This window comes from Streptomyces sp. NPDC028907 (assembly GCF_055564995.1).
Genome location: NZ_JBVHVE010000020.1, coordinates 115,344 through 158,630, shown reverse-complemented (window position 1 = coordinate 158,630; position 43,287 = coordinate 115,344). Strand labels below are relative to the sequence as shown.

Annotated in this window: 37 protein-coding genes and 2 pseudogenes (1 of these 39 cut by a window edge); 21 read left to right on the top strand and 18 right to left on the bottom strand. The window is 70.4% G+C overall.

Annotated features, from left to right (window positions below; genetic code table 11):
• Positions 1–192: 192 nt before the first annotated feature.
• Positions 193–1,614 carry a hypothetical protein gene (locus tag ACZ4UU_RS40565; RefSeq protein WP_471908444.1) on the bottom strand — a complete coding sequence of 474 codons (1,422 nt, stop codon included), beginning with the start codon at positions 1,612–1,614 and terminating at the stop codon, positions 193–195.
• 658 nt (positions 1,615–2,272) lie between these two features.
• Here ACZ4UU_RS40565 and ACZ4UU_RS40560 point away from each other — a divergent pair.
• The 4 genes from ACZ4UU_RS40560 to ACZ4UU_RS40545 all read left to right on the top strand — a co-directional run bounded on the left by ACZ4UU_RS40560 (position 2,273) and on the right by ACZ4UU_RS40545 (position 6,918).
• Complete coding sequence (locus tag ACZ4UU_RS40560) at positions 2,273–3,346, top strand: DNA-binding protein (RefSeq protein WP_471908443.1); 1,074 nt, start codon at positions 2,273–2,275, stop codon at positions 3,344–3,346.
• Between the two features lie 288 nt (positions 3,347–3,634).
• Complete coding sequence (locus ACZ4UU_RS40555) at positions 3,635–4,510, top strand: nuclease (RefSeq protein WP_471908442.1); 876 nt, start codon at positions 3,635–3,637, stop codon at positions 4,508–4,510.
• 1,124 nt (positions 4,511–5,634) lie between these two features.
• Positions 5,635–6,186 (top strand): hypothetical protein, encoded by a 552-nt coding sequence (locus ACZ4UU_RS40550; RefSeq protein WP_471908441.1) that lies wholly within the window; start codon positions 5,635–5,637, stop codon positions 6,184–6,186.
• 285 nt (positions 6,187–6,471) lie between these two features.
• The gene (locus ACZ4UU_RS40545) at positions 6,472–6,918 is read left to right on the top strand and encodes a hypothetical protein (RefSeq protein WP_471908440.1); all 447 of its coding nucleotides are present in this window, start codon (positions 6,472–6,474) and stop codon (positions 6,916–6,918) included.
• A gap of 1,023 nt (positions 6,919–7,941) precedes the next feature.
• Here the strand turns inward: ACZ4UU_RS40545 and ACZ4UU_RS40540 are convergent.
• Both ACZ4UU_RS40540 and ACZ4UU_RS40535 read right to left on the bottom strand, forming a co-directional pair.
• Positions 7,942–8,862: an NADP-dependent oxidoreductase gene (locus ACZ4UU_RS40540; RefSeq protein WP_471908439.1), complete on the bottom strand. Its 921-nt coding sequence runs from the start codon at positions 8,860–8,862 to the stop codon at positions 7,942–7,944.
• An 868-nt stretch (positions 8,863–9,730) separates the two neighbouring features.
• Positions 9,731–10,114, bottom strand: coding sequence for an FtsX-like permease family protein (locus tag ACZ4UU_RS40535; protein ID WP_471908455.1), 384 nt, complete (start codon positions 10,112–10,114; stop codon positions 9,731–9,733).
• A gap of 550 nt (positions 10,115–10,664) precedes the next feature.
• Here ACZ4UU_RS40535 and ACZ4UU_RS40530 point away from each other — a divergent pair.
• Positions 10,665–10,802 (top strand): annotated as a pseudogene (locus tag ACZ4UU_RS40530) (response regulator transcription factor); the annotation flags it as partial.
• Positions 10,803–11,213: 411 nt separating this feature from the next.
• On the opposite strand, the gene ACZ4UU_RS40525 reads toward ACZ4UU_RS40530, so the two are convergent.
• The 4 genes from ACZ4UU_RS40525 to ACZ4UU_RS40510 form a co-directional block, all read right to left on the bottom strand.
• Positions 11,214–11,567: a hypothetical protein gene (locus tag ACZ4UU_RS40525; RefSeq protein ID WP_471908438.1), complete on the bottom strand. Its 354-nt coding sequence runs from the start codon at positions 11,565–11,567 to the stop codon at positions 11,214–11,216.
• 129 nt (positions 11,568–11,696) lie between these two features.
• Positions 11,697–12,221 carry a hypothetical protein gene (locus ACZ4UU_RS40520; RefSeq protein ID WP_471908437.1) on the bottom strand — a complete coding sequence of 175 codons (525 nt, stop codon included), beginning with the start codon at positions 12,219–12,221 and terminating at the stop codon, positions 11,697–11,699.
• A 2-nt stretch (positions 12,222–12,223) separates the two neighbouring features.
• Positions 12,224–13,333: a helix-turn-helix domain-containing protein gene (locus tag ACZ4UU_RS40515; protein WP_471908436.1), complete on the bottom strand. Its 1,110-nt coding sequence runs from the start codon at positions 13,331–13,333 to the stop codon at positions 12,224–12,226.
• Between the two features lie 180 nt (positions 13,334–13,513).
• Entirely contained in the window at positions 13,514–13,792 is a 279-nt protein-coding gene (locus tag ACZ4UU_RS40510) for a hypothetical protein (RefSeq protein ID WP_471908435.1), read from the bottom strand.
• Positions 13,793–14,213: 421 nt separating this feature from the next.
• On the opposite strand from ACZ4UU_RS40510, the gene ACZ4UU_RS40505 reads away from it, so the two are divergent.
• The gene (locus tag ACZ4UU_RS40505; RefSeq protein ID WP_471908434.1) at positions 14,214–14,744 is read left to right on the top strand and encodes a proline dehydrogenase; all 531 of its coding nucleotides are present in this window, start codon (positions 14,214–14,216) and stop codon (positions 14,742–14,744) included.
• Between the two features lie 75 nt (positions 14,745–14,819).
• On the opposite strand, the gene ACZ4UU_RS40500 is transcribed toward ACZ4UU_RS40505, so the two are convergent.
• Complete coding sequence (locus tag ACZ4UU_RS40500) at positions 14,820–16,736, bottom strand: hypothetical protein (protein ID WP_471908433.1); 1,917 nt, start codon at positions 16,734–16,736, stop codon at positions 14,820–14,822.
• 728 nt (positions 16,737–17,464) lie between these two features.
• Between ACZ4UU_RS40500 and ACZ4UU_RS40495 the strand changes: the two genes are divergently transcribed.
• Together ACZ4UU_RS40495 and ACZ4UU_RS40490 are read left to right on the top strand one after the other, a co-directional pair.
• The gene (locus tag ACZ4UU_RS40495; RefSeq protein WP_471908432.1) at positions 17,465–18,409 is read left to right on the top strand and encodes an RNA polymerase sigma-70 factor; all 945 of its coding nucleotides are present in this window, start codon (positions 17,465–17,467) and stop codon (positions 18,407–18,409) included.
• 181 nt (positions 18,410–18,590) lie between these two features.
• On the top strand, positions 18,591–19,835 hold the full coding sequence (locus ACZ4UU_RS40490; protein WP_471908431.1) for an NAD(P)/FAD-dependent oxidoreductase: 1,245 nt from the start codon (positions 18,591–18,593) through the stop codon (positions 19,833–19,835).
• Between the two features lie 309 nt (positions 19,836–20,144).
• Here ACZ4UU_RS40490 and ACZ4UU_RS40485 read toward each other — a convergent pair whose 3' ends face one another.
• Positions 20,145–20,528 (bottom strand): hypothetical protein, encoded by a 384-nt coding sequence (locus ACZ4UU_RS40485; RefSeq protein ID WP_471908430.1) that lies wholly within the window; start codon positions 20,526–20,528, stop codon positions 20,145–20,147.
• Between the two features lie 318 nt (positions 20,529–20,846).
• Here ACZ4UU_RS40485 and ACZ4UU_RS40480 point away from each other — a divergent pair, with 318 nt between their 5' ends.
• From ACZ4UU_RS40480 to ACZ4UU_RS40470, 3 genes are all read left to right on the top strand, one after another.
• Positions 20,847–21,356, top strand: coding sequence for a MarR family transcriptional regulator (locus tag ACZ4UU_RS40480; protein WP_471908429.1), 510 nt, complete (start codon positions 20,847–20,849; stop codon positions 21,354–21,356).
• Positions 21,353–22,600 (top strand): Bcr/CflA family efflux MFS transporter, encoded by a 1,248-nt coding sequence (locus tag ACZ4UU_RS40475; protein WP_471908428.1) that lies wholly within the window; start codon positions 21,353–21,355, stop codon positions 22,598–22,600. Before ACZ4UU_RS40480 ends, ACZ4UU_RS40475 begins: the two co-directional genes overlap by 4 nt.
• 181 nt (positions 22,601–22,781) lie before the next feature.
• A complete protein-coding gene (locus ACZ4UU_RS40470) occupies positions 22,782–23,522 on the top strand; it encodes a class I SAM-dependent methyltransferase (RefSeq protein ID WP_471908427.1) in 741 nt (246 codons plus the stop codon).
• Between the two features lie 209 nt (positions 23,523–23,731).
• Here the strand turns inward: ACZ4UU_RS40470 and ACZ4UU_RS40465 are convergent, their stop codons facing one another.
• From ACZ4UU_RS40465 to ACZ4UU_RS40450, 4 genes are all read right to left on the bottom strand, one after another.
• Positions 23,732–24,871, bottom strand: a complete 1,140-nt coding sequence (locus tag ACZ4UU_RS40465) for a GDSL-type esterase/lipase family protein (protein WP_471908426.1) — start codon at positions 24,869–24,871, stop codon at positions 23,732–23,734.
• 76 nt (positions 24,872–24,947) lie between these two features.
• On the bottom strand, positions 24,948–25,496 hold the full coding sequence (locus tag ACZ4UU_RS40460; protein ID WP_471908454.1) for a YciI family protein: 549 nt from the start codon (positions 25,494–25,496) through the stop codon (positions 24,948–24,950).
• 251 nt (positions 25,497–25,747) lie between these two features.
• Positions 25,748–26,320, bottom strand: a complete 573-nt coding sequence (locus tag ACZ4UU_RS40455) for a GNAT family N-acetyltransferase (RefSeq protein WP_471908425.1) — start codon at positions 26,318–26,320, stop codon at positions 25,748–25,750.
• A 206-nt stretch (positions 26,321–26,526) separates the two neighbouring features.
• The gene (locus ACZ4UU_RS40450; protein ID WP_471908424.1) at positions 26,527–26,982 is read right to left on the bottom strand and encodes a VOC family protein; all 456 of its coding nucleotides are present in this window, start codon (positions 26,980–26,982) and stop codon (positions 26,527–26,529) included.
• A gap of 51 nt (positions 26,983–27,033) precedes the next feature.
• On the opposite strand from ACZ4UU_RS40450, the pseudogene ACZ4UU_RS40445 reads away from it, so the two are divergent.
• The 5 genes and pseudogenes from ACZ4UU_RS40445 (at position 27,034) to ACZ4UU_RS40425 (ending at position 31,198) form a co-directional block, all read left to right on the top strand.
• Positions 27,034–27,400, top strand: a pseudogene (locus ACZ4UU_RS40445) (glutaredoxin domain-containing protein).
• 173 nt (positions 27,401–27,573) lie between these two features.
• The gene (locus ACZ4UU_RS40440) at positions 27,574–28,470 is read left to right on the top strand and encodes an aminoglycoside phosphotransferase family protein (RefSeq protein ID WP_471908423.1); all 897 of its coding nucleotides are present in this window, start codon (positions 27,574–27,576) and stop codon (positions 28,468–28,470) included.
• 53 nt (positions 28,471–28,523) lie between these two features.
• Complete coding sequence (locus tag ACZ4UU_RS40435; protein WP_471908422.1) at positions 28,524–29,255, top strand: phosphotransferase; 732 nt, start codon at positions 28,524–28,526, stop codon at positions 29,253–29,255.
• A gap of 199 nt (positions 29,256–29,454) precedes the next feature.
• Complete coding sequence (locus ACZ4UU_RS40430) at positions 29,455–29,979, top strand: PadR family transcriptional regulator (protein ID WP_471908421.1); 525 nt, start codon at positions 29,455–29,457, stop codon at positions 29,977–29,979.
• Positions 29,980–30,157: 178 nt separating this feature from the next.
• A complete protein-coding gene (locus tag ACZ4UU_RS40425; RefSeq protein WP_471908420.1) occupies positions 30,158–31,198 on the top strand; it encodes a vWA domain-containing protein in 1,041 nt (346 codons plus the stop codon).
• A gap of 161 nt (positions 31,199–31,359) precedes the next feature.
• Here the strand turns inward: ACZ4UU_RS40425 and ACZ4UU_RS40420 are convergent, their stop codons facing one another.
• Positions 31,360–32,130 carry an MBL fold metallo-hydrolase gene (locus tag ACZ4UU_RS40420; RefSeq protein ID WP_471908419.1) on the bottom strand — a complete coding sequence of 257 codons (771 nt, stop codon included), beginning with the start codon at positions 32,128–32,130 and terminating at the stop codon, positions 31,360–31,362.
• A 208-nt stretch (positions 32,131–32,338) separates the two neighbouring features.
• Between ACZ4UU_RS40420 and abc-f the strand changes: the two genes are divergently transcribed.
• A complete protein-coding gene (abc-f, locus tag ACZ4UU_RS40415; RefSeq protein ID WP_471908418.1) occupies positions 32,339–33,985 on the top strand; it encodes a ribosomal protection-like ABC-F family protein in 1,647 nt (548 codons plus the stop codon).
• A 138-nt stretch (positions 33,986–34,123) separates the two neighbouring features.
• Entirely contained in the window at positions 34,124–35,239 is a 1,116-nt protein-coding gene (locus ACZ4UU_RS40410) for a hypothetical protein (RefSeq protein WP_471908417.1), read from the top strand.
• Between the two features lie 52 nt (positions 35,240–35,291).
• Here ACZ4UU_RS40410 and ACZ4UU_RS40405 read toward each other — a convergent pair whose 3' ends face one another.
• The 4 genes from ACZ4UU_RS40405 to ACZ4UU_RS40390 all read right to left on the bottom strand — a co-directional run bounded on the left by ACZ4UU_RS40405 (position 35,292) and on the right by ACZ4UU_RS40390 (position 39,616).
• Positions 35,292–36,131 (bottom strand): alpha/beta fold hydrolase, encoded by an 840-nt coding sequence (locus tag ACZ4UU_RS40405; RefSeq protein WP_471908416.1) that lies wholly within the window; start codon positions 36,129–36,131, stop codon positions 35,292–35,294.
• A complete protein-coding gene (locus ACZ4UU_RS40400; protein ID WP_471908415.1) occupies positions 36,128–36,805 on the bottom strand; it encodes a hypothetical protein in 678 nt (225 codons plus the stop codon). The genes ACZ4UU_RS40405 and ACZ4UU_RS40400 overlap by 4 nt, the downstream gene beginning before the upstream one ends.
• 79 nt (positions 36,806–36,884) lie before the next feature.
• Complete coding sequence (locus ACZ4UU_RS40395) at positions 36,885–38,423, bottom strand: hypothetical protein (RefSeq protein WP_471908414.1); 1,539 nt, start codon at positions 38,421–38,423, stop codon at positions 36,885–36,887.
• Positions 38,423–39,616 (bottom strand): FAD-dependent monooxygenase, encoded by a 1,194-nt coding sequence (locus ACZ4UU_RS40390; RefSeq protein WP_471908413.1) that lies wholly within the window; start codon positions 39,614–39,616, stop codon positions 38,423–38,425. Before ACZ4UU_RS40390 ends, ACZ4UU_RS40395 begins: the two co-directional genes overlap by 1 nt.
• 356 nt (positions 39,617–39,972) lie before the next feature.
• Here ACZ4UU_RS40390 and ACZ4UU_RS40385 point away from each other — a divergent pair, with 356 nt between their 5' ends.
• The 3 genes in view from ACZ4UU_RS40385 to ACZ4UU_RS40375 are tightly spaced (at most 18 nt apart) and all read left to right on the top strand, a layout consistent with a single transcriptional unit that may run on beyond the window.
• Complete coding sequence (locus ACZ4UU_RS40385; protein ID WP_471908412.1) at positions 39,973–41,319, top strand: MFS transporter; 1,347 nt, start codon at positions 39,973–39,975, stop codon at positions 41,317–41,319.
• Positions 41,320–41,337: 18 nt separating this feature from the next.
• Positions 41,338–42,009: a response regulator transcription factor gene (locus ACZ4UU_RS40380; RefSeq protein ID WP_471908411.1), complete on the top strand. Its 672-nt coding sequence runs from the start codon at positions 41,338–41,340 to the stop codon at positions 42,007–42,009.
• Positions 42,010–42,027: 18 nt separating this feature from the next.
• A protein-coding gene (locus ACZ4UU_RS40375; protein ID WP_471908410.1) for a sensor histidine kinase crosses the window boundary here: on the top strand, positions 42,028–43,287 show its 5' portion. Its footprint extends 159 nt past the window's final position; 1,260 of the gene's 1,419 nt are visible here — the first part of the coding sequence; it begins with the start codon at positions 42,028–42,030; its stop codon lies off the right edge, out of view.

Below are 43,287 nucleotides of genomic sequence, written 5' to 3'. Positions count from 1 at the left end.
CGCCACAGGACTCTCCGACGTCACCCTCAACGACATCGACTACCTCGACCTCGACTACTGAACCCGGCAGCAACCGGGAGCCCGGACCTGCTCGTTGAGCCGAAGCACGATCGTTGTCACCAAGGCAGGCGTGCTGTCACCAGGGCCACCGGGGGGCGAGTGCTGAGCCGAGTTCTGGACCGCGGTGCAGTCTCAGCTGTCCACCCCGGCTTCCCACTTGCGTCGGCGCAGCATGTGGTCGCTGAAGAGGTATCGGCTCTGGTCGAGCAGTTCACCCACCTCTGCGTCGCCGCACCGCCCGTCAGGCGACGGATGCCAGCGCTGCACTGATTGCGCGGCCCAGGTGCGCAGCTTCATATCCGGGTCCTGGAGCAGACCGACCGCCGCCCGTAGCGCCACGGTGCCGCCGCGCGCGTCGAGCAGCCGGAACGCGCCGACGCGGACGTGCCGCGGCCGATCGGTACTGGTGCGCTCCAATAGCCAGTCGGCGGGCAGTTCCTTGGCCGATGGCAGCAGGGCGGCGGCGGTCTCGCGGACGACACCGGCGGCAGGGTCGTCGAGGAGTGGCCGCACCTGCTCCGCATCCGCGCAGTCCAGCGCCCGCAGCCCTGCCACCGCTCGCGCCCGCACCCCGGCCGCCGGGTGCACGAGCAGTAGCCGCAGCAGCCCGGCGTCCGCGCGGTTCCCGCACTCGGCCAGCCCGATGACCGCACCGGGCGGCAAATCGGGGGCGTCCGGTATCGTGCACCGCTCCCGGTACCAGACCGCCGGGTCAACACCCTGCTGTCGTACGACATACCGGGCACAAGCACGCACGAGCGCGGAACGGTCGCTGAGAAACGGCTCCGCCTGATCTGCCCGCCCCGCCCGTCTCAGCGCGGTGACGCCGGCCGAACGGGTACGCGGGTTGCGTGCGGACAGCAGTGAAGGCAGCACTCCCTCGTAGGCATCCTCATCCCCCAGAGCCGTGAGCGCCGCTGTGGCACACAGGTCCTGGACCACGGTGTCCTGGTCCCGTGCGGCCGCGCGGGCCAGCTCAGCGGGATGGAGCAGTTGGCCCTCGATGGCAAGCCGGTACGCGAACCGCCGGACGATGCGGTCGGGGTCGGCGAAGAGAACGGCGAGCTGCCCGTGGGACGCCTGACGCAGGATCTGGCCGAGCACATCGACGCCGAAGGCACCTCTGTCGCGGCGGCCGACGCGGAGGATGAGCGGCGCGAGGTCGAGGGCAGAGTCCACGTTCAGGGCCTCGCGCAGCAACTTCCGGGCGTGCTCGCGCACTGGGCCGACCCAATCGGCGCAGCGGATCACGACCAACGGCAGCAGACCGGGGTATCGGACCGACTGACGCACCGCCTCCTGACGGATCCTCCCGTCGCGGTGGCAGAGGGCGAGTGCGAGCCGAGACTTGCCGAGCTGATTCAGGTCGGCGGGCAGTGGGGCGGAGTGCTCCCATCCCGGCAGGAACTCCGGGCGGTGCCAGGCCACCTCACGCACTCCTGCGTCCAGCGCAAGCCAGTCAGCGGGGTCGGCGACATCAAGCGTGCTGTGAAGCGGCGTACCTCCCGCGAGCCGCGTTGCTGCCGCTGTCCCGTCCTCGATGTCCTCAAGCATTCCGCCCCTCCAGCAGTCATACCAGGTGATCGTAGGGGCGGGGTTCGCGTAGGGCGCGCGAAAGATGGCCCGTGATCGCCAAGGGCCGCCGTTCGGCACCCTGCCCACCAGAAGCCGAACGCGGTGACATCGCCCCTGCTTCGCTTGCCGCTGGTGACAGGTAGCGCGCCGCATCGGTGATAACCACCATGCTTTGTCCTACTGAAGCCGCGCGCCAGCCGATGCCGGTGGTGACAGCTATCGTGCTTCGGCACAGTCGCGGTGCGAGTCGAAGAAGGCATCGGGGGTGAGGTGTGGCCGCAGGGGTGTTGCGAACCGTGCCGCTGGCGGGAGAGCTGACCGCGTCGCTGATCAGCCGGGTGGCTGCCCGCTACGGTCTCGCAGCCAGCAGCGTGATGCAGCTGTGGACGTGCCGCAACTCCCCCACCCGGCACGATGGCGGCGGTGTGAGGGCAGATGCGGAGGTCGTCCTGAACGGGGCCGGGCGGGGTGTGCTCGCCGAGCTGTGCGGGGTAGAACTGGCGGTGCTGGTGCACGCTCTTCCGTCGTTCACCGTGGACGATCCCAAGATCAGCACCGGCCGGGCTGCCTCCCTGGCGCAGGCACGGTGGCGGGCGGCGGCCGCGGTGGCGGGGGAAGCAGCGTTCAGCTGCCGACTGTGCACGGCGCGGCGCACCGGGCAGGCGCTGCGGGCAGTGTGCGGTATCTGCCGCGCCGGCAGCGGGTCTGCCTGCGGCACGGGCGCTGGCTGCTGGACGCGGACGCCGACCAGCCGTTGGAACACCTCGATCTGCGCCTGCTGCCGGAGGTGGTGGCCGCGCAGCGGCGGTGGCCGGGCGTGGCACGGCGTGCGGTGCGCGCCGGGGTGGAGCCGGAGCAGGCGTTCACGCTGGCGCATGCGGTGGTGGCCCGCTGGTGGGAGCAAGCTCTGTACTGGGGGCAGGAGGAGATCTGGCCGTGCCGTCTGCACCACTTGGCGGGCGGCAACGCGGGATCGCGGCTTGAGTGGTGGCGGATCGTGGGCCGGGACGCGGCGATCTTCCCGGAAGTGGTGGCCGTGGCGCAGGCGCTGCTGGAGCCGGCGATGGCCGAGGTGGCCTGGCGGGCAAGCGGCGGGATGCGGCCTCGGGTGCGGGGCGCCGACGATGCGTTCTGTCACCGGCTGGGCGAGTTGGTGGGCCGCACCTGGCTGGGACCCGAGCTTGCGGCCGACCGTGGCAGCCCGCTGAACGGCTGGAGGGGTGCGATCGTGCGCGCCCGCCGCCGTGAGACGGGGCCGCCGGGGTGGCGGGAGGATCCGTGGCGGCTGAAGCGGGAGCAGCAGCCCGCCACGATGGCCGGTCAGCTGCGCGTCCTGGCGGCAGAAGCCCAGTCGGGCGGCTCGGGGACCCGGTGGCGGGCTACGGTGAGCGCCGAACAGCGGTTTCGCATCACGCAGTTGGTCGACGAGGCGCGCGAACAACTGGTGGAGCTGCGCGGCGTGCACAGCGGCACCACCGCCGAGGTGGCCCGCACCCTGCTGGAGCACCTCAGCCACAGTGCCGCCCTGATCGACCAAGCCCTCGTGCACACCGCCACCGCAGCCGTCGCTGCCGGGGTGGCACTGGAGGAGGTCGCCGCATGGTCCCGCCTGCCCGCCCAGCCAGCGCTGTCTCAGCCCATGAACATGTCGAGTCGGAGGTCAGCGCCCAGTGCCTGCCACATCCGTGAAGGCGGCGGCCCAGCTCGGTAACGTACGGGGCGTGCAGAGGGCCCCGTACTCCGTCGTCGGCGCCATCGTGCTCGACCACAGGGGCAACCGGCCGCTCTGGGAGTGCTACATCCTGGACGGCCTGATGGCCGCGGAGTGCTGCGGTCGGTGAGAACCCCGTGAGCGCCCGGTGCGGTTCAACGTCTCCCTTCGCAGACGTTGAACCGCCAACAGGACCCCCGGGCGCCGCGGACGCATAGTGAGGAGTGGCCGTGCGGCGTCCGTCCGCGCATTTCTGGCCGCTACCAGGCGTCCGTGAGGAGGCCCCCCATGCCGTACACCCGCATCCAAGGCGAATTCCGGATCGTGGGGACGAGCCCGGACGGGGACACGGTCCGGTTCTACCCGGACGACCCGGCAGTGTGGGACACGATCCCCGGCCCGGTTCCCATTCAGATCCGCGGCCCCGGCGGAGCCAATCTGCGCCTGGAGGGCGTCGACGCCCTGGAGACGCACTTCGATCCCCCCTTCGTCGGTGGGGGCGTGCTGCACCAGCCCAAGGCGCAGGCCGAGGGGGCGGCCGCCGAATTGCTGCGCCTCCTCGGGTTCGGCCCCGTACAGCGCACTCCGAGCGGGAAGGTCAAGGCCCCCACCAACCCCGCCGCCGTCCGCGGATACGTCCTGACCCGCGGCGGTGACCCGCTCGGCCGCTGCATCGCCTTCACCGGGCCCGGCGCAGGACCCGACGCCGATGCCGACGGCAATGTCTTCTTCACGCCGGCCATGCTGCACGAGACCGTCAACCACAAGCTGCTCGCCAAGGGCTTCGTCTATCCGACCTTCTACCGGTCCCTCTTCCCCGACCTGCGCAACGACATGACCGCGACCGCGCACAAGGCCCAGGCCGACGGCGAGGGGCTGTGGCCGCTCGACAAGACTCAGAAGCCCACGGCAGTCGTGGGCCCTCCGGAGGTCAGCAAGGACGTCATCCTGCCCAAGTTCTACCGGCGGCTCGGCGAGTACGTGCTGCTGAACGACGGAGACCCCGACCTCGGCGGTTTCGTGGTGTTCCTGCGGCGCAAGGCGGACACGTTCACCATCCTTTCCACCGGGCACACCAGCACCGGCCTCGACCTCATCGTCGAGGTCCACGACAGCAAGGCCCGCTGGACCCACGACATCGAGGACATCGTCTTCGACAACTGAGCCCGCGTTCCGAGTGCACCCGCGGACCGAGCGAGCCCGTACACCGGCGGGAGGGAAACATCCGGAACGTTGCGGCTGGAGATGGACAAGCGGCTCGTCTCTCGGTCTGCCGGTCGCCGTCCCCAGCCTGGGGCGGCCGTCAGCCGAGTCGAGCGAAACGGCCGCGCCGAGGACTGGGCAGAGCGTCAGGTGCGGCGGCGGATGACGACATCAGCCAGCCGTAGTGCTTGCGGTAGCCGCTGCCCCCAGGTTGAGCCCGCCGCTCCCCCGTAGCTGCCTTCCGAAGCGTTCGGCGCGCCAAGGCCTCACCACGGGGTGACCACTGCCACTTGCCCTGCTCGTCGTACGTTGAGGTGGGCGCCCCCTCATTGGCTCCACGTGGCGGCCGCCGGTGTCGTACTTCCGCCGAATCGACGAGTGCCAACACACCAAGCTGAGCCGTGTGCGCCGGCGCGCAGCGCGGTCTGCTGCCGTGCCCCTCCAGTCCGGTGTCGTCGGGAGCACCCAGGCCTCAAGAGCGTAGGCGAGCTGGTCACCCTAGATGGCCGCCGCCAGATATACCTTGGGTCGTCGCTCTTGGGAGCCCAGCTGATCTCTGCGGTGTGGCCGGTCGTCTTCTTCAGATGCAGGCACGCGGTCGTTCCTTGCGACACAGGGATACGGCCCCTGCCGGTGGATCGGCGGGGCCGTACTGGCCGTGCCAGGTACTGGAGTTGGTGCCCAGCTCTCGGACACCGTCCGCCTCGGCCGGGCCGACGATGTCGCCGAGGTCACCGCCGCCCAGGTCCGCAAGGTGGTCGTCGATTGCCGGTCTCCGGTGGGACCGGGCCCACGGGGTCGGACAGTTGCTGTGGGGAGAGGGCACCCCGGGCACTCAACGCCGTCCTGCCGCACCCGTGCTCTGTCCCACCGGCGTCCCAGCGGGTCAGCGGAAGCACGAGGTCCTTACCTGTTTCGGCGTCCCAGCGTCCCATGGGACACCGATTCCTTGTGCGCCGTCGGAGCGCACTGCCAGCGTCGGCATCCCTCGGGGCATGCCCGGGACTCCACGCCTGCCGGACCACCAGGACCAGCAGGCGCGGGGCTGTCGGGCTGCCCCCGTCACACCTCACGGAGGGAAAGTCATGAATGCTCGCAAGGGTGCCGAGCGGGCCCGCCGGCCAATGGCGATGATCGCCTCGGTCCTGCTCATCACAGGTGTCTCGACCGGTGCCGCCGCGGCGGACGATGCGCACGACGGGAAGCGGGACGGAAAGTACTGCGTTGTCGAGGTCGGCAAGTCGGTCGGCGGGGGCTTCTCCCCGGTGAAGTCCCAGACGTGCAGCAACGACCCGATTTCGTCGGCCTTCAGGGCGGCGGCCGCACCCAAGATTCTGCTCATGGAGTGGTTCTGGAACGCCTACAACAGCCCGGGGGACGTCACGCGCATCGTCGTGTCGGACGCGGACCAGCGCTGCGACTCATCCGGCTACCGCCTGCGGCCGAACCTCATCTGGGACAACGAGATCTCCGGCTTCTACACGTACAGCTACTGCCGTGAGGTGACCATCTACGACGGTTACGACCGGGACGGCGACTCGAAGTACTGGTACGACGGAACGGGCGACGGGCCCAACGTGCCGTATGTCGGCGATTGGATGAACGACCGGACCAGCTCCCTCTGGATCCGGGCCTGACCAGCGATCCCCACGCGGCCCCCAGGCAGAGCGCCGGCTCGATCCGCCGGATCGCGGATTGATCCGGCCGGCCAGGTCACGTAGTTCGCCAGAGCGTTTGCGGCCGCTGCCTGCCGGCTGGTCCCGGCAGCCCCCCGGTGCCCAGCGCACAGTGCCCGGCTACAGCTCCGCCGGCACCACCACTCATGGCAAGGTCCACGACTTCGACTTCACGAGCGTCCCATGCGACGACTCGCGATCTCCAAAAGAGGAGGAATTCGAGAAATGAGGACGAAAATCGCCAGAATGCTTACGGCGCTCGCTGTCGCCATGGGCATTTTGCTGACTGGTTCACCAGCCAGGGCCGACGGCGAAGAGTTGCGGCGTGACATATTCCTTGCCAGCCGCGCGGGCGACTATGGCGGATATACGACAATCATTCCCAACGACAGGCGGATCTGGCTGGCCGCAGGGAACTATCACTGGACCCACGAGTGGACCGAGCTTTACCCGTGGGGAACGGCTCGGACCGCGTACAACTTGCGGCTGGGGCAGGGATGGCACTACTGGAACTGCCATGTCTTCCCGCACCCGACCAACTTCTGGCGTTATCAGACCAGATGCTATCTGCGCCCGGAGGGGAAGGGAAACATATACTCCCCGATGCTTGAGATCCAACCGCATGGCTGGGCCGAGTGGAATGGATACCTCGGATCCGACTACATCTGGGAAAGTACCTTGACCCTACTGTAGAACGGGCCAGGCGAGTGAATGGCCGGGGCGTCCTGGGCAGGATTCCCCGGCTCCCGCTGTCCGGCCGTGCCCACGGGAGCCCAGGTGGCGGTGGCCACGTCGACCGCTGGATGATTCTCTTCGGAGATGCCCACAGCTGACATGACCGCTCCCAGGTGGTGTGGCCGGGCAGGGTCGGAAGTGTGACCTCGTCGACGAACGCGCTCATGAAAGTCGTGCAAAGCCTCTCTGGCCTGTACCTCGCCGTAACAGTCGACGTACTCGTGGCCGACCTGGTGGTCGCGGGCGGGAGGTTGCGCCAGCCCCGGGCCTGCGCTTGTCACCTCAAGAACCAGCCCGGGGACGTCCTCTGCCGCGCCGCTGCGCGGGGCGAGGGCGTTCTCTAGCTGGGTGAGGTGACCGGCGAAGGGCTGGTGGTTGGCGAGCGTGAAGGGCGGGTTGCGGCAGGCCAGGGGTTGGCAGTCGGACAGCACCGGCTGGGTGCCGGAGCTCGGCGGGCGTCGTTCGGTTCAGGGCGCGGTCGAGGCTGTAGACGCAGGTGACGAAGGTCCCCGGGTCCACGTGTGGGTCGTGCCGGGCCACGATGCGGCGTAGGCAGACTTCGTCGGTGCCGCCGGTCCAGCAGTGTCGGCGCCCGTCTCAGCGAGGAACTGGCCCCAGATGAGGGCCTCTTCGGCTTCACCTCGTCACGGAACCGGGAGTCACTGGTGCCGGCGTAGCCTCGAACATGTGGCTGCCTTGGTGGCGGTGTTGCAGGGCTCCTGCGATGGTCCCGCCGGGACGGCGGGCGATGGACCAGGCCAGAGTCCTGCGGAACTGGCGCGTGGTCAGCCGTGGCTGCCTGCCCCGGTGAAGGGGTATCCCGTCCGTACGGCCGCGGTCGCATGTCGGATACGCGTGCTGTGGTTCCGTTCCTCGCACCGTTCTGGTCGGTCTCATACGCGCCGTCCGGCGTCACTGCCCCCGTCCCGTGCCGGGCGGCCGCCGAGCTGATGCGGCTCGGTGGCTCGCCGGCCCGCCGGCTCAGTCCTCGGCGACGCGGATGATCGTCTTGCCGTGAGTCCGCTTGTCCGGTGTGAACGCGGCGACCGCTTCGGTGAGCGGCCGCACGTCACCGATGATCGGCTTGAGGCGTCCGTCCCGCACCCGTTGGGCGAGGTCGCTCAGGCGGACACGGTCGGGTTCGACGACGAAGAAGACGGCCCGTCCGTCGTGGGGGTGGACGGTGACGGGCTCGGCGATGGTGACCAGGGTGCCGCCGGGGCGGACCAGAGCGGTGGAACGTTCGAGGATTTCGCCGCCGATCACGTCGAACACCACGTCGACGTCGCCGATGTCCTCCAGCTTCTCGGCCTGGAGGTCGACGAAGGCGTGGGCGCCCAGACCCAGTGCAGTGTCGCGGTCGTCGGCGCGTCCTGTGCCGATCACCTGGGCGCCCGCCGCGCGGGCCAGTTGCACGGCGATCGAGCCGACGCCGCCCCCGGCTCCGTGGATGAGGACGCTCTGCCCGGTTCGGAGATGGGCGTGGTCGAACAGGGCCTGCCAGGCGGTGAGTCCGGAGATGGGCAGCGCGGCGGCCGTGACGTGGTCGACGTCGGCGGGGAGCGGGGCGAGGTTGCGGGCTTCGACCGCGGTGTACTGGGCCAGGGTGCCGTTGCGGGCCCAGTCGGTCAGGCCGTACACGCGCTGCCCGATGGTCAGGCCGGTGGTGCCGTAGCCGAGTTCGGTGACGACGCCGGACAGTTCGTGGCCGGGCACGCTCGGGGTCCGGTCACGTCCGGCCCGGTCGGTCCAGGTGCCGGGCCACTCCAGCTCGCCCGGCGTGAAACCGGCGGCGTGGACCTTCACGATCACGTCGTTCTCCGCGGCGTGTGGGTGGGGCAGCTCGGCGAGGGCCAGTCCGCTGGCACCGGCCTCGCGGTCCTGAACGGTGATGGCTTGCATGAGGCATTCCTCCGGGGGGCGGGAGGTGGGCGCTGGTGTGCGCCGCGGTGGGCACCTTCGACCTTAGGATCCAGGCAGCCCAAGCATGTGGGCCATTCCTTCCCGCCTAGAGTGGGCCATTTGGCCAAGAGGACACCGAGTGTGACGTCTGGGCTGACCATCGTTGTCCGCCCCCCGGCACGAAGTGGCTGACGAGGCGCGCCGCTGGAAGACTGTCCATGCAGGCTCTGCATCGCGTCTGTCGCACTCGAACGAGTGAACCGGCTGACCAGCCCGTCTCAGGTACGTGGCCGATCGGCCACCGAGTGGCCACCGGTCGTGAGATTTGGCCACGGAATCTGAGATCCCCCACTGGAGCTGCTCGGGGGCGTCGCGGAGGTCTTCGCCATGCCCCGATCGTTTTGATCCGGTGCGATCAGCTTTGGATCGGTCACTTCTCCGGACTGATGACGTGGAAGCCTGGGGGCGGTTCCAGGGAACCGCCTCGACGACGGTTGTCGACCGGACATGGTGTGAGACCGCGACCGAGGCCGTGAGGCGTCTTACCGCAGTGGGCGCTCAAGCTGACTTGCTGTGCAGGTGGTGTGAGCGGGTGATGTCAATCGAGAACTGCCCGGTGGACGCCGGCCCGTGCTCGTCGCCCTTCTTGTCGCCGGACGGATGCCCCGCCGGCCGACCGAGAGCGGGCGCGCTCGCGAGCCGGCTCGCCGATCAGCAGCACCATGGGCCGAGGGCCAGAGCTGTGCCGCGGCGTATGCGGAGGCACGAGGACGAGTGAGCCGTGGTGCGACTGATGGCCTGTGCCTGTACGGCGGCCCGACCCCGCGGCCCTGGCGGACCCGGCCGGCAGCTCGCGCTCCGCCGGAGGCTACTCGGTGCGCAGCGCCGTGGCCGTACGCGCCCTGGCGGCCCAGCCTGCCGGGATCAGCGCGCCCAGCATCGCGATCACGACCCCGCCGAGCCCCAGCAGGAGCAGCCGGAAAGGCCCGTACACATCGAGGACGACCGACGGCAGGATGGTGCCGACGGCACGCCCCATCACCGGCATGACGACGTGGTGCAGCGCGTACCCGGCCGGGACCCCGAGCAGCCCGCCGATCACGCCGATCACGGCCACCGAGGCGAGCACGAGGCCCAGGATCTGCCGCGGCGACATGCCGATCGCCTTGCAGACGCCCAGGTCGTGGATGCGTTCCCGGGTGTCGAGGACCACGGAGTTGAGTACGCCGAGAGCGGCCACGATGATCAGCATGAGGGTGAGCAGCACCCCCATGGCGGCCATGATGAGGATGACGCCGTCCTGCCCCGACTCGGAACCGGTCGTGGCGTCGCCCCCCAGTGGCTGTACGACCGCGGCGGCCCTCTGGGCGTACTCGTCGGCGGAGACGCCGGACTTCGTCTCGACGAGGAAGGTGCTGGGCTCGGCCGAGGTGAAGTCGGCCATGTCCGCGTGGATCTCCAGCCGGCTGCCCGACGTGTCGAAGGACTCGCCCACGATCCGCAGGTTCGCGGTCTCCTTCTCGTAGGTCACCCGTACCGTGTCACCGAGCTTGGCGCTGGTCCTCTCCAGGAAGCGTGAGGGCACCACGACCTGTCCCCTGCCGGTGATCCAGTGCCCGGAGAGCATCTCGTAGCTGCCGGGGCGCGAATCGCCCTCGTAGAGGCTGGCCTGGATCGATCCTGAGACCCCGGCCACGGCGACCTCGGTCTGGGCCTTCCCGTAGTACGACTCCGTGCCCGGCTGCGACGTGATGGCGGACCGGACCTTCGCCGGGTCGGCGGCCTTGGGCTTCTTGGACGTCCGGCTGTTCCTCAGCCCCACCACGGTCAAGAGCCACGTCGGCCGCATCCTGTCGAAGCTGGACCTGCGCGACCGCGTCCAAGCCGTCGTCTTCGCCTACGAGACGGGGCTGATCGCCCCGGGCGAGGCGCCTGGATGATTGATTCCGAGGTCAGTGGTCGTAGCAGGTCAGTGACCGGATGGCTGGTTGGATCTGAGCCTCGCTGAAGCCTCCTGCCTCGGCATGGCGGGCGCACTCCTCGCCGGTGGTCGGCGCGGCCTTCTTCCTCAGCTCAGCGGCGGAGGATCCGTACGGGAGGCTGCACGCGCCTACTGGCAGTCCAAGGAGTTCGTGCGCACGAGGAGATACGCGAAGTCGCCGCCGCGCGCGAGGGCATGCATGCCGTGCGCACCCTACGTCGGAGGCCGCAGGTGCTGTCCCCGGCACAGGCCCTCGCATGCGTGAGCGCGTTGTTGAACGGCGATGCCCCAGCCCGCCGACATGACTCGCGACGGTTGACTTCTCCGTCGGGAATCGGGAATCCACCTCGAGCGGAGTTCGGGCCCTCGCTCAGTAGCCGGGCGGGATCCGGTCCTGCGGCACGTCAGCCACCTCTGCCGCGCCGTCCTCCATCTGCGCCCGCTCGGCCACGGTCGGGTCGGTCGAGTCCGAGATCAGCTCCGCGATGCGCAGGGTGCACTCCCATTCCGACAGCCTGCCTTTGATCACCACCAGGTATGTCTCCTGGTCGGCGTAGCGGTACACGTGACGCCGCTTCTCGACGATGTTCTTGCTCGGTACATAGGTGTGGAGGGCTGCACGGAGTGCCTCCAGCGCCTGGTCCTTCGTTTCCAGCCCACGGCAGATGAACTCGGTCCTGTACACGTCGCTGTAATACTCCGCGATCACAACCCAGCTGCCCATCCGCTCCCCCTCGACGCCGCTGTCAGTCAGCCACAGCCCAGTCTCCGGAGCAAGAGTGGCGGAGACCAGCGGTCGGCGTGGCCCGGTCCTGCCCCGAAGCAGTCGCCGCGGGGCAGGAGGTGCGTTCGCTCAGGCCGCGCGAAAGGCTGCGGCCCGAGGGCTGAGCTGTCGTACGACGTGGCGGTGGGCTGCGGTCGCCGACAGGACCAGGTAACGGACTTTGCTTGGGTCCAGACCCATGACACAGGCGGCGGCCATACTGCTGTAGCCGAGCCTGCAGTGCAGGACCAGCGCGTCGTACTGCTGCGCGGGACAGGCATCAAGACCGCGCGGCGCCGGAGCGGCGGCCTCCACGCGGGTGCGTAGCACCGCCCACGCCTTGGCCGACGGGTTGGGGTTACTGACGATCGCATGCCAGCCGACGGCAAGTTCACCGAGCACGCGGCACACCAGACGGTGGGCCTGTTGGGACGGCAGGTGGACGTGGCTGTAGTCGAGGTAGCTGTCGCGGTTGAGGACGCAGAATGCCTCGAAGGCAGGCGGCAGCGCCGGATCCAGGCGGGTCGGCCGGCGCGGCAGGCTGTGACTGGCCCGCTGGTGTGGAATGCGCGCCGGGGCGGTGGGAGTACGGACGGGCAGGCGTGTGGTGTGCATGATTATCCGATCACCTTGGCGACGGGGCCGGCTGCAGGTGGCAGCGGGGCGGCCAGAGCGGCACATGCGGCGTTCCAGAGGGGCCGAAGCGGCTGGGCTTCGGCGTTGAGGGCGTGTGCGAGTTCCTCCACGTCTTCCCAGGAGGGCAGGGCGGTGCCGTTGAGCATTCCGGTGATGGTGTGTGCGGTCAGGCGGGTGTGTTCGCCGAGCTGTTCGGTGTGGGGCCGGGCGGCGGCCAGGTGCAGTCCGCGCAAGGCGGCCGGCAGGCTCTGGCGCTGGCTGGGGGCCTGTCCGCGGGCCGCCACCCACAGGGGCTGGATCTCCGCCGGGTCTCCCCCGCAGGCGAGCGTGAACAGCCGGGTGACCTTCCAGGACGGGCAGCGTTCGCCGCTCAGGACACGGGAGACGTAGGAGGCTGATACTTCGGTGTCATCCGCGAGTTCGCGCAGGCTCTTGCCGCTGAGGCGCTGCAGGTGTGAGAGCGCGCGGGTGAGTACGGCGGCCGGGCCGGCCGGGTTGCGGTCGGGGTCCCGGGCCCGGGACGGTGTCATCTCTCCCCCATCGGCTGCCGACCCGCGCTGGCCGGGGATGCGGGGAACCGGCGCGGTCCGGGACCCCGGGGGTGTCGGTAGGGCGGCCTGGCGCGGGAGGCGGACACGTGTCCGTGTGCGCAGGGGACGGCTCTCCATCCGGCGGCGTACGGCGTCCGCGGAGAGTTTGCGGGTGAGTTGCTCGGGGGGCAGCCCCAGGCACTGTGCGATGTCGGGGTTCTTCTGGCGCTGGTCGCGTGCCTGCTGGATGAGGGCGGCCTTGAGGTCTTCGAGGTCGCCCTCGACGGTGCGTATGAGGCTCAATGCGGCCAGGGGCTGTTGTGCGCGGGCCCGATACAACAGGTGGTTGACCACCCGGCCGAGGTCGGCCGCGACCTGGTCGGTGAAGTCGTTGTGGGCGACAGCGTCGGGGGTGGGCGACTTCTCGCGAGCCCTGCGGTAGGCGCGTCCGCAGGCGTCGCTGCAGTAGGTGCGCGGCCGACCCGAACCGGCGTTGCGGCCGATCGGTTTGCCGCAGTGGGGGTTGAGGCAGTAGGCCGGGCCAAAGTCTTTCGGAGTCATGACAGGGACATCCCTTCCGCGGACGTGCCTACCGGGAGCAGGCAGGTGCGGAAATGAGCAGATACGCAGAACTCGTCTCTGCGTTCTCCACGCATCGGCGCACCCGGCAAGTGCGTCTGCCGCGCTCCCGGTGTCCGCCGCCCGTGCAGCCTCGACTGCCGGGCGGCGGACACGTATTCGTCAGGCGGTGCGAAGCCGCCGGTAGCGCAGATGCGAGCGCCGTGTTGCAGCCAGCAGTACGCAGACCGCGGTTGCGGCGAGTTCCAGCGCCTCGGGCCGCAAGATCAGCACGATGCCAAGGACGGGGGCGGCAAGGAACGCCCCTACCTGCATGTTGACTTCCCTGTCATGCAGATCGCGGGTTTCAACTGCGGCCTGCTGCGGGATGCTACGGTCGAACCGCTTGGGCCGGACCAGATCCAGTGAACGGCCGAAGCCAAAAGTTCGGTCAGGGGGCATTCCAACTCCTTGGTCGAGAAGAAGAGTTGAGTTGGGCCCCGGTCTGGTATCCCGCCGTGCCGGGGCTCACTCGTGCGTTGAGGGGAAGCTACATGCTTACTCAAACGAACGCCTACCGCTACCGTACGTAAATGACATGGCTGCGGTATCCGACACCTCCGCACACGCACAACGCTCAACTTCAGCCACAGCACGGTCGAAACCGGTCCCCCGCGCCCCCGGAACGCTCAAGCCCTTCACCGAGACAACACAACGACGGAAAGACACGGCTGTCCCACCCGCCTCACACACCGTCACCAACCGGAGGGAAGACCGGCTCGACCAGGTCCGAGAGCGGCACCGCCCCGAACGGATCATCCCGCAACCCGGTCCCGCTTCTGGCCGCACCTCAACTTGGCCTCGCAGTCGGCAGAATGAGGTCATGGACGCTGGACTCACCGCGCTGCTTGGCGCCGCCGTAGGCTCACTTGCCACCCTCGGCTCCGCGATGGTCACCGGGCGCGCGGCGGCGCGCTCGCAGTTCGGCCAGTGGCGTCGGCAGCACCGCCGGGAGGCCTACGCGAACTACCTGGGTGCGGTGTACGACCGCGATGCCGCCCTGGACGCGGTGCGCGACGCACTGCGAGCGGACCGGCCCGACCTGAGGGACGTCGACGAGAAGATGGAACGCTTCGCCGTCCAGGCTCGCGGAGTCCACCGGGCCGCCGAGTTCGTCATCCTCGAGGGGCCGCCTTCCGTGGTGGAGGCGCTTTACGGTGTGGTCCACGCCGCCGACGACCTCGCCGAGGTCATGCGCCGGATGGTGCGTGACGCCCACGCCCGGGACACGTCCCGCAAAGCAGACGATCTCGCGCTCGCCGCCGAGCGGGAGCACCTGCTGTATCAGGCCGTGAAGGGCCTGCGGGCAGCGGCCTCCGACGTCCTCGGTGACAGCCGGATACGTGCGGGCTGATCAGGCGAGTCGAAGGCGAAACGCCACTCATCGCGCAGCGGCGCCGTAGGCACCCTTGTCCGCCGTGCGGCGTGTTCAGCGCGGGGCTGCTGCTGCCGCAGCCGCGGTAAGGATGCGGTCCAGGACGCCGACCGGGATCGCCGGGTTGGTGACCGCCACGCATGCCGTGTCGCGGTCGTGCAACAGCTCGGCCAGGACGCGGGCCGGCAGCCGCGGACTGCGCACCACGATACTGCGGACCTGGGCCTCCGGGTCGTTCAGCAGCCGTACCGCATCGGCCGGTGACAGCCGGGGGTCCTCAGCCGCGCGGCGGCGCACCTCGGCTTCGGGATCGCGGGCCAGGCGTGCGACGTCGGCCGGTGTCGACTCCGGATCGTCCAGGGCCAGGCGGCGCATTCGCCCGCTGGGGTCGGCGATGTAGCGCAGCAGGCCCGCACGGGGGAAGTTGGGGTGGCTGCGGGGCCGGCCGGGGTGACTGAAGCTGCCGTCCCACCAGCGCCAGACCTCCAGCAGCAGGTCGGGGGGCGCGTCCTCGCACGATTCGGCCAGGAACAGGCGGACCACCCGGTCCTCGTCCCGCGCCAGGCGCGCCACGACATCCGGCGGGAGGTGGCGGGCTCGGGCCACACCGCGGCGGACCAGCGGGTGCGACGATGTGGCGAGACGGCGCATCGCGTCGGCGTCGCCGTGCAGGTCCTCGACCCAGGGCAGGGCGCGGGACATCGACGTCGGGTCGAAGTCGTGGCGGACCGCGGCACGTTGCGCCTCGGTGAGGCCGGGGCGCAACGCAACCGCGGAGCGGATGTCGTCCTGCGGGTCCTCCGCCAGCACGGCGACGCCGTGCGCGCCCAGGCCCGGGTTGGCGGCCAGCGCCCGACGTACCTCCGTGTCCCCGTCCCGGACCAGCTCCGCCTCCAACTCGGGCGCAAAGCGGCACCGTTCGAGCGCGCGCCGCGGGTCGGGCAGGGTGGCGAAAACCTCGCGAGTCATGGGTACGCCGGTGTGGTGGGCGAGCAGCGCAGCCGTTCGCACCGCGTGGTCGGTGTCGGCCAGCAGCCGCTCCCGCAGCGGTGCGGCGAGGTCCTCCCACCGGGCACAGGCCGCCGCCCGCACCCGGGGATCGGCGTCGGCCGCGAGGCCAGGCAGGTGCTGTGCGGGGAGCCCCGGGAGTTCGGCGGCCCGCGCGCGGGACGGGCCGGCGAGGAGATCGTCGTACAGGTCCTCGGGGAGTTCGGCACCCCAGAGGCAGGCGTGCTCCGCCCAGAGCACGCGTCGATCCGGCGACGGCTCGGCGCGGACCAGGCGTTCCCACTGACCGGACGTGAGCTTGGGCCGGAAGGTGTCGGCGGGTCTTGACCGCACGCGCGGATCGGGGTGCGCCACGGCGGCGTCCAGGACGGCGGTCCGGTCGCATACGTGCAGGAAGCCCTCCTCCACATCCAGCAGCCGGATCAGCAGTTCGTCCGTCGCGGCCGGATTGAGTCCGATCCCTTCCGCCCAGTGCAGCGGCCACGAAGGTTGGCCGGGCACCGTCGCCCACGCATCGGCTTGTTCGGCCTCCGTCTCACGCCCGGCCGCCGCGGCGGCCTCCTCCAGCCGCTCCGGCAGTCGGTCCATGGCCGTCACCCGCGGCCCGCTCGCGCCTGGCACCTCCGCCAGCAGCACCTGCCCGTCGAGGGAGAGCGCCACGAACCCGGGGTCGTCGGTCAACTCCGGCACGCCGCTCCCGGCATGCCCGACCCGGGTCCACCAGGAGTCGTTGCCACCGATCCGGTGCCTGAGGACGGCCACCAGGAACTCGCCGTCGCCATCGCGAAGACGGCGCCACCACGCGGCATCAAGCGCTGCGAGGGCCTCGCCGTCCGGCGCCGCGACCCCCCGCGCGATCCGCCAGGCGGCCTCTGGCGGGAACAGCCTGCCCGGGCGTACGTCCTCGACCACCGTGAGTCCGGCGCGGGCGAGTAGTCCGTGGAGTTCCTCCCGATGCTTCACGCGATCATGATCCCCGTCGGCTCACGACCGGACAAGGCCCTCAGCCCAGTCCCGACCGGCGCTCACCCACGTACTCGTCATTGACCGCGACACCGTTCGGGCGGCCCGAAGGAGCCAGCCCGCCGCTACGGGGGAAGCAGCGGGCCAGCCAGTCCCATGGTGTCGCAGCCACGCGCGACGCATGTCGCGAACCACCCGCCGTCCGGGTCCTGTTCATGATCAAGCGAGCTGCCTGACGGGCGGCGCTTGACGTGGACGGTTGAGGCGCCTGCATTCGGCCTTTCCGGTTGTGGCGGTCCGGACAGCGGCAGTTGCCTGCTCCGTCGGTCGTTACGCCAACGCGGGGTCGGCATTCGAACGCGCCTCAAACGGCCGCCCGGCCCTCCAACTTTGTTGTCCGCCGGTCAGGAGCGGCCGACGACATCACTGTCCGATCGTTCCAAGGATTTCGTCGGCCGGAGCGAAAGCGATGCTCCGTCGGCGAGGATTCCGGCATGCCGCGGGTTGGTACGTCGCCCGGTCGATGCGCACGCACGTGGGCCGTGGGCCTCCTACGAGCCAGGAGGGGATCTGATACCCACAGAAGTGGCTGTCGTGTGCGGCACCAGCGGAAGCCGTGCCGTCAACTTGGCGCTGAAGACGTGCGACCGGGGGCGCTTCGCGCGGGAACGGTTCCGGTGGCGAGCAGGGCATGTCTCGGCATTCGGAGATCCTCTAGGATCCGGGGCATGGCGCTGACGACGCACGACGTGGATCGGTTCGAGGCGACGAGGCCCCGTCTCGAGGCGATCGCCTACCGCCTCCTCGGCTCGGCGAGCGAGGCGGAGGACGCCGTGCAGGAGACGTTCCTGCGCTGGCAGGCGGCCGACGTCGACCGGATCGAGGTGCCCACGGCCTGGCTGACGAAGGTGCTCACCAACCTGTGCCTCAACCAGCTCACTTCGGCCCGTGCGCGCCGGGAGACCTACGTGGGCCAGTGGCTGCCCGAGCCGCTGCTCTCCGGCGACCCGATGCTCGGCCCGGCCGACACTGCCGAACAGCGCGAATCCGTCTCGTACGCGGTCCTCACCCTGCTGGAGCGCCTCTCCCCCAACGAGCGGGCGGTGTACGTGTTGAAGGAGGCCTTCGACTACCCGCACCGGGAGATCGCCGAGATCCTCGACATCAGCGAGGCCGCCAGCCAGCAGGTCTTCCACCGTGCGAAGAAGCACGTGGCGGCGGGCAAGGTCCGTACGGAGATCGACGAGGCGGTGGCCCGGCGGATCGTCGAGGAGTTCCTCGCGGCGGCCACCAGCGGGAAGACCGAGCCGCTGGTCAAGTTGCTCACCTCGGATGCCATCGCGGTCGGCGACGGCGGCGGAAAGGTCCCGGCCCGCGCCAAGGCGTTCGAGGGCGCTCTCGCGGTCGCGAAGTTCATGCGGGGACTGTTCAAACCGGCCCCGGTCAAGCGGGCCATGGTCGGCGGCTCCCCCGAGATCCACATCTCCACGGCCAACGGCGGTCCCGCGGTCCTTGCGGTCGTCGACGGCCGGGTCGTCGGGGTCATCTGCCTGGAGATCGGCGCGGACGGCATCGCCGCGTTCCGCACCCAGGTCAACCCCGACAAGCTGGAACGCGCGACCGAGGTGTGGGCGGCCTCCGAACACGGGGAACCCCTGTTCCACGCCTTCTGACGCACGCCGTCCGAGGGTTTCCCAAGGCCCTTCGGAATCCCTTCGGCGAACCGGGCACACCTTCCGGTGAGATTGTGACCTGCTTCACATCCTGTTCCTGTCAGGAAGGCGCGGGCCGCCCGGTTCAAGGGGCGTGACCGAACAAGGGCAAGCGTCGGAGCCTCGCAGACAGGAGCAGGAAATGCAGCACCGCATCATCGTCCTCGGAGCCGGCTACACCGGAGCCACGGCCGCCGGGCGCCTCGCCAAGCGGCTGCACCGCGCGGACGTCGCCGTCACCCTCGTCAACGCCGAGCCCGACTTCGTCGAACGCGTCCGGATGCACCAGCTCGCGGTCGGCCAGGAGCTCAAGCCCCGCCCCTTCGACGAGATGTTCGCGGGCACCGGCGTCGAGGTGAAACTCGCCGAGGTCACCGGTATCGACACCGACCGCGGGACCGTGACCGTCGTCGACGCGCACGGCGCCGGGGTGCAGGAACTGGAGTACGACACCCTCGTCTACGCCCTCGGCAGCGGCTGGAACTTCCAGAGTGTCCCCGGTACCGCCGAGCATGCCCACGAGATCTCCGGGCGCTCCGGAGCGCTCCGGCTGCGCGAGCGGCTGGCCCGCCTGGACGCGGGACAGCCCGTGGTGGTCGTCGGCGGCGGACTCACCGGCCTGGAGGCCGCGACCGAGATCGCCGAGACCCGCCCGGACCTGGACGTCGCCCTCGTGGCCCGTTGTGGCTTCGGCGACTGGCTCTCCGACAAGGGCCGAGGACATCTGCGGAAGGTCTTCGCCGGGCTCGGCATCACCGTGCACGAGCACACCACCGTCACCGCCGTCGAGGCCGACCGCGTCCTGACCGACGACGCGTCCGTCCCGGCCGCGGTCACCGTATGGGCCACCGGCTTCGCCGTCCACCCGATCGCCGCGGCCAGCACGCTGGAGGTCTCCGGCACGGGCCAGATCGTGGTCGACGCGACCATGCGCTCGGTCTCGCACCCGGAGGTGTACGCCGTCGGCGACGCGGCCCTCGTGACGGGTCCCGGCGACAAGCCGCTGCGGATGTCGTGCGCCTCGGGCGTGCCCACCGCGTGGCAGGCCGCCGACGTCATCGCTGCCCGCCTGACCGGCGGAAAGCTCCCGAAGGTCCCGATCCGCTACTTCCAGCAGTGCGTCTCGCTCGGCCGCAAGGAGGGCCTGATCCAGTTCGTCACCGCGGACGACCAGGCCGTCCCCAAGGCGCTCACCGGCCGCCTCGCCGCCCTCTACAAGGAAGTCATCTGCAAGGGCGCGGCCTGGGCGGTCGCCCACCCGACAGTGGGTCTGCCGGTCCGCCGCCGCCGGACGGTACAGCCGGCGAGCGGGGCGGGCCAGGTGGGTCAGGTGGGTGCGGGGAGCCCTGCGGGGCAGGCGGACTCGGCGGTGAAGGCCTCGGCTTGAGCCGTACGGCGCGGGTGGCCCCGGACAGCCGGGCTCGACCCGTACGGCGCGGCCTGGCCGTACGGCGCGGCCTGGCCGTACGGCGGAACGGGGCGCCCGACAGGAAGGGGCCCTACCGAGTCGCCCTCGCATCCCCGCTCACACCCGAGCCTTCGCAGCCCATGGTGTGACGCCGGCGGCAGACGATCGTGAACAGTACGACTTCGTACACAGGGCCCAGGGGGGCGTCTTCTCCCCCCGGGGCCCTGTGTAGCGTCCGGAGCACCGCTGCCGCGCCCGCGGACTACTGGCCCGGACTACTGGCCCGGACTACTGGTAGAGCTTGATGCTGTTGATCGGCGTGATGTCGGCCACGCCGACGACGTAGCTGTTGATGATCAGGCCGGTGCAGTTCGCGCCGTTGTACCCGTAGCACAGTCGGGCCTTCGCGCCGGAGTGCTGGTTGTTGAAGACCCACTTGGTGCCGTACTGGTTGTTCAGGTTGTGGGCGCCGTACTCGTACCAGCGGTGGCTGGGCTTGCCGGCCTTCCAGTCGGCCTCGTTCTGGTACATGCAGACATAGCCGACCTTGCAGCCCGCGTAGTCCCCTTGCCGTACTCCCAGTTCACCGGCCTGCGCCGTCGCGACGGTGGCGGCGAGAGTACCGGTGGCCAGGGCCAGGGCCACGGCGGTCCGCTTGATCTTCTTGAGCATCGTTTCCCCCTTGATGGACGAGTACGCGGCCGCGAGGTGTCGCTGTTCCGCGCCCCGGTTGCGTGTGCAGCATCCTCACAAGCGGTCCCGTGTTGCGTGAACCTCGCATGTGCGAGGTTGACGCGTCCGCCCCCTGCCTACTGCGTCTGGCGCGGACACGCACCGCTCCAGGTGCAGCACGATCGCTTCGCGGCGGAACGAGCTGCTGCAAGCTGACCCTGTTTCAGACGGCGTTCGCCAAGAACGAAGCAGAAGCTTCATACTTCAATTCCAAATAAGAGGATCCACTGATGAACACCAAAGCTTTAGCTTGGTTTCATGGATGCCGACGACGAAGATCTCTACACCGCCGAACAGCTCCGGTGGGGCGTCTCGCGCCTCGGCTCGCGGCTGCGGGCCGAACATCAGGGAAGCCCTGAACCGCTGACCCGCCTCTCCGCCTCCATCCTGGCCAACCTCAAGCACCGGGGCCCGCTCGCGATCAGTGAACTGGCGGCGATCGAAGGGGTGCAGGCCCAGTCGCTGACCAGGGTCGTGCAGGACCTGGAGCGCCAGGGCCGGGTCACCCGCCGCCGCAGCAGTACCGACAGGCGGCGCCAGGACATCGCGGTCACCGAAGTCGGGCGGCAAGCCTTGCGGGAGCATGTGAAGGACGGAAACGCCTGGCTGGCCTCGGCGCTGGCCCGGACCATGACTCCGGCGGAGCGTGGTCTGCTGCGGCTGGCGGGAGAGCTCATGCAGCAACTCGCCCTGGCCGACCTGGAGTTGACCTCACGGGCAGCACCTGGCGATGAGCACCTGCCGGGCGAGACGGGACGCGCGCGGTGACGGCCGGGCGCACGGGCCGGGCCCGAGGGGCTGTCGGGGCAGAGCCGGGGGGCGGCTCCCGCAGGGGGTTTCTCACCGTTGTCGCCGGTCTGGGAGCCGTCAGTCCGCTGGCGACGGACATGTATGTGCCGGCGTTACCGGACATGGCGCGCTCGTTGGGCACCACTGTCGTCGGCACGCAGACGACACTGACCGCGTTCTTGCTCGGCGTGATCGCCGGACAACTCGTCCTGGGCCCCATGAGCGACCTGGTCGGACGTCGGCCCATCCTGCTGTCCGGCACCTCTGCCTTCGCGGTGTTCAGCTTCGGCTGTGCGTGCGCGCCGACGATCGAGGTGATGGCCGCACTGCGGTTCGGGCAAGGCCTCGGAGGAGCCGCCGGCATCGTCGTCGGACGAGCAGTGATCGTCGACCTTTACCGTGGGGTCGAACTCTCCCGTGCCTACGCCACGTTGTCCGCGATCGGAGCGCTCGGGCCGGTGATCGCGCCGCTCCTGGGCGGCGGCCTGCTGGCCGTGGCGCCCTGGCGGTTCGTCTTCATCACGCTGGCACTCGCCGGTGCGGCCCTGGCCCTCGCAGCCGGACGGGTCGTACCGGAATCGCTCCCGCGTGAGCGCCGGGTCCGGGGCGGGGCCGGTGGGGCCCTCAGGGCCGTCGGGGCGCTGCTGTCACAGCCCGCCGTGCTGGTGCCGGTTGTGACCATGGGCTGTATGGGAGCCGCTGTCTTCGCCTACATCGCCGGGGCGACGTTCGTCCTGCACGACCTGCTGCACCTGTCGGCGACCATGGGCAGCATCGTCTACGGAGTGAACGCCCTGGCCAGCCTCGGGGCGTCCCTGCTGTACGGGAGGTGGGTCCGCGCGCGGCGACCCGAGACGCTGATGGTGATCGGGGCGGTGACCGGGCTCTGCGGCCAGCTCCTCCTCCTGGTGCTCATCGCGGTGGTTGGTGCCCAGCTGTGGGCTTTGTGTCTGTGTTTGCTGGTCACTGTCGCCTCTTTCGGCTTTCTCTTCCCGGCTTTGAGCGCCGTGGGCCAGAGCCGCGGCCGGACGGCACCGGGCACGACGTCGGCCCTGCTGGGCGTGGCTCAGTTTTCCTTCGGCGCCGCGGCCTCCCCCGTCATCGGCCTCTTCGGCACCCGCAGCGCCATCCCTATGGCGGTGGTGATGAGCAGCTTCCTGGCGCTGACGACCGTGGGTGCGATCATCTGCCGGGAGCAGGGCCGGGCGGTTGCCGGTCAGTGATCGGCTGTCAGGTCGCAATCCTTCATCTCCGATCGCACCTCGAGCACGACGTGTGTGAACGCCGGCGTGGCACGGTCGTGCAGTAGTCCGCTGTCAGCGGTCACCTCGTTCGGCGGGTCGGGCGAGAACTGACAGCGCTGTGAACTCTTTGCGATGTCGTGAGAAGGGCATGCTGCGGGGTATGGCGACCTATGACCGCATCGGTGCTTCCTACGCCGGCACCCGGCGGCCGGACCCTCGTATCGCCGCCAGGATCCGTCGGGCCCTCGGTGGTGCCGCCACCGTGATCAATGTGGGGGCCGGCAGTGGATCTTACGAGCCGTCAGAGACCGTATGGGCCGTGGAGCCCAGTGCGGTGATGATCGCTCAGCGTCCGGTTGCGTCTGCGCCGGTTCTGGAGGCGTCGGCGGAGGCGATTCCCCTGGCTGACGACTCGGCCGATGCGGTGATGGCCCTGCTGACCGTGCACCATTGGAGTGACCTGGGGGCCGGTATCGGGGAGTTGCGCCGTCTCGCCCGTCAGCGGGTTGTCATCTTCACGTTCGACCCCGATGTCAATCACCGGTTCTGGCTGCTGGAGGAGTACCTGCCGCAGGCGGCGGTGTTCGACGGCGCACGAGCGGTGGCGGTGGAGCGGCTGGTGACGCTGTTGGGAGAGGCCCGCGTCGAGACGGTCCCTGTCCCCCACGACTGCACCGACGGCTTCCTGGCCGCGTTCTGGCGCCGGCCCGAGGCCTACCTTGATCCGCAGGTGCGGGCGGGTATCTCGCTGTTCGCCCAGATCGGCGACGATGTCGTCCGCCCTGGCCTGGCCCGGCTGGAGGAGGACCTGTCCTGCGGCCGGTGGTACGACCGCCACGCCGATCTCCTCGACCGCGAAGTACTGGATGTCGGATACCGGCTTCTTGTCGCCGATCTCTAGGGACAGGTGCGTGTTCGCCCCGGTTGCGTGCAGACAGTTCAGGGCGGTGTCGGGTGCCGTAGGGACGATCAGCGGTCCCTGATCCGGCCGGCCGAGGACATCGGCCTGACGTTCAGCGCGGTCGAGCCCCGTCGCGCGAGCCGTGCGGCGCGTCGAGCGGAGCATGGAACTCCTGGACCTACGCGTGTCTGACCGTTCAAGGAACAAGTTCAGCGGAAGGGGCCGTCGGTCGCGAAGGCGTGGGCGGCGAAGCGCTTGCCCATGCGGCGGTAGGCGGCGGCGTTGGGGTGTAGGCCGTCGGTCAGGTCGTCCGCCTCGTTTGGGCCGAGCAGTTCTCGTCCGTCGAGATAGTGGAGGTGGGGGTCGGAGGCCTGTCGTGCCGCGGCGATCCGGGCGAGCTCGGCCCGGACCACCGTCAACGACAGTGCGCCGCCGGCCACATCGGCCGGGTCGCCCAGGGCAGCGATCCTCCCGTCCGGTCCGGTCGTGATCGGGCCTGGAACCTGCTCAAGGGCCGGACAGCTCACCGGGGAGATCAACAGCAGCGGAGTGTCCGGGTGACCCTCCCGGATCGTGTCCAGAAAACCGTGTACCGCCGGGCCGAACGTCCGCAGCCGGAACGCGGACAGGCCCACGACGTTGATGCCCACCTTGAGGCTGATCAGCCCGGCGGGCATGTCGCGGATCGTCCGGGCGACATAGGGATCCAGCAGAGCGTTGCCCGCCTGACTGAGGTTGATCACCTCGACCCCGCCGAGCGCAGCCGCCACCACCGGCCAGGTCCCGGTCGGGCCGTCGGCGTCGATGCAGTGGCTGATGGAACTGCCGTGGTGCACCCAGCGGCGCCGCCCGTCCGGCAGCGGCTCCAGCACGACGCCGTCAGCGCGCAGTGCCACCAGTTCCGTCGGGGTCTGCTGTGGAAGCCAAAACTCGACGTCCTTCATGCCGGCCGGCAGCCCGGCGAACCGTACGGTCCCGGGCTTGCCCGGGATGAGTCGCTGTACGGCCCTGGGGCCGGCCATCCGCAGCACGTTGCCCACCGGCGCCTGACAGCGCCCGACCAGGGCACCGTCCACCAGCAACTCCAGCATCCCGGTCGGGCGAGGGTGGGGGTCGCCGTCGAGCCGGCCGGTGGAGGTGAGCACCTCGAACTCCAATGCGCTCGCATCGGTGCGGAACACCAGCCGGACCCCCGAAGGCATCACGGTCACTCCGTGGACCGACGGGTCCTGGTACTGCTCCTTGGTCCACGCGGGCAGCCGGCGCGGCATCACCCCTGTCGGTGTGGTCTCCAGGTCCAGCGCACCCCGTATCTCCACCGGCCCGTCCACCAGCGGAACCGTCCGCATCACCCCCGTCACCGCTGCTGTCCCAGGTCGACGTGGTGCGGGGACGGCCTCAGCCCGGTGTGTGTGTCCGCGTGGTTCATCGACGCCCGCCGAACTCCCAGTCGTGGACCTCGATGTCCGCGTACCGGTCGGCAGTCAGGACTGCGCGTGCCGTATCCGGGTCCGGGGCCCTGAGCAGCACCGCCGTACCCAGCCATGTGTCGCCGTCGTCGGACAGCAGCGGCCCGTACGCGATCAGCTCGTCCCTGTCGGACGGCAGGGCGAGGTCGGCTGCCCGGCCCGTGCCGAGGCCGAGCACCAGGTACCGGTTGCCCTCGCTCGGGCCACCGGGAAAGTCCCACATGGTGCGCCCCAGTACGTTGCGCCACCGGCGCAGCAGCACGTCCCGGTACGCGCCGGCCTGGTAGTTGGGCTCGTCGAAGGCGAACGCGCGGGCAGCGGCCGGATCGGGCAGATCGACGATGTGCACGCTTCCCGTGGGCGTTTCACCATCATCGGCGAAGGTCGGGCCGCGAGCGATCAGCTCCTTCGCGTACCGGTCCATGTAGGACCAGTGTTCCTCCAGCAACTCCTCGCGTAAGGCGAGGGAGCCCGGCCGGTCTCGGTGGTAGCAGAAGTACTCCATGACCATGAACCCTTCCTCACCGAGGGCATCATCTCAACCGGCTTTGCGGCGTAGCCCCTCCGCATGGAACGGACGCCGACCTTGACCAGCAGGTCCAGGAGGCCGGCTCAGACGACAACGAGGCCGGCGTCGCTCTGCTGGGTCAGGCGCCGCCGGGAACGTCACCGGCTCCCGCCTCGGCCGGCCGGCCCGCCAAGGCGTCATCATCCAGCCCGGACGCGGCCCGTACGAGAAGCGGATGCAACGGTCGCTCAGCGGGCTGGGATCGGCATGGTCGACGGCCGCCACTCTCGCCTGATCAGCCCGAACACCCAAGAGTCGGATACCTCGCCGTTCACGACGCAGTCTTCCCGCAGCGTCCCTTCCCGCACGAATCCGACCTTCTCCAGAACTCGTGCGGACGCCACGTTGCGCGTATCGGTCTCAGCCTGAACTCGATTCAGGTCCAGTGTGTCGAATGCCCATTGCAGCACGGCGTGCGCGGCTTCCGTCGCATAGCCGTGGCCCCACATCGCATCGCCGAGGACGTAGCCCAGCGACGCGCTGCGGTAGTCCGGGTTCCATCCGGTCAGACCGCACCAGCCGACGAAGGCCCCATCAGAAACACGGTCGATGGCCACCCGCACCCCGGTGCCTTCGTCCGCCATCTTCCGGCACGTCGCGACGAAGCGTTCGGCTCGAGCCCTTTCGGTCCACGGCGGGGAGTCCCAGTAGCGCAGCACGTGGGCGCTGCTGTGCAGTGCGAAGAGGGGATCCACGTCGGTGTCGGTGAAGGGGCGCAGTCGCAGGCGAGCGGTGTGCAGTACGGGGGTGGCCAAAGTCATGCGCACCATCTTGCGTCCTCGTGGGACGGGCAGAACATCGAATATCCGATCCGGACCTCGCCCAGTAGGCGCGGGGACTTACAGAAGCAACCTCCGGGCGGACTTGTGGCCGAGCCCTGCGATCCTCGGGCGGCGTCCGCTACGAGGCGACGGTGCTGGTCGCAGCCGTGAACCCGTGGCCGTGACCAGCACCGTCGCAACGGCCCTCAGACGACGTCGAATTCATTGCCCTCAGGGTCCTGCATGGCGGCGGCGTAGAACCCCATGTCGGGCTCATCCTTGATCCGCAGCACGGTGGCACCAGCCTTCACCAGCCGTTCCACCGTGGCCTTGACCCGCTGTGCGCGGACGTCCAGGGGGACGTCACGGCCCCCGCCGACCTTCAGGTCGAAGTGCCACCGATTCTTGGCGACCTTCGGCTCCGGAACCTGCTGGAACCACACCCTCGGCCCTCGTCCCGCAGGGTCGATGATCGACTCCGGAATGTCCCCGGCACCGGCCGGCAACTCCGCCTCGGGCACCCCCATCGCCGCCCAGTAGGCACGCCAGGTGGCGTGACCGCTCGGCGGAGGCTCAGGCACGTACCCCAGGGCCTCGGCCCAGAATGTCACCATTCTCTGCGGATCGGAGCAGTCGATCGTCAACTGCACTGTCATCTCCATACTCGGAGCATCTCAGAGAGGTCTGACAATCGATCCGCTTCCGCAGCACCCCTGAAGGGCAGCCCTGGCACAGACGCAGGACTCTGCTGGTGTTCCTGACGCTCGCCGGCGTGAACTCACCCCTGATCTTCCCTGGATCGATCAGCGCGCGGGAGGCACAACGCCCAGCGCGGTCGGCGGCCGACCGGTCGTCTTCTGGCGGCCGGGGTGCAAGTACTGCGTACGACTGCGGGTCCGACTGAGCCGCAGCGCCCGCCAGTCGCACTGGGTCGACATCTGGCGCGACCCGTCAGGCGCGGCAGCGGTGAGAGCAGCCGACGACGGCGACGAGACCGTGCCGACCGTCGTCGTGGCGGGCCAGTCACAAACCAACCCCGACCCCGAGTGGGTGCGCGATCAGCGCTCCTCCTCCGCGTGATCAGCAACCGCGAACCGCGTCATCCGCCTGGGGCGACCAGAACGGTTGGAACACCTGGGTGGCCGAAAATCTCAGTTGATCCGGCCCCTGGCGTATAAACACTGGCTGTCGTCTCGGTTGATCTGCTCTGCTTCCGGCGTTTCGAGTCGGACCAGTGGAAGAGCGTGCGAGAGATGACCATGCACGAGGACCAGGTGGACGTGACCACCGAAACCGTCGCGACGTTGGTCCGGGAACAGTTCCCTCAGTGGAGCGGCCAGGCGATCCGGCTCCTGCCGTCGACCGGGACGGTCAACGCCATCTTCCGCATCGGGAACGACCTCTCCGCGCGATTCCCACTGCGTCTGGCCGATGCCGCCGAGGCGCTGGCGATTCTGGAACAGGAAGCCATGGCGAGCGCGGAGTTGGCGAAGGTGTCCAGGTTCCCCGCCCCGGAACCCGTCGCCTTGGGAAAACCTGGAGCGGGTTACCCCATGCCGTGGTCGGTCCAGACATGGCTGCCGGGAACGGTCGCCTCGGACGCCGACCCGAGTGGGTCGGACGCCTTTGCCGAGGACCTTGCGGCCTTCATCGCAGCCCTGCGGGAGGCCGCGACGCGGGGGCGGCCTTTCAGCGGCGAGGGTCGTGGCGGTGTTCTCGCCCACCACGACGATTGGATGGCGACATGCTTCGAGGAGAGTGAAGGGCTGCTCGACGTGCCCCGGCTGCGCCACGCGTGGAGCCACTTTCGGCGGTTGCCGCGTACGGGTGCCGACGTGATGAGCCATCGTGACCTGATCCCCGGCAATGTACTGGTCGCGGGCGGCCGGCTCAGCGGCGTACTCGACACCGGCGGCTTCGGCCCGGCCGACCCCGCGCTGGATCTGGTCAGTGCCTGGCACCTTTTGCAGTCAGGCCCGCGGAAAGTGCTCCGGCGGGCACTGGGCTGCGACGATCTGGAGTGGGAACGAGGCAAGGCATGGGCGTTCGAACAGGCGATGGGTGTTGTCTGGTACTACGTCGAGAGCAATCCGACGATGAGCAGGATGGGACGGCGCACACTCGACCGCATTCTGGAGTCGATGGAGTGATGCCGCCGCGGCCATAGGCCGTGACGAGGCCGATCGCTTGCCACCATGAAGGCATGGAGCACGAGGTGCCGTTGTCCGGCGGACGCATCACCCCAGACGTCGTCAGGGTCGGCAATACCGTCCGGCGACCGGCCAGCGCGTCGTCCCCGTTCGTCGCGGAGCTGCTCCGTCACCTCCAGCTGCAGGGGTTCACCGGCGCCCCGCGCCACCTCGGGTTCGACGCGGCCGGTCGTGAGATCCTCAGTTATCTGCCCGGCTGGGTGCCCGCCCGCTTCCAGCAGTGGGCCGACCCCCAGGTGGCCGTCGCCGGCTCCTTGCTCCGTGCCTTGCACGACGCCACCCGGGGCAGCCGCCTCGCCGGTCGGCGCCCCGTGATCTGCCATCACGACCCAGGGCCGAACAACATGGTCTTCGTGGACGACGCCCCGGTCGCCTTCATCGACTTCGACACCGCCGCCCCAGGTGACCCGCTCGAAGACCTCGGCTATATGGCGTGGACCTGGTGTATCTCCTCCAAACCCGAAGCGCCGCCCGCCATCGCGCAAGCCGCGCAGGTACGCCTCCTCGCGGATGCCTACGGACTCGACTCCGTCTCCCGCTCCCGCCTCGTCGACGCCGTACTCGACCGGCAGACCCGTAACGTCCAGTGGTGGCGGAGCCACCTCACGCGCCCACGCCCGCGCGTTGCCGACGACGCCCGGATCACGGAACGCATCCATTGGTCCGAGCGGGAGCGCACCTACACCGCAGCCGAGCGCGAGATCTTCACGGCAGCCCTGCACTGAGCAGGGACGTCGCTCGCCTGGTCCTCTGACCTGGGCGCCTGATCCTCGGCGGCGTGAAATCGCGTGCCATCACGGCTCGATGGCACGCGCTCAGGAACCGGCGACACGGCACACAGGCCAAAGGACGTCGACCCACGGTCGGTTGTCACGGGGAGGCTTCTATACATATCGCGTATACGTGGTATGTATAGTGCGGGTCATGTCCATCGGTCACACTCTTCTCGGGCTCCTGGAATCAGGCCCGCGCCACGGCTACGACCTCAAGCGGGCCTTCGACGAGAAGTTCGGTCACGACCGGCCGCTGCACTACGGCCAGGTCTACTCGACGATGTCCCGGCTGCTGAAGAACGGCCTCGTCGAGATCGACGGAATCGAGGCGGGCGGCGGGCCCGAGCGTAAGCGCTACGCGATCACCGACGCCGGCATCACCGACGTACAGCGGTGGCTGGCGACCCCGCAGAAACCGGAGGAATATCTCCAGTCGGCCCTCTACACCAAGGTCGTCCTCGCCCTGCTCACCCGGCGCGACGCCGCCGGGATCCTCGACATCCAGCGCTCCGAGCATCTGCGCGGCATGCGGATCCTCACCGACCGCAAGCGCAAGGGCGAGCTGGCGGATCAGCTGATCTGCGACCACGCCCTGTTCCACCTGGAAGCGGACCTGCGCTGGCTGGAGTTGACCGCCGCCCGACTCGACAGACTCCGTGACGCCGTGACGCCGTGACCCGATGACGGCCTCTCCCCCAGCGCGCTCTCCAGGCCGCTTTCCGTCTGCGGCAGCCGCGGGTGGGCTTCCCGGCCGGGTGGGGCCTCGGCAGGTGTGGGGCCTCGACGGCTTCAAGATCGATTGTCAGTGGTGGGTGAGAGCATCTGGGTATCGAGTCGGATGAGGGGGAGTTGTCATGTCCGGAAGCCAGAACTACATCAACCACGTCGCTCTCGTGCTGGATGCCAGTTCGTCCATGTCGCACCTGAGCCGCAAGGTCGTGGAGGTGGCTGACCAACAGATCGCCTATCTGGCCCGCCGATCGCAGGAGTTGGACCAGGAGACCCGTGTCACGGTGTACGTCTTCGCGGACCGGGTGGAGTGCGTCATCTACGACAAGGACGTGCTGCGGATGCCGTCCCTGAAGCAGTTGTACCGGGCCGGCGGGATGACGGCGCTGCTGGCAGCGACGCTCAAGTCGCAGCGGGAACTGGCGCAGACGGCTCAACTCTACGGAGACCACAGCTTCCTGACGTTCGTGCTCACGGACGGGCAGGAGAACGCCAGCCATCGGTGCCCGGATGCCCACGGCAGGGACCCGCGCGCTCTGGTCGGGGCCGTGGCCGAGATGATCGACAGGCAGGAGGACAACTGGACCCTGGCCGTTCTCGTGCCGGATCAGATGGGCAAGCGCGAGGCCATGCAGTGCGGCTTCCCGAAGGACAACATCGCCGTCTGGGACGCCACGAGCACTCAGGGGCTGGAGGAGGCCGGGCAGGTCATCCAGCAGGCCACCGAGCAGTTCATGGTGGGTCGCTCCCGGGGTATCCGCGGATCGCGGGCGGTGTTCTCCACGGGTGGGCAGGCAGTCAACAAGGACACCATCAAGGCAGCCGGTCTGACCCCGGTGGATCCGTCGGCCTACCAGCTGATCCCGGTGGCCCGTGACGCGGCGATCCGCGACTGGGTCACCGAGTGCGGGCACACGTACCGCACCGGTGGTGCGTTCTACCAGCTGAGCAAGTCGGAGAAGATCCAGGCGCAGAAGCAGATCGCGGTGCTGGAGAAGAAGACGGACCGTGTGTACACGGGTCCGCAGGCACGGGCGTTGCTGGGCCTGCCGGACACGGAGATCCGCGTCAAGCCGGATCACAACGACGAGTTCACGATCTTTGTGCAGAGCACCAGCGTGAACCGGAAGCTCGTGAAGAACACGCGACTTCTGCTCATGCTCTGAACCCCTGCGATCCCGTGGGTGGGCGCGCTGCAGCGTTGTCGGCGGCTGCCCGCCGGTCATCTCCGTGGGCAGCGCCGGGCGCGCTGCCCACGGTGCCCGCCCGATCGCCCGGGACAGACGCCGGGCCGCCCCGGGCAACTCACGCGGCGGCCCGGAACTGCTCATCCGATCGAGAAGGTGGCGCCGGGTGCGGCATAGTCGACCGGACCGTCGAACCGGGTCGAGGCGCGTGCCACCGCTTGTTGCGGGGTGAGGAATCGTCCGACGTGGGTGACGATCAGTCGGCCGGCCCGGGCCGCGCCGGCCGTGTTCCCGGTGTCTTCGGGCGTGTGATGCACCTGGTCGCCCTCGGCAGGTGCTTGGGCGCTCTCTGCCTCGCACAGCAGCGCATCGCAGCCCTCGGCCAGCCGCGTGAGGTTCTCGCACGGCGCCGTGTCCCCGGAGTAGACCAGCGACCGGCCCTCGGCCTCGATGCGCACGGCGAAGGCCGGGATGCCGTGCGCCACTGCGCGGCTAATAAGAGTGAGGGCGCCGATGCGGGCCTGGTGCCCGTCGTCCAGCTCATGGACGGCGAAGGCGGACTCGATCGGGCTGCGCGTCGGGCTGTTGGTGAGGAAATGGGCCAGCCGGTCGGCGATGCCCGGCGGCCCGAACAGGGGGATGGGCGCGGCGAGTTGTATGTCCGCGTAGAGCGCCGCGTAGTAGGCGGTGAGCAGGTCCGCGCTGTGATCGGCGTGCAGATGCGAAATCCAGATCGCGTCCACCTCGTCGAGGCGGACATGACGCTGCAGCTGCGCCAGTGTCCCGCTGCCGGCGTCCATCCACACCCGAGTGCCGCCGCTGGAAACCAGGTAGCCGGAACACGGGTTGTCGACGCTCGCATAGGGCGTCGCACTGCCCAGCACGGTGAGGCGGAGAAGATCACTGTCCATCGAGGAAGCTTATAGAACTCTTGATCCACAGCCGGGTGCGACCGCTCGGGACCGCCACCGCGCGATGCGAAACCCACCCGACTTGAGACGAGCCGTCTCGTCTTGCTATGGTGACGGTATGCGCTTCTTCTACTTTCTCTGAGTCCGGGCACGGCCGACGCCGCCGTTTCTGCTGCCCGTAGACCCTTCGCATCCCAGGGAAAGTCACATGCGCGAACGCGCTCATACCGCCGAACCCACTGCAGTGGCGCAGCTGTCCGTCAAGGACGTCACCAAGTCCTACGGCACCCGGACCGTCCTCGACCAGGTCTCCTTCACCGTCCGGCCGGGCGAGAAGGCCGCCGTCATCGGTGAGAACGGCTCCGGCAAGTCCACCCTGCTGCGGCTGCTCGCCGCGGCCGAGACGCCGGACGCCGGCGACATCACCGTGAGTTTCCCCGGTGGCCTCGGCCACCTCGCCCAGACCCTCGACCTCGTCCCGGACTGCACCGTCCGGGACGCGATCGATCTCGCCCTGACCGAACTGCGCGACATGGAGCGCAGGTTGCGCGCCGCGGAGGAGCGACTCGGCGAGGCGTCGGAGGACGAACTCGCCGTGTACGGCGAGCTGTTGACCGCGTACGAGGAGCGCGGCGGCTACGAGGCGGACGTCCGCGTCGACACCGCCATGCACGGCCTCGGGCTCGCCGGGATCACCCGCGACCGAATCCTCGGCTCGCTCTCCGGTGGCGAGCAGTCACGGCTGGCCCTGGCCTGCGTGCTGGCCGCCGCCCCCGAGCTGCTGCTCCTGGACGAGCCGACGAACCACCTCGACGCGACGGCGGTGCGCTGGCTGGAGGAGCGGCTGCGCGCGCACCGCGGCACCGTCGTGGCGGTCACCCACGATCGCGGCTTCCTGGAGAACATCGCCACCACGATCCTTGAGGTGGACCGGGATGCCCGCACGGTGCACCGCTACGGCGACGGCTGGGCCGGCTACCGCTCAGCGAAGGCCGCCGCCCGGCGCCGGGCGGAGCAGGAGTACGCGGACTGGCTGGAGGAGGTGGCCCGTACCGAGAATCTGGTCGAGGCCGCCGGGAAGCGGCTCGCCACCACCGGCAAGGACCCACGGCAGGGCTTCGGCAAGCACCGCCGCTCGCACGAGGCGAAGCTCGGCGGACAGGTGCGTGCGGCCCGGGAGCGGCTGGCCCACCTGCGGCGCAACCCGGTGGCGGCGCCGCCGCAGCCGTTGCGGTTCACAGCGGCGCTCACGGCGATGGGCGGCGAGCGTCCCGTCGCGGCCCCGCTCGCCGAACTGGATGCCGTGGCGGTCGGCGAACGGCTGTTTCTGGAGGGGCTGTTGACGATCGCGCCCGGGCAGCGGCTGCTGGTCACAGGTGAGAACGGGGCCGGCAAGACGACCCTGCTGCGTGTCCTGGCGGGCGACCTGGAGCCGGAATCGGGCACGGTCCGCCGCCCCGCCCGGATCGGCTACCTGGCGCAGGAACTGCCCGCGCGCTCCACACGGCTCCCGCTGCTGGCCGCCTTCGCGGCCGGGCGCCCAGGGTTGCCGGAGGAGTACGCCGAACAGTTGCTGACGCTGGGGCTGTTCCGTGCGGAGGATCTGCACGTGCCGGTGGCCGCGCTGTCCGCCGGGCAGCAGCGCCGGCTTCAGATCGCGGTCCTGGTGACCCGGCCCGCCGACCTCCTCGTGCTCGACGAGCCGACGAACCACATCGCGCTCGACCTGATCGAGGACCTGGAATCGGCGCTCGCGGCCTACCCCGGAGCAGTGGTCGCGGTCTCCCACGACCGAGGCTTCCGCAAGCGGTTCCCCGGGGAGCGGCTGGAACTGCGCGACGGCCGCACGTACTGAGCCCGCCCCCGCCTGGGGGCCGTACTGCCTGCTTTGTCACGTACGTATCTAGACCTGCGCGGTTCGCCGGTTCACGGTAGTCCCTCCTATCCGCCCTATCCGCCTGGAGGGGATCCAGCAGTGAGACGTAGGCGATTTGTGGCAGGGGCGATCGGCACGTTCTCGGGGCTCGCGCTCGGCCCGGCAACGGCGCGGGCCGAGGTGCCGACGCCCCGCACGCAAGGCTGGCAGGCCGTGCCGGCGCCGGGCAGTACTCCGGCCGCGCAACTGCGCCGTATCGCCGCGGCCGGACCCCGGCTGGCCTGGGCGGTCGGTGAGGAGGGCCGGGCCGGGCCGTCGCAGGGGCGAGCCCTGGCCATGCTGTGGAACGGAAGCGCCTGGACGAAGACCGACCTGACGCATCTCGGCCACACGCGGTTGCTCGATGTCGCCGGTACCTGCTCGGCCGCCGCGTGGAGTGTGGGCCAGCCCGTCGGGACCGGCAGCGCGCTGTTGCGCTGGGACGGAACCACCTGGCGGGAGGCGGCGTTCCCGGGCGCGGGAGAGACCAACGCTCGGCTGAACTCGGTGGCGGTGGACTCCGACCGGCAGCTCTGGATCTGCGGGAGCCGAGGCGGCGGCGCCGGTCTGCTGTACGGCGACGGGGGCGGGGAGGTGTGGCGCTGGCTGGACCCGCTGCCCGTCACGAGCGCGAACCTGTACCGGGTGGTGGTGCGTTCGCACGGAGAGGCCTGGGTCGGCGGGGACCAGTCGAACGGCGGAGGCTGGTCCGGACTGGTGGCCCGCTGGGACGGGGCGTGGACGGTGCTGCCCCCGGTCGCGGGCCTGCGTCTGGGCATCGCCGATCTTCACGTGGCCGGGCCGGACGACGTCTGGGCGGTGGGTACCGAGGCCGGCATCGGCGGCCCGCCCGGCCGCCCGGGCAACCCCGTCCTGTGCCACTGGGACGGTACGGCCTGGACTCGGGTGGAAGCGGGCTTCACCGTCGGGTCGTTGAGCGGCATCGCGGGTGACGCTCAGGGCCGTGCCGCGTGGATATCGGGCTGGAACTACCGGGACCAGAGCCGTAGTACGTATCTGCGCCGCGACGGCGACGCCTGGACCCTCGTTCAAGGTCCGGCCGGGCCGGCGCCGGCGCCGTATCTCAACGACGTGACGTCCGTTCCAGGCACCGGAGGGTTCTGGTCGGTCGGCATGACGAGTCCCACTCCGGCTCCGCCGACCGAGGCCTACACGGAGCGCCTCGACGGCTGAGGCGATCGGTACGCGTCGGCGGATCTCGGCGGGATCATCGCCGCGCCGGGGGTCAGCGTCCGTGCCGGCCGTGGAGGAACGCGATGAGAACGGCTGTGAGTTCCGCTGCCGCGTCCTCCTGGACGAGGTGACCCGCGTGGGCGATCGGCTCAAGCCGCGCGCCCGGGATCAGGGCGGCGAGCTCCCGCCCCTTCTCCGGCGGAATCCAGGTGTCGCTCTGGCCCCAGCAGATCAGCGTCGGGACGGTGATCTCGGCGTACCGGTGCTGGACCTCGTCGGTGTAGCGCTGGTCGGCCTGGGCGATCTGCCGGTAGAAGGCCGCTTGGCCGGGCTCGCCCAGCCAAGGCTGGACGAGCCGGTCGAGAACCGCGGGGTGCAGGCCGGGGCCGCTGGCGGAACCGACGTACTCACGGACGAGGGCCTGGTGCAGTGGGGGCGGCAACTGCTCGAAGACCTCGGCGTGCTCGCGGACGAGCCGGAAGAACGGGGACCCCCACGGCGCCAGAGCCACCGGGTCGACCAGGGCGAGGGCTTGGTAGCGGGCACCGTGCAGCAGGTGGGCCCGCAGGGCGACGGCGCCGCCGAAGTCGTGCGCGACGACGAGTGGCTCCTCCAGGCCCCAGTGGCTCAGGAGTTCGGTGAAGACGCGGCCCTGGGCGGACAAGGACACGTCCTGGTCCGCGGACTTCTCCGACTCGCCGTAGCCGGGCATGTCCCAGACGAAGACCTGGTGGTCCCGGGCGAGGGAACGGGCGATGGCGCGCCAGACGTAGGAGGAGAACGGTGTGCCGTGCAGCAGGACGACCGGCGGCCGGTCGGGGTGTCCCAGCCGGTCCCAGCGAACCTCACCGGCGGTGCCGGCAAACGTCCTGGTCAGCTGCCACTCGCTCATGCTTGCCCCTCCGCTTTCCGTCCCTGCCGTCCGTCGAGGAACAACGTGGCCACCCGCTCGGCGAGAGCGTCCTCCGTCATCGTGATCTCGACCTGGATGGCGGGCAGTCGGAGGCGGCGGGTCTCCGTCCGGAGGCGACTGGTGAACATCTGATCACGTTCGGCGAGGTTGCGGGCGGCCTTGGCCGGATCGCTGGTGTTCCGGACGAAGCCCTCGCCCGCCGCGGCTCGGCTGCGGAAGACGGTCCGGCGGAACTCGGGGGTGGGCAGGAGCCAGACGGCGTGTCCGGGAGCGGCGAGCAGCGGTTTCACGAGGTGCGGCAGCAGCCGGAAGCCCTCGACGACGACGCACGGCTCCTGCGGCAGCCGGAGGAGGTCTTCGACGATCAGGCCGAAGGCCTCGCCGCGATACCAGTGGAACGTGTCGAGCATCGCTTCCGGGGACCGGTTCACCCATCGGTCGTCCATGTCCATGGCCATGAACCGGTGCAGGAAGGGGGCCTCCTGGGGTGTGGTCCGCCGAGCGTGCTCCCCCATCACGTCGTCGGTGGCGTAGAGACGCCAGCCCTTGCGGTCCGCGAGGCGACGGGCGATCGTCGACTTCCCGGCTCCGCTGCCGCCGCCGATCCAGTAGACGTGCCGCAGCCGTGCGGGCAGCGCCGCTGCGTCGGTCACCTCTTCGTCCTGTCCGGGCCCCATCCCTCTCCCCTGCGGTAGGCAGCTTCGATGCGATGAAGCCCAGTCTGGCGGCTCGTCAGTCGGTGGGTCCCGTCGACACCTCGGCGCACAGGTACGGACGCGCGAGCAGCAGGCCGGTGCCGGTCAGGGCGATGCCGAAGTAGACCGGCGCGAGGTGGAGGAAGTCGGTGTAGTGGATCGCGCCGTGCACCACGACGGCCGGGAGGAAGCCCGCGGTCGCCGCCGCGGTCAGGGTCCAGAACACCCAGCTCTCACCGCGTCGCCAGCCCCACGCGCTGAGCAGCGTGATCGCGACGGCGGCGGACATCAGCGCGCCGCCGAAGCCCGCCCGGTCGTGGGCGACGAAGGGCACCAGCCGTGGGTTGACGGCTTCCAGCACGGGTGTGCTGGTGCCCAGGAAGATCAGGTCGCTCGGCACGAACACCCCGGTCAGACCGACCACCGAGATCACCGCTCCGCCGGCGAACAGCCCCGCTCCGGTGACGATGAGCAGCAGCTGGCCGACCAGCGCCCGCCGCCGCTCCGGCTCCGGCCCTTCGGGCGCGAGGCACCATCGCGGCGCGTGCGGGGTCCGGCGTACGGCGGCCAGGTACATCGGGAACAGCACGACGGCGGTGGCGGTGTGCAGGGGTTCCACGAATCCGGTGGCCAGGAAGTAGAACAGGGTGGGGAAGCCGATCGCCCCCGAGATCAGGTACACCTCGCGGGCCCAGGGCCAGCCGCGTCTGATTCCGCCCACGGCGAGGCCGGTGTAGAGGGCGCCGATCGCCACCATGGTGCCGGCCATGGTGATCCGGTCGTGCTGGAGGAAGTGCACGAGGTGGTGGTTGGCGGCATGGAGTTCGTGCAGGGTCATGCCGAGGTAGTCCCGGTCGTACCAGAGCAGCACCGGCCCGAGTGTGATCACCGCGGCGCCGAGTCCGGCGCCCGTCATGCCGAGCCCGACGAGCAGCGCCCACCACCAGACGGGCCAGCGGCGCGGGTCGCGGCCGAGGTCCCGCAGGCGCGGAGCGGGCGCCGTGGGCGTGGCGGCCTCGGTGACTCGTGCGAACCAGCCGGGTCCGGCGTCGACGAGCACCTCGGGGCGGGCGAGTACGACGGTGTCCGGATCGGCGAGCGCGGCCGCCGCGGCGGTGACCGACGGGTCGGACACGCGGACCACGTGCGGGGCGTCGTCGGCGGTGAACCCGTCGACATGCGGCTTGAGAGCGGCCTCGGTCGCCGGGTCGCAGGCCCGGACGAGCAGCGGGATCGAACGCCCGGCAGCGGCCTGCCGTACGGTCTCCACGTCGGCGGCCGACACGGGCGACACCTCGACGACGCCTGCCCCGAGCGGGGGCATGGCGCGGATCGTTTCGCGGGCGAGCGAGGGCGGCACCGATATGCCCAGGCGGACGGTCAGGGGCACGCCGGCCGTCTCGCCGGCGAGCCGCTTCGGTGGATGGCGGTGGCCGAAGCCCCGGGCGATCAGCCGTGCGCCGACGGGGCGGGAGCCGATCGAGGACAGCAGCCGCAGCGCGGTGCGCTGCGAGCGGCGCTCGCCGAGGACGGCGGCGGCCGCGCCGCGCAGCGGGTGGTACGTCCAGTCCGGCATCAGTGGCCCTCGCTCCGGGTCTCGATCCGTGTCGTGGTCGCCGGGTCGCCGGGCGGGGTCCAGCCGAGGATCGGCGTCATGGATCGCAGCGTGGCCCGCGTCGGCGTCAGCCGGGCGGCCGTGTCACGCAGCAGTACGGCGGGCGGCCACGACAGCTGGCCGACCGTGCCGAGGCGGGCGGAGCGGCGGGCGACGGCCTGGGTGCGAGGGCGGCGCTGCCTGTCGTACGAGGTGAGCGCGGCGGTGATGTCCGGGGTGCCGTCGAGGCAGTGGGCGAGGGTGACCGCGTCCTCCAGGGCCTGGCACGCGCCCTGGCCCAGATTGGGGGTCATCGCGTGGGCGGCGTCGCCCAGCAGCGCGACGCGACCGTGGGCGAACGAGGGCAGCGGCGGCAGGTCGTACAGGTCGTGTCGGAGCACCGTGTCCGGCGGGACGGCGGCCAGCAGGGCGGGGACGGGATCGGGCCAGGACCCGAACCGGCGCAGCAGTTCGGCGTGCTCGGACGTACCGGAGGCCGCTGCGGCGGGCAACGACGCGGTGGCGAAGCAGTACATCCGCCCGCCCGGCAGCGCCGTGTAGCCGAACCTCTCGCCGCGGCCCCAGGTCGCGGCGCCTTCGGCGGGCGGGTCGGCGAGGGGGTCGGTGACCATGCGCCAGGCGGTGTAACCGGCGTACCGGGGGCCCTCCGCCGCAGGCCACAGGGCGCAGCGGACCACGCTGCGCAGGCCGTCGGCGCCGATCACGAGGTCGGCCCGGGACTCGCCGCCACGGTGTTCGACGATCACCCCGCCGGCCTCGTCGCGGACGGCGGACACCTCGCTGCCCGGCCGCAGGCTGTCGGCGGGCAGTGCCGCGGCGAGCGCCCGTAGCAGGTCGGCGCGGTGCAGGACGACCAGGGGGTGGCCGAAGCGGCGGGTCAGTTCCGCGTTGTCCGTACGGGACAGCCAGCGGCCCCGCCGGTCGCGTACCCCGCCGGTGGCCTCGACGGCGCCGAGCGCCCGGACGGTGCCGGCCAGGCCGAGCGCCTCAAGCGCGCGCAGCGCGTTCGGCCACAGGGAGATGCCGGCGCCGATCTCGGTGAACGCCGGGGCTCGTTCCAGCACCTCCACGCGCCAGCCCCGGCGGTGCAGGGCGATGGCCGCCGCGAGGCCGCCGATCCCGCCGCCGACGATGGTCGCGGCACGCTGCGGCATGGGTCCTCGCTCTGGGGTCTGGGCGCCGCCCTCGGTCGGGTGGCCGTCGATCCGCTGCCCGAGCGGCGTGCGATGCGACGCAGGGCTGCTGAGCAGCGCTCATAGCAGCATGTCGACAGATGCGTGTCAACGTGCGGCAGGGTAGGCGAGCTCGTGCCGGGGGCAGCGCCCCGGGGTCCGAGGGAGGGAGGGGCGGGTCCGCGCGCTGTCCCGACGGACCGTGCGCCCCGGGCCGGACCGCCCCTCCCCCGCCACCTCAGCCCTAAGGGACTGTTAGGACTTCGTTCGCCCTGTTGAACGGCCCTGCCGTGCCGTCGACTCTGTGTGCTTCCGGGCCGCAGACAAGGGAGTTTTCGATGGCCACACAGACCACGCCCGCGAGCGCGCTGGAGTCGCGCCGCGGTGAGCGCAGGGTCGTCAGCAACATCGTGCGCGGATCGATCGGCAACTTGATCGAGTGGTACGACTGGTACGCGTACACCGCGTTCAGCGTGTACTTCGCCGCCGCGTTCTTTCCGTCCGGCGACCAGACGGCGCAGCTGCTGAACACCGCCGCGGTGTTCGCCGTCGGCTTCCTGATGCGGCCGATCGGCGGCTGGGTGCTCGGCCGCTACGCCGACCGCCGTGGGCGGCGCGCGGCGCTGACCCTGTCGGTGACGCTCATGGCGGTGGGTTCGCTGATCGTGGCGCTGACGCCGTCGTACGGGGCGATCGGGGTGGCCGCGCCGGTTCTGCTGGTGACCGCGCGGCTGCTCCAGGGGCTGTCGGTCGGCGGTGAGTACTCGACGTCGGCCACCTACATGTCGGAGGTGGCCTCGCCCGGCCGTCGCGGCTACTACTCCAGTTTCCAGTACGTCACGCTCATCGCCGGCCAGCTGACCGCGCTCGGCCTGCAGATCGTGCTCCAGCAGGTGCTCAGCGCCGCGCAGATGGAGGTGTGGGGCTGGCGGATCGCGTTCGTCGTGGGTGCGGCGGGGGCGATCGTGGTGCTGTGGCTGCGGCGCGGCATGGACGAGTCCGAGAGCTTCGAGCGCGCGGCGGCCGCGGCGGACGAGGGCCAGGACGGCGGGCCTGCGCGCGGCAGCCTGCGGATGCTGCTGTCGTACCCCCGGCAGTGCCTGGTCGTCGTCGGGCTGACCATGGGCGGCACGCTGTTCTTCTACACGTACACCACGTATCTGCAGAAGTTCATGGTCAACACCAGCGGCATCGCCAAACCGACGGCGGCCTGGATCAACTTCTTCGCGCTGCTGGTGTTCGTGGTGCTCCAGCCGGTCATGGGGCTGCTGTCCGACCGGGTGGGTCGGCGTCCGATGCTCATCGCGTTCGGCGTGCTCGGCGCCGTGGTCGTGGTGCCCTCGCTGACGCTGCTGTCACACACCAGCGATCCCGTGTACGCGTTCCTGCTCATGGTCGGGCCGCTGGCGGTCAGCTCCCTGTACACCTCGATCAGCGCGGTGGTGAAGGCGGAGCTGTTCCCGACGTCGATCCGGGCGCTGGGCGTCGGTCTGCCCTACGCGCTGACGGTGGCCGTGTTCGGTGGGACGGCCGAGTACGTGGCCCTGTGGTTCAAGAACGCGGGGCACGAGAGCTGGTACTTCTACTACGTCACCGCCTGCGTCCTGATTTCGCTGCTCGTCTACATTCGGATGCGCGAGACGTCCGACGGATCGCCGCTGGAGACCGAGTCCCGCGATCACTGACGGAAGGAGGCGACGACCGTGCGCGTGTTGCTGGCCGAGGACGACGACGGGGTGGCCGACGCCCTCACCGAGGCCCTGTACGAGCACGGTCATGTGCCCAGTCGGGTGCGGCGCGGCGAGGAGGTCCTCGTCCGCCACCGGCAGGCCGACCTGCTGCTGCTCGACCTCGGCCTGCCCGATCTGGACGGGCTGGAGGTGCTGCGCAAGCTGCGGGCGGTGAGCGGCCTTCCGGTGGTGGTGCTGACCGCGCGGGGCGACGAGCGGTCGGTGGTGCGCGGCCTGCGGCTGGGCGCCGACGACTACCTGGTCAAGCCGGTTCGGCTGGCCGAGCTGCTGGCCCGGATCGAGGCCGTCACCCGCCGCGCCAAGACGGCCGCCGCGACAGCCGCCGCTCCGGCGCCGCGCACGGTCCGCGCCGAGGACGTCGTGGTCGACCTCGACGCGCGCCGGGTGACGGTCGGCGGGGCCGAGGTGCGGCTGACCACCAAGGAGTTCGCGGTCCTCGCCGCGCTGGCGGCCAGGGCCGGTACGGCGGTCAGCCGCCAGCAGCTGATGGACGAGGTGTGGGGCGATGCCTACCTGGCGGTGTCCCGTTCGCTCGATGTCCATCTCACCCAGCTGCGGGCCAAGATCGGCCGCCCCGAGGTACTGACCACGATCCGCGGCTTCGGCTACCGGTTCGGCGGCTGAGCGGGCCGGGGATCTCCCATGCGTACCCGGGTACTGACCGTCGTCCTGGCCTTCGCCGTGCTGGCGGTGGCCGGCTTCGCCGTCCCGCTGCTCGGCGTCACCGCCACCCAGCGCACCGAGCAGCTCGTCGCGTCCCGCACCGCCGACCTGAACCGCTTCGCGGGGCTGGCCGAGCAGGTGGCCCTCAGCGGCGACACCGGCGCGCTGACCGCCGAGGTCACCCGGTACACCGAGCTGTACGGCGAGGCCGTGGTGGTCGTCGACGCCCGCCGCGCCCCGGTGGCGCAGACCGGCGGCCTGCGCGCCGCGGACCCGGCCGTCGCCCGCCTGGTCGACGCTGCGTTGCGCAACCAGCCGGTCGCGCCCGGGGGGACGCTGCGCCCCTGGTCCCGCGGCGAAAAGCTGCTCGCCCGACCGGTGGGCAGCGGCACGCGGGTGTCCGGCGCCGTGGTGCTGCGGGCCTCGGTGCGGGCCGCGGCCGACGACATCGCGCTGCGCTGGGCGCTGGTCCTGGCCGGCGCGGGCCTGTTCGCCGTGGCCTGTCTGCTGCTCGCCCGCGCCGCCACCCGGTGGGTCGTACGGCCCCTGCACCGCCTCGACCGCGCGGTCGGCGCGCTCGCGGCCGGGCTGCCCGCCGAGCATGCCCGGGAGGGCGGACCGCCCGAACTGCGCCAGCTGGCCACCGGCTTCAACCGCATGGCCGACGCCGTGTCCACCGCACTGGAGCAGCAGCGCCGCCTGGTCGCGGACACCTCGCACCAACTGCGCAACCCGCTGGCCGCCCTGCGCCTGCGCATCGACTCGCTCCAGCCCCGCCTGCCCGACTCCGCCACCCGCACCTACACGGGCGTGACCGCCGAGCTCGAACGCATGGAGCACCTCCTGGACGATCTGCTCGCCCTGGCCCACGCCGAACACCGCGCCGGTGAACTGGCCGTGACGGACGAGCGGGAGGCGTGCTGCGACGCGACCGCGGTCGCCGCCGCCCAGACCCGGATGTGGCACCCGGTGGCCGAACAGGCGGGTGTCCACCTGGAGTTCTCCCCCGGCCCGGCCGTCCTGACGACCTGTACGGAGGGCGAACTGGCCCAGTTGGCCGACATCCTGCTCGACAACGCGATCAAGTACGCGGGGATCGGCGCCCGCGTCCGGACGCGCTGTTTCGCCGAGGGCCCGGAGGCGGTGTTCGAGGTACGGGACGACGGGCCGGGCCTCGCCGAAGGGGAACTCCCGCAGGCGGGCGTCCGCTTCTGGCGCTCGCAACGTCACCGCGAGGTG

What these genes read in the sequence shown, in the direction of transcription:
- ACZ4UU_RS40490 (WP_471908431.1), top strand. Translation starts at nt 18,591, where the DNA reads ATGCAGCACCGCATCATCGTCCTCGGAGCCGGCTACACCGGAGCCACG.
- ACZ4UU_RS40485 (WP_471908430.1), bottom strand. Translation starts at nt 20,528, where the DNA reads ATGCTCAAGAAGATCAAGCGGACCGCCGTGGCCCTGGCCCTGGCCACC.
- ACZ4UU_RS40390 (WP_471908413.1), bottom strand. Translation starts at nt 39,616, where the DNA reads ATGCCGCAGCGTGCCGCGACCATCGTCGGCGGCGGGATCGGCGGCCTC.
- ACZ4UU_RS40395 (WP_471908414.1), bottom strand. Translation starts at nt 38,423, where the DNA reads ATGCCGGACTGGACGTACCACCCGCTGCGCGGCGCGGCCGCCGCCGTC.
- ACZ4UU_RS40565 (WP_471908444.1), bottom strand. Translation starts at nt 1,614, where the DNA reads ATGCTTGAGGACATCGAGGACGGGACAGCGGCAGCAACGCGGCTCGCG.
- ACZ4UU_RS40545 (WP_471908440.1), top strand. Translation starts at nt 6,472, where the DNA reads ATGCTTACGGCGCTCGCTGTCGCCATGGGCATTTTGCTGACTGGTTCA.
- ACZ4UU_RS40470 (WP_471908427.1), top strand. Translation starts at nt 22,782, where the DNA reads ATGGCGACCTATGACCGCATCGGTGCTTCCTACGCCGGCACCCGGCGG.
- ACZ4UU_RS40515 (WP_471908436.1), bottom strand. Translation starts at nt 13,333, where the DNA reads ATGACTCCGAAAGACTTTGGCCCGGCCTACTGCCTCAACCCCCACTGC.
- ACZ4UU_RS40385 (WP_471908412.1), top strand. Translation starts at nt 39,973, where the DNA reads ATGGCCACACAGACCACGCCCGCGAGCGCGCTGGAGTCGCGCCGCGGT.
- ACZ4UU_RS40555 (WP_471908442.1), top strand. Translation starts at nt 3,635, where the DNA reads ATGCCGTACACCCGCATCCAAGGCGAATTCCGGATCGTGGGGACGAGC.
- ACZ4UU_RS40525 (WP_471908438.1), bottom strand. Translation starts at nt 11,567, where the DNA reads ATGGGCAGCTGGGTTGTGATCGCGGAGTATTACAGCGACGTGTACAGG.
- ACZ4UU_RS40465 (WP_471908426.1), bottom strand. Translation starts at nt 24,871, where the DNA reads ATGCGGACGGTTCCGCTGGTGGACGGGCCGGTGGAGATACGGGGTGCG.
- ACZ4UU_RS40520 (WP_471908437.1), bottom strand. Translation starts at nt 12,221, where the DNA reads ATGCACACCACACGCCTGCCCGTCCGTACTCCCACCGCCCCGGCGCGC.
- ACZ4UU_RS40435 (WP_471908422.1), top strand. Translation starts at nt 28,524, where the DNA reads ATGGAGCACGAGGTGCCGTTGTCCGGCGGACGCATCACCCCAGACGTC.
- ACZ4UU_RS40455 (WP_471908425.1), bottom strand. Translation starts at nt 26,320, where the DNA reads ATGACTTTGGCCACCCCCGTACTGCACACCGCTCGCCTGCGACTGCGC.
- ACZ4UU_RS40510 (WP_471908435.1), bottom strand. Translation starts at nt 13,792, where the DNA reads ATGCCCCCTGACCGAACTTTTGGCTTCGGCCGTTCACTGGATCTGGTC.
- ACZ4UU_RS40540 (WP_471908439.1), bottom strand. Translation starts at nt 8,862, where the DNA reads ATGCAAGCCATCACCGTTCAGGACCGCGAGGCCGGTGCCAGCGGACTG.
- ACZ4UU_RS40450 (WP_471908424.1), bottom strand. Translation starts at nt 26,982, where the DNA reads ATGGAGATGACAGTGCAGTTGACGATCGACTGCTCCGATCCGCAGAGA.
- ACZ4UU_RS40405 (WP_471908416.1), bottom strand. Translation starts at nt 36,131, where the DNA reads ATGAGCGAGTGGCAGCTGACCAGGACGTTTGCCGGCACCGCCGGTGAG.
- ACZ4UU_RS40460 (WP_471908454.1), bottom strand. Translation starts at nt 25,496, where the DNA reads ATGGAGTACTTCTGCTACCACCGAGACCGGCCGGGCTCCCTCGCCTTA.
- abc-f (WP_471908418.1), top strand. Translation starts at nt 32,339, where the DNA reads ATGCGCGAACGCGCTCATACCGCCGAACCCACTGCAGTGGCGCAGCTG.
- ACZ4UU_RS40550 (WP_471908441.1), top strand. Translation starts at nt 5,635, where the DNA reads ATGAATGCTCGCAAGGGTGCCGAGCGGGCCCGCCGGCCAATGGCGATG.
- ACZ4UU_RS40425 (WP_471908420.1), top strand. Translation starts at nt 30,158, where the DNA reads ATGTCCGGAAGCCAGAACTACATCAACCACGTCGCTCTCGTGCTGGAT.
- ACZ4UU_RS40480 (WP_471908429.1), top strand. Translation starts at nt 20,847, where the DNA reads ATGGATGCCGACGACGAAGATCTCTACACCGCCGAACAGCTCCGGTGG.
- ACZ4UU_RS40440 (WP_471908423.1), top strand. Translation starts at nt 27,574, where the DNA reads ATGACCATGCACGAGGACCAGGTGGACGTGACCACCGAAACCGTCGCG.
- ACZ4UU_RS40495 (WP_471908432.1), top strand. Translation starts at nt 17,465, where the DNA reads ATGGCGCTGACGACGCACGACGTGGATCGGTTCGAGGCGACGAGGCCC.
- ACZ4UU_RS40505 (WP_471908434.1), top strand. Translation starts at nt 14,214, where the DNA reads ATGGACGCTGGACTCACCGCGCTGCTTGGCGCCGCCGTAGGCTCACTT.
- ACZ4UU_RS40535 (WP_471908455.1), bottom strand. Translation starts at nt 10,114, where the DNA reads ATGCTGATCATCGTGGCCGCTCTCGGCGTACTCAACTCCGTGGTCCTC.
- ACZ4UU_RS40430 (WP_471908421.1), top strand. Translation starts at nt 29,455, where the DNA reads ATGTCCATCGGTCACACTCTTCTCGGGCTCCTGGAATCAGGCCCGCGC.
- ACZ4UU_RS40420 (WP_471908419.1), bottom strand. Translation starts at nt 32,130, where the DNA reads ATGGACAGTGATCTTCTCCGCCTCACCGTGCTGGGCAGTGCGACGCCC.